Below are 57671 nucleotides of genomic sequence, written 5' to 3' on the forward strand. Positions count from 1 at the left end.
CAAACTGTTACCTCCTAGACACAATTGTTTTATAGCAATAGCGGTCAAAGAAAGGATGGTTATGGGGGCCGGGACCACGTAAATTAATTTTGCCGAAAGCTATAATGGCAGCATGAAATTTTTGATAATCAATTAAGGATAGGTCTTTCCCTGCTGCTTCAATCGCCTCTTTCAATAAACGATATTTAGCTGCCGGCTGAAATTTCAGACCCAAAAACAATTTGCGGGCGTAGTTATCCGCAATAAACACAGGACGGTCAAAAATATAGAGTAACAGAACGTCGGCCGTTTCTTCACCAATCCCTTTGAAGGACAAGAGCTTATTTCGTAATGCTTGAGTATCTGGATAGGCTACTTGAATTTTCTTCAAGTCGAAATCATAGCTATGTAACCAAGTGAAAAATTTCAATATTAAATTCGACTTACTCTGATGAAAACCGGCAGAAAAAATCAAAGCAATTAATTCCTCTTGATTTAAACTTAAAATTTGCTTAGGCTGAAGACTCGTTTCTGCTTGTAGACGGGTCAAGGCTTTTTCAGTATTAGTCCAGGTTGTGTTTTGAACTAGGAAGGCACCTAGAATAATTTCCCACTTAGAATTTCCTGGCCAATGGTAATCAAAATCATCACTGGGCCAAATCAAATCTAGAACTTGTCTTGGATGACTTAATATTTCTGGCATGAATTCCCTTTCTAAGTAATCTGACTAAATAAAATTCGACAGTAATTTTAAAAAAACGGCCATAGGCAAGCTAGCTCTAGCTTGCCTATCAGCTGGTTTCTTTCATCAAATAGAGAGGGGTCTTTTACTAGAGCAAGGCATCCCAATTATCCATTCTTTGACCGAGTCCTACTGCTAACTTATTAGTAAATCGTCCTAGAATTTTTTCTACTAAGTAAGCTAAAAGTAGACAGACTAGGAAAACCCCAAAGCCACTAATAAAACCGCCAAATAGAGAGGTAGCAAAATCATGAACCTGATCATTAGCAACTCTCTGCCAGATGGCTTGTCTTAAGAGCGGTTGTTCATGGATTAAATAAACCCCAAAGGTAGCTCCTGACAAGGCATTAATCCATTTAATTGATGCCAGGTGCCAGTTTTTAAACCAAATGAATAGACCACAGGAAATTAAGATAATAAAAATTTTATTTTGGCCAATTAAGATATCGGTCGCGGGCGACGATTCTAACTCAGCATCGGTGGCTAACATAATAATTACAATTAATACCAAGAGTCCAGTAGCCCATAAGGTCAACTTACGCCCTTTAGCCAAGCTATCAATATAGTCGGGTAGGTAGAGTTTAATATAAGCGGTTAATAAGTAGAGAAAAATAAAGGTTAAGAGTCGTTTCCATTCGATACTAAAATCATAGAGGGTTAAGGATGGGCCAATCACTAAGAGGACTGCAAATAAATACAGGGTATTTTTCAGGTTTTTCCGGGAAAAATGCTCAATGATATAGTTTAGACCCGGAGTAAAAAGAATTAACAAAACATAGAAAGCAGCAAACCAATACGAGCCGGGAAATGGCAGGATAAAGTTAATGATATTTTTGTCATGTAAATACTGGGGCTTAAAAATGGCATAGACCGCAAAGATTAAATAGGAATAGAGGAAGACATCAATAATAATTTTCAAAGTCCGCCGCCATTTAAATTCTTTCCCAATTAGAAAATATGAACCAATCATAACAAAGACATTAACACCTACAGTCCCTCCTAAGCTTAGGATTTGTAAGGCAAAACTCTGCTGGGTTACTTGGGCATTAATATCAACGGCTCCATGGTAAGCATAGTGGTGGATTACAATTAAAGCCATACTAATTAACCGAAGTAATTCAAAATTAGACTGGCGGTTTTCTTGTTGTACCATTCCGGCACCTCTTTTCTTAAGAACTTTCGATAGATATATTATATAGTTTCTCCCGTAAGCTGACTAGTTTTATGATTTTCGAAACTGACCATTTAGCATAAAAAAACTAGCCCTTCTCAGAGCTAGTTTAATTTATGATTCAGTCAGGTATGGTTGGAATTACATCATACCCATGCCGCCCATACCAGGGGCACCCATACCGCCCATGTCTGGTTCATCCTTAGGTAATTCAGCCACGACGGCTTCAGTCGTCAATAATAAAGCAGCTACAGAGGCAGCGTTTTGTAGAGCAGACCGGGTTACTTTGGTAGGATCCACAATACCAGCAGCAATCATATCTTCAAAGACATCAGTCGCAGCATTGTAACCTGTACCTTCAGCAGATTCACGTACTTTATTAACAATGACAGAACCTTCACGGCCAGCATTCACTGCGATTTGACGTAATGGTTCTTCTAAGGCACGACCTATAATTTGGATACCAGTTAATTCGTCCCCTTCAGTGTCAGCTTCAAGTTCAGCCACTGCTTTTTGAACATTGATTAAGGCTGTACCACCACCGGCAACAATCCCTTCTTCAACGGCTGCACGCGTAGCGTTCAAGGCATCTTCAATCCGTAGTTTACGCTCTTTTTGTTCTGTTTCAGTCGCAGCGCCAACTTTAACTACAGCCACACCACCCGCTAATTTAGCGAGACGTTCTTGTAATTTTTCACGGTCAAAGTCAGACGTTGTATCTTCAGCTTGAGAACGGATTAATTGCACGCGGTCAGCAATAGCATCTTTAGAACCTGCCCCTTCAACAATCGTGGTATCATCTTTAGTTACGCTAACCTTACCGGCTGTACCTAAATGGTCGATAGTTGCGTCTTTCAATTCAAAACCTAATTCTTCAGAAACAACAGTCGCACCAGTTAGAACAGCAATATCTTCTAACATGGCTTTACGACGGTCACCAAAGCCTGGAGCTTTAACTGCCACGACATTTAAAGTACCTCTTAATTTATTTAAAACTAAGGTTGGTAGAGCTTCACCTTCGATATCTTCTGCAATAATTAAAAGTGAACGACCAGATTGCATCACTGATTCTAGTAAAGGCAAGACATCTTGGATATTAGAAATCTTACGATCAGTTACAAAAATATAAGGATTTTCTAAATCAGCTACCATTTTTTCATTATCAGTTACCATATATTGTGATAGATAACCACGGTCAAATTGCATACCTTCAACCACTGATAATTCAGTTTCGATGGATTGAGAATCTTCAATGGTAATAACGCCATCTTGACCCACTTTTTCCATAGCTTCAGCGATTAAGTTACCCACTTCTTGGCTGCCTGAAGAAACAGCCGCAACTTGAGCGATTGATTCCTTAGAAGTTACTTGTTTGGCTTGCGTTTTTAAGCTTTCAACAGCTTTCTTAGTTGCCATTTCAATTCCGCGACGAATTCCTACTGGGTTCGCTCCAGCAGTTAAGTTCTTCATTCCTTCACGGACAATGGCTTGAGTTAGGAGAGTTGCGGTCGTCGTACCGTCACCTGCTACATCGTTGGTTTTGGTTGCTGCTTCAAGGACGAGTTGAGCACCCATATTTTCAAAACGGTCTTCTAATTCAATTTCACGAGCAATGGTTACCCCATCGTTAGTAATGGTAGGTGAACCAAAGCTTTGGTCTAAAACTACATTCCGACCTTTAGGTCCAATCGTTGTTTTTACTGTATCAGCTAATTTATCCACCCCGCGTAATAAAGCTGCACGGGCGTCATCTGAAAATTTTAATTCTTTTGCCATTCTTATCAAAACTCCTTTACTTTATCTTTTTAAAGAAATTATTTTTCGATTTTTGCAAGTAAATCTTTATGTTCAATGATTAAATATTCTACGCCATCAAATTCAACTTCAGTACCGGAATAGTTTTTGAAAAAGACTTGGTCACCGACTGCGACATTATCTTCAGCCACAATTTCTGGGCCTACTTCTATAATTTCACCAAATTGTTCTTTTTCTTTAGCTGAGCTTGGAAGGACAAAGCCAGACTTGGTTGTTTGTTCAGTTTCTGCCACTTTGATGACAACGCGTTTTCCTAAAGGTTTAATCATATTTAAGACCTCCATCATATTTTATCAATTAGCACTTGATAGTATATAGTGCTAACACAAGTATTATATTAGACCATCTTTGACCAATTTGCAAGAAGAATGATTACTTTTAAGAAGATTTTTTTTGCCTAACAATCCTTCAACAATAATTGACTGACCATAAGCTCTAATATATATTTAAATTAAAGTACAAAAGATTTGTTCACACACCATGCTCGCCTAAAATAGCTATAGATAAGGAAGCGCAACTCCTATGAGCTGAATTGACAAGCAGACTTGCTAGCATGTCACCCCCTTTTCCACCTATACTTAAGCCATAAAAAAGGAGGAATTCATATGATACTCGCTGATAAAATAATTGAACTTCGCAAAAAAAATGGTTGGTCTCAAGAAGAATTTGCTGAAATGTTAGGCGTCTCACGGCAGTCTGTTTCTAAATGGGAAGGTGCTCAATCTACCCCCGAATTAAACCGGCTTATTCAAATGTCTAAAATTTTCTCAGTTTCCACCGATTATCTTTTAAAAGACGATGTTGAAAATCTTGACCCAGAGCAAGCAGATCTAGAATGGTTGGAAGACCGACGGAAATTCTCTTTAGAAGAAGCCAATAGCTACTTAAAATTAAAAGCAGAAAGTCGACCTATCCTAGCTGGCGGCATTTCACTCTTAATCTTATCACCAAGTATCCTGCTCTATACAGCCCTCGGCGCGGAAACAGAAAACTTCCCTCTCAGTGAAGATATGGCTACCCTCATTGGAGTGGCTACTCTCTTACTAGCAGTTGCGATAGGGGTTGGGTTAATTATTTTTGCCAATCAGAAAGTAGCTAAGTTTGATTTCTTAGAAAAAGAAATGATTGATACCGAATATGGGGTGACTAACCTAGCTCGTGACCTGAAAGAAAAAAGCCACGACCAATATGTTTTTCGACTCATCCTAGGTATCGGTTTGTGTATTGTTTCGGCTATCCCAATTCTGATGATTGAACTCTTTGATCAGGCTAAAACAAATGTGGGTATTTTTATTATTATGACCTTAGCTCTAGTAGCAATCGGGGTCAATTTAATCGTCCAGACACTCGACCAACGGGAAGCCTATGATCAACTCTTGCAAGAAGAAGATTATTCACTAGAAAGTAAACGCCGTAGAAGTTGGTCCGGCCCTATCTTTGGTGCTTACTGGACACTCATTGCTATGGTCTACATCGCCTATTCCCTTTATACAGATAATTGGGCTTGGTCCTGGGTCATTTGGCCATTTGCGGGTGCCTTTTCAGGGGTCATTGAATTAATTGGTGATAGCTTCAGTAAAAAACGTTAAAGATTCTGTCTGAACGAAAAAATAGTGGGACTAGGCCTTTTTGCCTAGTCCCACTATTTTTATTCTTATAAATTATCTAAATCTCAGGTAATTCACCGTTGCCATGAATATTATTATCAATAAAGTAAATCAAAGTTTGTAATTCATTGGTTAAATCGACATTTTGCACGACCACATTTTCTGGGACTTGGAAACGTAAAGGAGTAAAGTTCAAAATACCTTTAATACCCGAAGTCACTAGGCGGCCAACCACATCTTGGGCATATTCTTGCGGAACTGTTACAATCATGATTTCAATCTGTTGGTCTTGAATTTGTTGTTCCAATTCATCCATGGCATAGATAGGCACGCCTGAATGGATCGTCCCTACAATCTCAGGATTAATATCGAAACCAGCTGAAATACGAATATTGTGGTTTTTACGGAAATTATAATTTAAGAGAGCATTCCCTAAATTACCCACCCCAACTAAACCGACAGAGGTTAGACGATCTTGGTTAAGGATTCGGGTAAAGAAATCAATTAAATAGTCAACATCATAGCCGTAGCCCCGTTTACCTAAGGCACCAAAATAAGAAAAATCGCGCCGAATGGTGGCTGAATCTACTTTGACAGCTTCACTCAATTCAGTTGATGAAACTCTTTTTTTACCAGAATTTTGTAAAAAACGTAAGTAACGATGATAAATAGGTAAGCGCAAAGCAGTTGCGCGCGGAATAGGTTTTACCATATTATGAACCTTCTTTCACAATTTAATATTTTAAAAATAATTTGATTATTCAGATTAATAGTTGAACTACCATAAATTTATAATAACTAATTTTTTGTGAATTTACAACCTTATTCTCTGATTATTCACAATTTTTATGTGAAAACGGCCCCTATAGTTTTCATAATCATTAAGCTATAATTAACAAGAATGAAACCGCTAGCAATATTTTTATGATAGAAGTCTCAATAAAATTTGCTTTTTGTGATTTATTCACATTATATTTTAATTTTTTGTTTTTTTATCTTATTATCCCATACTTTAAGTAAGTTGATATAAAAAAGGAGTGAGACATCTGTCCCACTCCTTAAATTTATACCTACTTAGTTAATAATCTTTACTTATTTAGCAGCCGGATCCTTCAAATCATCTGTCCACTCAATTAAAGGTTTTCGACTCCGTTTTTGAAAGTCAGCATAGCCTTTACCATCAGGATTGTATTGAATCCAAGTATAGTAAGGATCATGATAGTGAAAAAATTTATAATTATGTTTAATCCCTTCTTCAAACCATTTTTCTTTGGAGGAAATGACATCCATTGGATAATCATCCACTCCTGTGACCCAGCCAGGGTTATTTTGGGCGACAGTTTGGAAGAGATCTGACATTTGAATCATATAGTCGCCATCTTGGTGTAAACGAACAACAGATTGGCCGCGTGAATGACCACCCACATGGAACATTTCAATAGCTCCATCCGCTAAAGACAGGTGGTCTTCAAAGGTTTCAACTTGGTCTTGGACAGGTTTCCAATTAAAGTCTAAATAAGTATTTTTAGTCCGTGAATTAGGATGGCGGACGTCATACCATTCTCGGGCTTCAGCATAAATTTTTGCATTTGGGAACTTAGAAACTATTTCCCCATCTTTTAGGGCAGTTAAACCAGACATATGATCATTATGTAAGTGAGTCATCAAAATAATATCAATATCTTCTGGAGTTAAATCTAACTTAGCCAAGCTTTCATCAACGTAGGATTTTTGGCCTTCGGCTCCTTCGTTGCGGAATAGCTTTTCCGGTTGGGTTTCAGGGGTCATAGAAGCATCGATTAGATAATTTTTGCCTTGGTATTGGACTAAGATAGGGTCAGTATTGGCAGTAATCATGTTCTTATCATCATTAGGATAACGCTTAGCCCAGACCGCTTTAGGAACAGGCCCAAAAATCCGGCCTCCATCCGAATACTTTTGTACCCCGTCTAAAAAATAAAGATTCATTTCGTGAAATTTATAATGATCCAAAATTTCTTCCTCCATTTATATTTTGAGTGTATTTAATGTTATAATGAGCCTAACATATGACTAGTATAGCAAAACGCTTACATATATAGAAATAATATGCTTATTAAGGAGATAGATATGATTCTACTGCAAGTCAATCAAGTGGCTCGGCGCTTTGCCGATAACACCCTCTTTGAAGGCGTGTCTTTTAATATCCAAAACCGGGACCGGATTGCCTTGGTCGGCCGTAACGGAACCGGTAAGTCGACCCTCATCAAACAAATCATGGGTCAGGAACCCCTATCTGAAGGCGAGATTACCCAGGCTAAGGGCCTTAAGATCGGCTACCTAGAACAACATGTTGCGGTCGATTCCCCCCGAACCGTTTGGGAAGAAATGGTCTTTGCCCTCCAAGATAAATTAGCCCTCCGTGACCAAGCCCAAAAAGCTGCCGAAAACTTAGCCGAATTAGCAGACCAGCCGGATAGTCCAGCCTATAAAGAAGCACTTCGTCAATATGACCAAATCCAAGAAAAACTCAATGAAGAAAATGTCTACGCCATCGAGTCCGATATCCGGACTGTCCTCCACGGCTTCCACTTCTATGAAGCGGACTATGACCTACCGGTCGCTTCCTTATCCGGTGGTCAGAAAACCCGCTTGGCCATGTCCAAGCTCCTCTTAATGGACTATGACCTATTAGTCTTAGACGAACCAACCAACCACTTAGATATGGGTACCTTGAATTGGTTGGAAGGCTTTTTGCAAACCTATAAAGGTGCCCTTTTAATTGTCTCGCATGACCGCTATTTTCTTAATAAGGTGGCCAACCAAGTTGTAGAATTACGCAACAAAACCGCCCACCTTTATAAAGGTAACTATGACTATTACCTTAAAGAAAAAGCCGCGCGGATGACCCAAGAGATTAAGACCTATGAGAAACAACAAGAAGAGATTGCCAAGCTAGAAGATTTTATCCAAAAAAATATCGTCCGGGCCTCAACCACCAAGCGAGCCCAAAGCAGGCGCAAACAATTAGAAAAAATGGACCGGATTGCTAAACCCCTAGCCGATGAAAAATCCCCTCGGATTATGTTTTCGGCAGCCAAACAGTCTGGCGACCGGGTCATTGAAGCCCAAGACCTAGCTATCGGTTATGATCCGAAGGCAGAGCCGCTAGCCGACCATATTAATTTTGACCTCCGCCGCCAAGAAGCCTTGGCTATCGTAGGACCCAATGGAATTGGTAAAACCACCCTATTAAAAACCTTAATCCACCAATTGCCACAACTAGCTGGTCAAATCATTGACGGTACCAATGTGGACCTAGGTTACTACGATCAAAATGTCAACCACCTAGATCCTAAACTCACCGTCTTAGAAACCCTATGGCGGGCTCATGACACCACCGAAGAATGGAAAATCCGAGCCATTCTCGGGTCCTTCCTCTTTAGTGGTGAAACCGTTGAAAAGAATGTCGCCATGTTATCTGGGGGCGAAAAAGCCCGGCTTAGCCTGGCCTTACTAGCCACCCAGCATGACAACACCCTTTTGCTTGATGAACCAACCAACCACTTGGATATTGACAGTAAAGAAGTATTAGAAGAAGCCTTAATTGATTTTGATGGCACCCTCCTTTTTGTATCCCATGACCGGTATTTCATCAACCGAATTGCCACCCAGGTCCTAGAAATCTCAGAAGAAGGCACCAAAGTCTATCTAGGTGATTATGATTATTACCTCCGCAAAAAAGCTGAAGCCAAAGAATTTGAGGCCTTAAAAGCAGATGATGGTGTAAGCAAAGAAACGAGTCAAACCACCGACACGTCTGCAGCTACAAGTAGTTCCCAACAACGGTCTTATGAAGAAGACAAACGTCTTAAGAAAGAATTACGGCAATTACGGCAAGCCGTCCAAACGGCTGCTGACCAAGTAGACCAACTCGACCAAAATATCAACCATCTCCACAGTCAAATGCTTGAAGCCAATAATAGCAATGACCAAGATGGGCTGGTCAAACTCAGTCAAAGTCTAGACCAAGCTAAGGCTGACCAAGATCAGGCCATGGAAGCTTGGGAGACCGCTTCAATCAGTCTAGAAGAATTCTACGAAACTTACCCCGATATGAATCGTTAAATAAAAGAAAGAAGGATTTATTATGAATTTTGAAAGTATTTTACCCCATTTAAAAAACGGCCAAAAAGTCATCCGTCAAGGTTGGTCCGGCGCTGAAGAATATGTCAAGCTAATCCCTGCCAGTCAACTCGATGCAACACCACTCAATCCCTACTTTGTAATCCAAGTGACTGGAGAAGGCTACACCATGTTTACGCCGACCGTTTGTGATATCTTAGCCGAAGACTGGGTCTTAGTGGACTAATGGTTCCGGTGAAAAACACCCAGCGCTTGCCTGAGACCTTGACTGTGATTGTCACTGGGGCAGCCTCTGGAATTGGGGCAGCCCAAGTGGATACTTTCCTCAAGGCAGGTCACAAGGTCTTTGCCTTAGACCGTGCCCTTCTGAGTCAAACCTTACAAGACCAATGGCAGGCTGAGCTGGACAAACAAGACCTCGTCTTTTGCCAAGCCGATTTAAGCCAAGCTCAAGCGGTAGACCAGGCTCTGAAGACCTTCCAAAAGCATTTCAATCAGGCCCAGGTTCTTTGTAATACGGCTGGCCAACTTGATGACTTTAAAAGCTTTGAAGAAACTGACCTCACCTTATTCCAAGATATTCTGAGTAATAATCTAACCTCCATGTATTTAGTCACCCAAGCCTTCTTACCCTATTTAAAGGCCCAAGCTAAAGCTGTGATTATTAATATGGCTTCAATTGCTGGCCTTGGCCCAGGCGGTGGTGGCATTGCTTATACCGCCTCCAAACATGCGATTGTCGGCTTCACCAAACAACTAGCCTACGAATACGCCGCCCAAGGGATCCGAATCAATGCTATTGCCCCCGGTTCCATCCAAACACCTATGACCGCCGGGGATTTCCAAGGGGACCAGGCCATGGCCCAATGGGTGGCAGAAACTACCCCCATCAAACGTTGGGCCCAGCCCCAAGAGGTGGCCGATTTGACCTTATTTCTGGCTTCGAACCAAGCGGACTATCTTCATGGGACCGTCATTCCCATTGATGGCGGTTGGCTGAATCGATGATTTCAAAGTATATATTCTAACTCTGATAATCACACAAAACTAATCAAACCATCCCTTGTCACCCAATTATTTTTTTAGGTTGACAAGGGCCTTTTTTCGTCTAAAATAATTTTTAGTTAGATGAATTAGAAAGGATGAGACTCCTCATGTCTTTAACCTATAAAGTCTTATCTTCCTTCTTAGACCAAGCAGATACCCCTATCTCTGGACAAACTTTAGCCAATCAATTGGGCGTCAGTCGCAATAGTATCTGGAAGGTGATCGAACAACTGAAGGCAGAGGGCTATCAGATTACCAGCATTCCAAGCCAAGGCTACCAACTCAAACACATTAGCTCCATGCTGGATCCCAATCAAATCATGTATTTAGTGCAAGACCATTTACCGGACTTAAGTATTATTTATGCTGATTGGGTCACCTCCACCAATGATTTAGCCAAAAGTCATTTAATTGAACACCCCAAGCAGACAGCCCTATTTATTTCCAACCATCAAAGCAAAGGACGTGGCCGTCAAGGGCGTAGCTTCCATTCTGATATTCAAGAAGGGATTTATTTTTCCCTCGCCCTACCCAGCGAGACCTACTCCATTGAAAGTATTGGCCTCTTTACCATTATGGCTGCCGTAGCCATGGCCAAAGCTCTAGAAAAAAACACAGAGGTTGCCATTAAAATTAAGTGGGTCAATGATCTTTTTGCAGGTGGTCGCAAAGTTGTGGGGATTCTGACCGAAGCCAATGCTAACTTAGAAAACCAGCAAATTGATGCCGTCATCCTAGGCATTGGTATTAATGTGGTGGGCGATTTTTCCAAGTTGGACCCTGACATCCAAAAAGTAGCCGGCCCCCTATTCCCTCATCCTGAAAGTGCTCACTTCAACCGTAACCATTTACTGAGTGACTTTTTACTTAATTTCTATTCCTACTTACATGTCTTACCAGCTCGACCTTTTATCGAGGAATACCGAACTTACCTCTTGGGTCTCAATCAAAGAGTTTGCTTTACAAAAAACCAGGAAAAACGTCAGGGAATTATCCTGGGTATCAATCAGGACGGTCATCTGCTGATTCAAAATGAAGTCCAAGAAATAGAAAGTTTAAATAGCTCTGAAATCCATTTTTCTTCTCAAGCCTTTATCAACCAAACGAATTAGGAGAATACTTATGAAAATTCGCGAATTAGCTTATTGTGCCCTCTTCATTGCCTTATTAATTATCTGCTCCCAAATCCAAATTAATCTCGGTCTCGTGGTTTATACCCTCCAAACCTTAGCAGTGCTATTAATCTGTTTTCTCTTACCGACCAAATTAGCCGTTATTAGTACTGGGACTTATCTATTACTGGGACTAATTGGACTGCCGGTATTTGCCGGTTGGAAAGGTGGCCTTTCAGCCTTGGTTAGTCCAACCTTCGGCTTTATTATTAGTTTTGTAGTGGTGGCTCTTGTCATCCCTCCTTATTTAGAAAAACTTGGCTACACCCGCCGCAGTTATATTATAGCCAGTGTCCTTGCCACCCTAATTATTTATGGGATTGGCTTGGCATATTTTGCATTCATCATGAATGTCCAACAAGGACAAGAAATGTCCCTCATGACCATCTTCTCCTTGGTCACGCTCCCCTATATCCCAGGCGATATTGTCAAAGCCATACTCGCCATCATTATAGGCACACGTTTACATAAACATACCTTTTTCTTGAAGAAAGCCTAGATCTAAACTTTAAACAAGACACTCATCTATCCTATTAAACAGCCAAAAAATAGCCCCTAATCTTGATGTACTGCCCCCCTAAAGTTGGACCAAAAAATCCAACTTTAGGGGGGTCTTTGTATGGCTAAATATAGCTTAGATTTCAAAATGAAAGTCGTCGCAGAATATCTTTCGGATACGATTGGATACAAACCGTTAGCTAAAAAATACAAGATGAAGGATACTCAACAGATAAGGCGGTGGGTCAATGCCTATCAAACGTCAGGGATTACGGGGTTAAAACGCTCTCGCCAAAACAAAAAAACAGTGATGAATCGTTTAAAATCGAAAAACAAACCTGATGCGAATAAGATTAAGTGATACTGGAAACTATTATTAAATGTAATAGCGTTTAGCAGCATCGAGATTAATAATCAATCAACCACCTCCATAAGTTTTAACTTAATCATACAGGAGGTGGTTGGGCTGTAAATTGTACCTGGTTATTCGGTGTTTACAAGCGTTTAAGTGCAACTACTACTATTTACCAACATTACTTGACATAGAATCTTAATATTTCGAGTTTCCTCAAATTGAAAAATCAAAAAAGCTAAGCAACATCGTTGCTTAGCTTTTATATGTATCCTGAATAACTCGTTAGTACTTGCTCAATTACTCTTCTTCTTTGCGACCTTTAGTAGCAACTAGTCCTAATCCTGATAGGATTGAAAGTGCTGCTGCACCAAAGATATGAGCTGACATTTCTTCACCTGTTTCAGGTAGCATACCAGCTTTATCCGCTTGAGTTGCTGAATCAGCGCTTGAAGTGTTTGATTTTTCTTTTGAGTTATTTGAACCTGGTTGATTAGCACCTGGTTTAGTTGGATCTTTCGGATCTTTTTCACCTGGTTTACCTGGTTCATTTGGATTGTTTTCACCTGGTGTTTCTGGGTCCGTTGGGTCCGTTGGGTCCGTTGGATCTGTTGGGTCCGTTGGATCTGTTGGGTCCGTTGGATCTGTTGGATCCGTTGGGTCCGTTGGATCTGTTGGATCTGTTGGGTCCGTTGGATCTGTTGGATCTGTTGGATCCGTTGGATCTGTTGGGTCCGTTGGATCTGTTGGATCTGTTGGGTCCGTTGGATCCGTTGGGTCTGTCGGATCTGTTGGATCTGTTGGGTCCGTTGGATCTGTTGGGTTGTCTGGATCTACTGGTGGGATTTCACAAACATTTTTCGTCCCGATTTCTATAATCTTATCTTGTTTTTCTGTAATTGTCTTAGTAGTCCTGTCAACTTCCTTGCTGTTTTCTATTTTAACAGTAGTTTCAGTTTTACCAACAATACCTTCTTGAATAACATTAGTCTTTCCAGCTTCAAGATTTGGATTTTCCCTAATTATGATGTCGTAAGCTTTTTCACTTTCATAAGTGAATTCGCCTTCAGTCTTAGAACCGTATTCTACAACCTTATTCTTTGGTTCAACTCTTTCTTCAGTCACTTCAAGCTTACCAGTTTCCTTGTTGAAAGTAGTAGTGTATTTCACAGAACCTTTAGAACCTTCTTCGATGACTTTTGTTTCGCCTTCTTTAAGTTCTGGGTTGTGTCTGTATTCGGTATCGTGGCCTAGTTCTACAATCTTTTCAACAGGTTTCACACCAATTCTTACTACCCTATCTTCTTTTTCAATGATAGTTTTTGTAGTTTCTGTTGGATCACCAACTGGTTTAGAATCCTTGATTTTTTGGGTAATTGTAACTTCTTCCTTGCCTGGTTTTCCTTCGTTTTCGATTTTTTGGAAGCCAGCTTCAAGGGTTTCGTCATAGATTACCTTTGTTTCATAAGGGATTTCTCTTTCGATTGTCTTTGTAACTTCACCATCAGTAGATTTTCTACCGATTTTTACAATTCTTTCTTCAGGCTCTGTTATAGTTTTAAATTCGCCTTCTTTAGTTTCAACAACTTTGCCATCTTTAATAACAAGAGTGTTTGTTCTTTCTTGTAGACCTGGCTTACCTTCTTGAACAACTTTTTCTTCACCTGGTTCTAGGGAATCATCGTATTCATATCTAGTTTCGAAAGGTAATTCTTTCTTTTCTACGATTTCATGAGTACCGTCATTAGTTCCCTTACCTACTTGGATAAGAGCATCTTCTGCTTCTACAATTTCTTCTTTAGGTTCTCCCACAACTTGTGAATCTTTAATAGTCCATGTAGTAGTCTTTCTACCAACCTTACCAGGTTTTACTATTCTGTATTCGCCCTTCTTAAGGTCTTCTACTTCCTCTACCTTGTATCCAAATGGTAGTTCTTCAGTGTGTTTTACTTCACCTTCGAATTCTTGACTTCCTACTTCGATAATTTCTTTTACAGGTGCTTTTGTTTCCTTTGGTTCTGAAACATTTGTTACTTTTGAGTTTTCAATAGTAATTGTATATTCTTCTTCACCTTCAACACCTTTTTGAACTACCTTGTATTCGCCTTTCTTAAGGTCTGGATTTACTCTTACTTCTACTTCAAATGGTTTCTTACTTGTATAAGTGTGAGTACCATCAGTTGTTCCAGGTCCAACTTCAACAATTCTCTTAACTGGAGCCTTTGTTTGGGTTGGTGTACCTTCTTCTGACTTAGTAACTTCGCCATTTACTATAGTATGAGTAACTGTGGTTTCTTCTTCACCAAGTTCGCCTTTTTGTATTTCTTTTACTTCTCCAGGCTTTAATTCGTTGTTAACTCTGTATTCTGTCTCAAATTCAATAGCCTTAGTCTTCTTAGTTTCAAGAGTACCTGTGTAGTCTTTTTTACCAACCCTAATTACAGCGTTCACTGGATCAGTAGTTTCAACTTCTGGTTCGCCAACTATTTCAGAGTTTTTAATAGTCCAAGTTGTCTTCCTTGTTCCTTCTGTTCCTGGTACATCGATAACATATTCGCCTGATTTTAGGTTTTCATCATAAGAAATTTCATACTTAAATGGAATTTTTTCTTCGTGAACAACTTTACCTTCGGTGTTTGCCCCTACTTTTATAATTTTCTTTTGTGGAGCTTTTGTTTCAGTAAATTCGCCTTCTTCAGTCTTTGTTACATTGCCATCTTCAATTGTAAGAGTAATATCTCTCTTCTTTTCTCCAGGAATACCTTCTTGTTCAACCTTTTGTTCACCTGGTTTTAAAGTGTTGTCAAATTGGATTTCAGTTTCGAATGGTACTTCTACTTTTTCTTCAATCTTGTGAGTTCCGTTATTAACGCCTTCGCCGACGTGGATTACACGGTTTGTTGCTTCTTTTGTAACCTCTTCATCTGTCTTTGTAACTTTAGAATCTTCGATTGTGTAAGTTACCTTCTTAGATCCTTTTTCACCTTCAGTGATGACTTTGATTTCACCTTTTTTAAGGTTTGGATCTTTTTCTACTATAGTTTCGAAAGGAATGTCTTCTGTTTTTTCTACCTTTCCATTTGTACCATAGGCTACGAATTGAACTTCAGTCTTCTTTGTGCCGGCTTCTACCTGGTTGCCTTCTGCATCTTCTTCATAGTAGTGGGCTGTTACTGGTACATTTAGTAGAGCTCCGTCAATGGACTGTCCTTCTTTTGGATTTGGTACTGTAGCAGTTACCTGACCTGTTGTTTCATCGATAGATACATTCCAAACATTACCCTTATCATCTGTGTATGTTGGTGAATCAAGGGTATACTTGCCTGGTCTTCTGTTGTAGTGATCTTCTGTGTTTAGAATGACATCTGAAGAGAGCTTATCTCCTGACTTACCTGATTTTGCATTGTAGCGAGGAGTCATGTTGGCTTTTTCCTCGATTACGAAGTAAGCATTTACTTCTTCGGTAATGTCTTCTCCCGGTTTTTGTTCGTCTACATAGTGGGCAATTACTGGTACTGTTAGCTTTTCACCACCGTCAAAAGCTTGAGGGTCTACTGGCTTAGCTGATACCTTACCTGTTTTCTCATCAACTTTTACAGTCCACTTATTTCCCTTATCATCTGTTGCGAGTTTATTACCTGCTTCATCACTTTCAAGTGTATCTGGAAGAGTAAATTTATTTGGTGGAATTCTCTTTCCATCTTCAGTCCATGTAGCAGGTGATGTTTGCTCATTTACTGGGTAGTTTACTTGGGCGTCGTATTCTGGTCTGATGTAGGTTGACTCTTGGACTACAAAGTGGAACCAGTGGACGTCTTTTGACCCGTTGGTATAGGTATATTCAAGCGGGATAGCTATGAAGTCTCCTGCCTTAGCTGATTTTGGTGGAGTGATTGTAAAATTAGAAATGTCGTTAGGATCAACATCTACCTTCCATTGATCTTCCGGTGCTTTTCCCTTATTTTCACGGTCGATAAAGTCCATGATAAGCTTACCAGAAGCTTCTCCCCTATCTTGGGCACCATTCATTTCCTCTGCTGACTTGTCAGTATCACTTGGGTTTTCTGGTTGTACAATACCTACCTTAAATTCCTCGCCTGGTTTTACAGCAGAGGATGTTACCTTTGAAGTCTCATCGCCATTGCCGTCTACGAATCTTTGATCATAATATCTTGTATCGTCAAGATTTAGCTTAAAATCACCGATTAAGTTGTAGTGATCGTAGCGGTCGATGCCTTGCTTGTCGATTGTGACATTATCTCCCTTGTGATTGATGACAGCAGTACCTGCCCCTGTTTCTACATAAGTTCCTGTGCTACCAAGATCATCTTCTGTTTCTGCTATTTTTTTAAATTCTTTAGCTGTTCTTGGACGGGCAAAGAATTTAACATCTAGGTTTTGTAGCGCCTTGTAGTCTTTTGTATTAAAGATGGAGTCTTCATTGATTACTGTTTTGCCATTTTCATCCTTTTTTAGGGCACCTTCTGGCATCTTAATGTGGATATTTCCATTTTCGCCAATATAGGCACTTGCTCCCGGAACGATTTTACCTGTAATAGGATTATAAACTTGGCCGACTAGTCTTTCCTTTGCATTTTCATCGATATTGTCTACCTTGATACCAGTGTCGATATCTTGACCTTGGACAAAGTATTTTTTGTTTGGATCGTAGTTGTTTTTATTAAGCTTTAATTCTTCTAGCTTATCATTTTCATTTGGCCATGGGTTTACCTTGTAACCTAAAGCGAAGTTATCACCAAAAAACTTAATATCTGGATTTTCTTGAGTATAGTTATCCTTCATACCAAAGGAAGTAGAATTATTATCCTTGTTGTTGATATGCTTCAGGGTCTCTTCACTGGCTTCATAGTTTAAGTTTCTTTGTCGTCTAGAAGCGGATATATTCGAATCTTCTCCCGGCTTATAAGTTACCTCTGGAGATTCAGGCGTTAACTTATCTCCCTGACCCATCATTGGTTTATCACCTGGATTCACAAGTGTAAGACCGGAATCCGTAACATAAATCCTAGTATAGGTTCTTTGACCAGTCTCTTTGTCTATGGTGACCTGATAACCCCATTCAGTCTTGCTTGGCGAATCTGCTGATGGGTTCTTAAGTTCAAATTTAAAACCGTCTTTTACTTTCTTCTCGTCATCCTTACCGAACGATTGATTTGGATCTCCCGGTTGTAGGTCTGTTTCTTTATAACGTTCAGATTTACTATAGTCTTTTATTTTCTTTTCATCTTCACCATAGTTTGGGTCATTTACTTGTGGAGCAGCTGCTGGTTCCGCTTGAGAAGCCGCTTCTGCCCCATAAGCTACCGCTTGTACTTCAGGACTTGCTGGTAATTCCTCTTCTACTGGCGCTTCTGGCTCTACTATTTTATCAGTTACTTGTGTATTATCACTCTCAGCAGCAGCCGCAGTCGGCGCTTGCCCAGCTATAAACGCAGCAATTGCCACGCTCGCTAATCCTAAGCTTGTCTTACGTAAAGTGTATCTGTATCGTTTGTCCATATATCCTACCTTCTTATATATTTATTTGGATGCATTGTAATTTATAATATACAATCCAACCATCGCAAACTATTCCGCATATTTTATCCCTATTTTTTATGTGATTCACACTTTTCCCAATGATTTCCTTTCCATTGTGTCTACTGTGAATGACTTATTATATTATAATATTTTTAAGGCTCTATTTCAATAGACATTGGTAAATAGTGATTATTGAATTTATAGGGTTGTCAAACATATGTTACACATACTGAAACTTCGGATGCCCTAGACCTAACGACTAACTATTCTTTCATTAGAAAACAAAAAATAAGAGAGACAAGGACATAATATATGTACTCATCTCTCTGGTCCAACTTTTTGGGGTCACTATCTGACTGAAAAGTCCAAGCCTAGGGGCTATTTTTATGGAGTTATCTAAGAATTATTGGAAGAAATTTAAGAGTAACCCAGCGGCTACGGCCGACCCAATGACACCAGCCACATTTGGGCCCATCGCATGCATTAATAAGAAGTTAGCCGGATTGACACTTTGGCCCACCTTTTGCGATACTCGGGCGGCCATGGGAACCGCAGATACTCCAGCAGACCCGATCAGTGGATTAATTTTACCCCCACTCAGACGATACATAAGCTTGCCAAAAAGGACGCCTGAGGCTGTCCCCACACTAAAGGCCACTAAGCCAAGAACCACGATACTCAGGGTTTGAGCGGTTAAGAAGACTTCCCCCTTAGCCGTTGCACCAACCGTCAACCCTAATAAGATGGTAATAATATACATAAAGGTGTCAGTTAAGACCGAAGTCAATTTAGGCACCACTCCTGACTCCTTAATTAAATTACCAAGCATCAGCATCCCAATCAAAGCGGCTGCTGAGGGCAATAACAAGACGGTAAAAATTATTACCACAATCGGAAAAATTATTTTTTCCCGTTTAGAAACCGGTCTTAACTGGTCCATTTTTACCTGACGTTCTGCTTCAGTCGTTAAGGCTTTCATAATTGGCGGTTGAATAATTGGAACCAAGGCCATATAAGAATAAGCCGCAATCGCTATCGCACCCAAAATATGGGGTGCCAATTGCGAAGTCAAATACAAGGCAGTGGGACCATCCGCACCGCCAATAATTGCGACTGAGGCAGCTTCTTGCGGGGTAAAGTGAATGCCCGGAATAAAGTCATTTAGCAAAAAAGCTCCAATAAAGGTAAAAAAGATACCAAATTGAGCCGCCGCCCCTAAAAAGATACTTTTAGGATTGGCAATTAAAGGGCCAAAGTCCGTCGAAGCCCCCACACATAAGAAAATGAGAGGTGGATAAATACCTAATTTAGTTCCTTGGTAAAGATAGTAAAATAAGCCACCCTCCTCCATCAAGCCCGTCACAGGTAGGTTAACCAAAAGCATCCCTGAAGCGATTGGAATCAAGAGATAGGGTTCATAACCTTTAGCAATTGCTAGATAGAGAAAGGTACATGCAAGGACAATCATTATCACAGCTTGCATCGTCAGACTAGCAAGACCCGTTGACTGCCAGAAATTAATTAAAACTTCCATAAAAGTCCCTCCTTGCACCTAGTTAAGCTAAGCTAATGAGCAGGTCACCCGTATTCACAGCCAAGCCCTGACTCGTATGAATTTCTACCACCTTGCCCGCTTGGGGTGCGACTATCTCATTTTCCATTTTCATGGCTTCTAAAACCAACAAAACTTTCCCTGCCTCTACCTGGTCACCCATCTTAACCTGAAGACTGAGGACTGTCCCTGGCATAGGTGCACTAATCACTTCGCTACCACTTGCTTCCGGATCTTTAGGTCGTTTTGCAGGTGAGGCTGGTTTAAGTGGTTGAGATGGCCGAAGACTACGCGAAGGTTGGGGTTTAGCTTCCTGGCTTGCCTCAATTTCCGCAACTTCTTCAATTTCCACCTCGTACTCTTGATGATCAATTCTTACCTTATACTTTTTTATCATGTTTAATCCTCCCTACTTGAAATTGGTCGTGTGTTTTCCTGCAACCCTGCCATGGCCCAGATATTATAGTCATGCTGACTTCTACGAATTTTGTGGACGCGAAACGGATGGCTATCCTGGCCGCGATAGGCCTGAATGGCAGCCACAATGGCAGCGACTTGCTTCGTTTCTAAGTGATTGGCTGATACTAGATCTGATTGGGTCTGATTCTTTGCCGGTATACTTGGGTCAGCTTGAGTGTTTACTTGTTTAGTACCTAAATACTTAAAAGCAGAAAGGATCAGAGCAATCACCATCAAAGTTAAAAATACCATGGCCATGCTAAAAATCGTAATATAAATGGATTCGAATAGGCTTACCCCATCATTGACATTCATATGAATCCTCCTTTTATAATGGCAAGTTACCATGTTTCTTAGCTGGACGACCTTCCCGTTTACCCGCTAACATATCGAAGGCTGAAATTAACCTTTGACGACTAGTACTTGGTTGAACGACATCATCCACATAACCACGAGCCGCTGCGGTATAAGGATTAGCCACCGCCTGCCGGTAGTCTCTAATCTTATCTGCCCGCATTTGGTCAGGATCCAAGGCTGCTTCAATGTCATGTTTAAAGATAATATTAGCTGCCCCGTCGGGCCCCATGACCGCTATTTCAGCCGTCGGCCAAGCATAAACTAAATCTGCTTTGAGGTGTTTAGAGCACATAGCAATGTAGGCCCCGCCATAGGCTTTTCTTAAAATCACGGTTATTTTAGGTACAGTAGCTTCTGAATAAGCATATAAGAGCTTGGCTCCGTGACGAATAATACCGTTATATTCTTGGCTGGTTCCTGGTAGGAAGCCAGGCACATCCACCAAGGTTAATAATGGAATATTAAAAGCATCACAGGTCCGGATAAAACGCGCCGCCTTATCGGAGGCGTTAATATCTAAACAGCCAGCTAAATTATTTGGTTGGTTGGCAACAATCCCCACAGTTTGCCCGCCCATGCGACCAAAGCCAATCACAATATTTTTGGCAAAAAGGGCTTGTACTTCAAAGAAATCCCCCTCATCCAAAAGACTTTCAATCACTTGGTGGATATCATAAGGCTTATTAGGTGACGCCGGAATTATTTCATCTAAACGTAGATCTAAGCGATTCAAATCATCTGAAACGGCCACCCTTGGTGCTAGCTCAAGGTTATTGGCAGGCAGAAAACTAAGTAATTTACGAATTCGGGCCAGAGCGGCTTCCTCATCGACATCAACAAAGTGAGCCACACCAGAGCTTTGATTATGGGTGGTCGCCCCCCCTAAGGCTTCTGCGGTCACCACTTCACCCGTCACTGTTTTAACCACTTGCGGTCCCGTAATAAACATATTAGAGCTTTGGTCCACCATCAAGATAAAATCAGTCAAAGCAGGTGAATAGACTGCTCCGCCAGCACAAGGCCCCATGATGACAGAAATTTGAGGAATTTGACCCGAAGCCATTACATTATTAAAGAAGATATCACCAAAGCCCGCCAAAGAGTCGACGCCTTCTTGAATCCGTGCCCCACCAGAATCATTAATGCCAATTAAGGGGACGCCAACTTTTTGGGCGAGTTCTTGGACTTTAACAATTTTGGCGGCATGCATTTGACCTAAAGACCCACCCATTACGGTAAAGTCTTGGGCAAAGCAATAGACTAACCGTCCATCGATTGTACCGTAACCAGTAACCACCCCATCCCCCAGCGGACGATCTTGATCCAAACCAAACTGTTCACACCGGTGTTGAACAAAGGTGTCTAACTCAACAAAGCTATTCGCATCAAATAATTTATCGAGTCGTTCGCGCGCAGTATACTTGCCCTTAGCATGTTGTTTTCCAATACCTTTGCTCCCACCCGCTTGCTGGGCTGCCACTTTTTTTGAGTCTAATTCTTTTAACTTGTCATTGGCCACAATGGCTCCTCCTAACTACTCTCGTATCAACTTTAATTTTCACATACGACCTTTTTCTAATATAAAAAGGTCCAATAAACAGTGTAAAATTTATAACACCCGTTTATTGCACCTCTGCAAATAAACCAAAAAGTAAGTTTTCTTGTCTATGACACGACCAGCCAGGTAAGAATCTGAGCTTGATAAGAGAAAACGTTTTCTTTGAGCTTATTATATTAAATTTTGAAGGAGCTATGCAACTTATTTGACTAGATAAATAAGCTAAAACTCATTTCTTTAAATGCCTTAATTGATGGTTCCGACGGCGTTGGTCCCGGATTAGTTTCTTAACCGGTTCTTCGCCTTCGATTTTGATTACGCGGGTATTAGCCATGTAATCATGAAGGGCCCGACCTGAGCGTGTAAAAATCACTAAAATTAAGGAAACCATAGCTAAAATTAGACCCGCAGTTCCTAAATAATTTTCTGTATAAAAACCCGTCATAAGGCTTAAAGTCTCTTGTAAATATTGGCCCATGGTAAAAGCGGCCCCTTCCACTACAACAAAGCCCACAAGGTGGCGCATCAATAAAGCTTGCCAAGAAGTTGTTTCATAATCCTCAGCTTCCACAATCTTTAACTTGGTCATTTTCTTACCCAAGGTCTGGCCTGGCCATACTTTATATGGAATAAACACAAAATATAAAGAATAAAATATTAAAGCTAAAATAAAACTTAGATAAGACCAAGTCTCTGCTAATCCATAGGCCGGAAATGAATATAAATTTTTATAACTCGCTTCCTTAGCTGTCATTAAAGAAAACATGACAAAGGGACCAGCCATCACAAAGAGATTCCCGAAAAACCAATCCGCAATATAAGCAGAAAGTCGCGGAATTAGATCAACCTGGGAGGGTCTTTGATCCAATCCTTTGATTGAAGCTAAAGTTTTACTAATGATATTATCTTGTTTCATACGCTACTCCTAACTTAAACAATCATTATAAATCCAAAGAAGGGATGGCATTAATGGAAAGATCGGCAAAGTCCTTGGCTAAATACATTGGATAAGCCACGGCCCCAATCATAGCGGCATTATCCCCACATAAGGATAAAGGTGGAATCTGTAAATCGATTTGAGAAAAATTGGTCTGAATGAGGTCAGTAAGAGCTGCCCGTAAACCTGAGTTGGCCGCCACCCCCCCGGCTAAAATAAACTGCTGACAATTAGGATGGTCTTCTAAAGCAGTCTTAACTTTACTGGTAAGGATCTCCACTACAGCCGCTTGGAAAGACGCCGCAAGGTCAGCTTGATTAATGGTTTGTCCTCTTTGATGGGCATTATGGACTAGGTTCATCACGGCCGATTTCATGCCCGAAAAAGAGAAATCTAAATTATCTTCATGGAGCATAGCCCGTGGTACATCATACGATTCTTGACCTTGGTGAGCTAATTGGTCTAAATATTTTCCGGCAGGATAAGGTAAATCTAAAATCCGCCCCACTTTATCATAGGCTTCGCCGACGGCGTCATCCTGGGTTTCCCCAATCACTTGAAAATCAAGGTGGTTTTCCAAATAAACTAGTTCGGTATGGCCGCCTGATACAATTAAAGCTAGGGCCGGAAATTGTAAAGGTGCTTGTAATTGGCTGGCATAGATATGCCCAGCTAAGTGGTTGACCGCGATCAGCGGTTTATTATGGATTAAGGCCAAAGTTTTAGCTGCGGTCACGCCTACTAAAAGAGCCCCCACTAAGCCTGGGCCTTGGGTCACTGCGACCGCATCAATCTGCTTCCAATTTACTTTGCCTTCCTTTAAAGCCAAATTAACAAGTTGTGAAATCTGCTCCACATGATGACGACTAGCTACTTCAGGTACGACGCCACCAAACCGCATATGACTTTTAATCTGTGAGGCAACCAAATTTGTTAGGATTTTGTGGCCATCTTCAATCAAAGCCACACTGGTTTCATCACAGGATGATTCAATTGCTAAAATCACAGTCATTCTATTATTCCTTTCATTTCCATCTTGCATCGATTCATTAAAATATTCCCTCGCTTATACACCATTGCATAATGATGGCATCCTCCCTAGGGTCATGATAATAAGCTGGACGTTGATCAATTACTTTAAAATTGTATTTGGTATAAAGAGCACGTGCTGCTTGGTTTCCTTGCCGGACTTCTAACGTCACCCTGCTTGTTGAAGGGAGGCTGGCTAACCAATCTTGCAACAAACGACTTCCTATTCCTTGGCCCCGGCACTCTGGCGCCACCCAGACTTGATTAATGGTGATATCTTCAAAAAGATGATGATAAGCAATATAAGCGATGAATTCACTGACTCCTGCCTGACTAACTAAACAGGCATAATAACTGTAGGATAATGTAAAATCAGCCTGACTGGCCTTAAGGGTCCAACCCAAACTTTGATTCTGCTCAGCCACAAAGGTTTGTTGGTCCGCAGTTAAGTCTTGACTTGCTAATATCTCAAACCACATTGAGCTTGCCCCCTTTATTCTGGCAAAAGTCTGACCATAGCATAGCCATCTTCAAAATTATCAAAGTAATAGTGTTTTTTGAGATGGTCAATTTTAAAACCTAGTTTCTGATACAAATTAAGGGCAATCTGATTTGAAACTCGGACTTCTAACTCTGTTTTACTAATTTGTAAGTAATCAGCATAAGCCAAAAACTCTTGCACCATAAACAAGCCCAGCCCGTAGCCACGGAAGTTAGGTACCACCATCACATGACTAATATGGGCTGACCTCGCTTGTAAACGTCCCGAAATGCCTGCTACCATTTGGTCGTCTTGATCCACTAAAACCAGGTAAAGGCAGTAAGGATTGCGGGCAAAATCAGTCTGGAAATCTGCTTCTTTCCAAGCCAAATAACCATTATAAGCAGAAGCTTCTAGTTCGGTATAGGCTGCAATATCATGTGCTGCAATGGGTTGCCATTGTAAATCAAAAGCCTGCCAGGCTGGATTCTGCGAAATTGTCACTTGACCCTGCTTAATTAAGGGAGCTAAGGTGTGCAAAAGTTGATGGTTACGCGGTTGCCCTTTAGGCTGACTGGGTTTAATTAGTTGTTTTATAGTGGTCAATAAATGCTTCATTTTCAGCTCGGCTTGCTACCCTCCTTTGATGGTCTTGGGCCCAATTTTGTTCTGCCAGAGTGGCATGGGCATAATTTGGGGCCAAAGTATGCGGATCAGTACACCGGTTTAATTGACCTACCATACTTAGGTTAAAGACGCGTTCGACATGTGGAAGTGCCTCCTCCGTTGTCACAGTATCAAGCTCTATTTTAGAATAGATTTCTTGAAATACTTGGATAAAAGACTCAGTATCATGACCTACTATTAATACTTGGCTAGTATCATTTAAAATTTGGCTGACTGTCTCACTTTGCAACCATTCTTTAAAGTCACCATGGCAGTCTGCTTGTAAGTTTTCCAACCGATTATTAATAGGATTATGGCTATATAGGCCGATATAAGCCGATAAACGGCGGGCATCCATTAGGGAGATAATTACTGGGGCTATTGGGGCTGAGGAAATTTGGAGTGCCAGAGAGGACACTTCATATAATGGCACTGCCAAGCTTGTTGCCCAAACTTTAGCAAAGGTAACCCCAATCCTAAGTCCAGTATAAGAGCCTGGGCCGATACCAACGACAACAGCTTCAATATCAGCAACTGTCCAGGAAACTTCTGCCAAAAGTGCCTGAACACTGGCCACTAAACTTTGACCATGTTGTTTATTCTCCTTGTTAAATTGGCTAGCAATCACTTTACTATCAGAAAAGTTGTTTGTTAACTCTCCTTGACCCAATACCAAAGATAAGGCATCCGTTGAAGAATCTACCCCTAACCACCGTGTCATAAAACCCCTTCCTTTCGTGCACTCATCTTATCATATTTTGGCATAAAGAAAAATACAGGTTACTTAAAATGAAAGTAACCTGTATTTTTAGTGTTTCACTGTGTTTGACTCACATTGTTATTGATTTTTAAATTCAGCTTCTCGCTTCTCTACGAAGGCACCCATTCCTTCACTCTGATCTTCAGTGGCAAAGAGCAAGCCAAACAATTCAGATTCGTAATCAAGCCCTTTGTCTAAGGACATATCAATTCCTTTTGAAGCAGCTAATTTAGCGTATCTTACTGCAATTGGTGCTTTTTTAATGACTTTTTCAGCATAAGCATAGGCTTCTGGCAGTAATTGTTCCACTGGATATAAGCGGTTAAATAAGCCAGCTTCTAAGGCGACATCTGCTTTAAGATTTCCACCCGTAAATAAGAATTCATTGGCTTTAGCTAGCCCAATAATCCGAGGGAGACGTTGGGTACCACCAAAGCCTGGAATAACCCCTAGTCCGACTTCAGGTAAGCCTACGACCGCATTCTCACAAGCAAACCGTAAATCACAAGCCATGGATAGTTCTAAACCTCCCCCTAAGGCATAGCCATTGATGGCTGCTAAGGTTGGCAGGGATAAGTTTTGGATGGCTTTAAAGACTTGGCTTCCTAAGCGAGAGAAGTCTCGTGCCTCTAATGGGTTTAGGTTAGCCATTTCTTTGATATCAGCCCCGGCTACAAAGGCTTTATCACCTGCACCTGTAATGATCAAAAAATGAATCTCAAATTGACCGCCTTCGATAGCTTTGACAAGATCATAAATTTCATTTAAGGTTTCTGAATTTAAAGCATTTAAGGCTTTAGGGCGATTTATCGTTAAGGTTCCAATCTGATTTTTAACATCAAATAAAATATTTTTGTATTCAGTCATATCAAGCTCCCCCTTAATCGTATTTGTAGAATCCTTGACCTGATTTCTTACCTAAACGACCAGCTGCCACATATTTTTTCAATAATGGACATGGACGATATTTAGGATCGTTAAAGCCTTCGTATAAAACGTTCATAATTGATAAGCAAGTGTCTAAACCAATTAAATCAGCTAATTTTAGCGGTCCCATTGGATGGTTCATACCTAATTCCATGACTTGATCAATCGCTTCTGGCGTAGCAACTGATTCATAAAGGGTGAAAGCTGCTTCATTAATCATTGGCATTAAGACCCGGTTTGAAACAAAACCATATGAGTCGTTCACTTCAACTGGATCTTTAGTCATTTCACGTGAAAGATCTTCAATGACTTGGTAAACTTCATCACTGGTTTCAACCCCACGAATAATTTCAACTAATTTCATCACAGGCACTGGATTCATAAAGTGCATCCCAATGAAACGTTGTGGCTTAGAAACAACCGCAGCTAAGTCTGTAATTGGTAATGAAGACGTATTGGTCGCTAAGATAACATCTTCGCCTACAATTCCATTTAATTCTTTGAAGATAGATTTTTTGATTTCAAAATTTTCAACCGCAGCTTCAATAATTAATTGGCAATCTTTAGCATCTTGTTTATCAGTTGAAAGTGTAATCCGATCTAAGATAGTTTGTTTTTCTTCTTCAGACTTACGCCCCTTGTCCACATCACGGCTTAAATTTTTAATGATATTTGCTAAACCTTTTTCAGCAAATTCTTCTTTCATATCATTTAAAATAACCTCATAACCAGCTTGAGCTGACACTTGCGCAATTCCATTACCCATTTGACCTGAACCGATGACCATAATTTTTTTGATTTCCATTATATTTACCACCTTTTCTTATTATTTTTACTAATTTATAAACTAAATTAATCGTAATCACATTGGATTAAGATAGCATCTCCTTGGGCTGCCCCAGAACAAATGGCTGCCACCCCATATTTTGCTTTACGACGCCGCATTTCGTGAACAAGTGTCGCAATAATCCGCCCCCCAGAAGCTCCAATAGGATGACCGAAGGCAATCGCCCCCCCATTCACATTAATCTTTTCAGATGGAATGTTATTCATTTTTTGTGATACTAAAGTGACTGCCGCAAAGGCTTCATTAATTTCGAAAAGATCTATATCATCGACCCTTAAGTTATTTCTATCGAGTAGATTTTTAATGGCATGACCTGGTGCTGAAGCAATTAATCGCGTTTCTACCCCAACTTCTTCGTGGTCTAGAATTGTTGCCAGTGGTTTAAGGCCCATTTCTTTAGCCTTGTCTTCAGAGGCAATAACTAAAGCTGAGGCCCCATCATTCGTTGCTGGGGCATTACCTGCCGTCACTGTATTTCCATCGACAAATAAACCAGGCATACGACTTAATTTTTCTAAATTAGTGTCTGGTCTTGGGGTCTCATCTTTTGAAACGGTGATTGGGTCTTTTTTCCCTTGAGGAATGGTCAGTGGAATGATTTCCTCATCTAATCGTCCGGCTTCTTGAGCTTGAACGGCCCGCATTTGACTTTGATAAGCCCACTCATCTTGGGCTTGACGACTAATGTCATATTCATCTGCACCATAGCCACCATTGACCGCCATATGTTGATTATAAAAGGCATCCCAAAGGCCATCGTAAACCATCAAATCAATAAACTCAGAATTAAACATCCGATGACCCCAGCGCATATCTTTAGAGGCAAATGGGGTGTTAGACATCGATTCCATACCACCCGCAACGATTAGGTCTTTGTCCCCACAACGAATCATTTGATCAGCTAGGGTAACTGCCCTAAAACTGGAAGCACACACCTTATTAATCGTTTCTGATCCGACTGACCAGTCTAAGCCTGCTTTAATTGAAGCTTGACGCGATGGAATTTGACCCACTCCCGCTTGGAGCACTTGACCAAATACAACATATTCAATATTTTCCTTATCGACGCCGGCTTTTTCTACCGCTGCTTTAATGACCTCTGCTCCTAAATCCACGGCCTTAATATCTTTTAACATACCTCCAAAGCGACCAAAGGGAGTACGAACCCCTGACAGTATCACGCTGTGTGTCATAAAAAATCATCTCCTTTATTCTAATCATGGCTTGTTTATAGTAAAAAAAAATTGTATTCTGAAAGTAAATATACTTCTATTTTATGATGGAAAGGATAAGCAAAATGGATTGGAAAAGTATAAATTTTCAACATTTAAATTATTTTCTCATAGCGGCAAAATATCAAAACTATAGCCAAGCTGCTGATGAACTCTTCATCAATTATTCAACCCTAAGTAAGGCCATTGCAGGAATTGAAAACCAACTGGGGGTGAAACTTTTTGAGAAAGACGGCCGTAACATTAAACTGACTAAATACGGCAAAATTCTTAATGCCTCTGTCTATGCTGCTATGACCAATATTGAGGATGGGCTTGATGAAATTGCTCGTTTTTCCCATCCTGATCATGGCCAAGTAAATATCTCCTCAATTTATACCGTCTCCGCCAAATACCTCCCCCGCCTATTATCCCGCTTCCGCAACCTATTTCCTGAACTAAGCCTCGATATTACCCAAGCTTCGACCCAACAAATTATTGATCATGTTTTGGACGGCACAAGAGATATTGGTTTTTGTGGCGAATTTGATTATTCCTCTTATTCTTCAGAACTAAATCGCGAATTTATCTATAATGATGAAATAGTCCTAATTGTCCCAGCTAACCATCGTTTTGCTGCGCGAAAATCAGTTTCTTTTGCCGAAATTAAAAACGAACAATTTATCGGCTGGAATGCATCAGCTGGAATGTATTATGCAATCCAACAAGCTATTAATCGGGTAGCTGGTCCTAATTTCAAACTCAACACCATTTATTCTATGAATGAAGACACAGGTGTCGTAGGTATGGTCCGGGCTGGCTTAGGGATTGCCTTTAGTTCTAAAAATACCGAATTGAATTATGATGACATTCGGATTTTAGAGTTAACAGATTTATATATTATCTATAATGTCTACATGATTTGGGCAAATTCTGAATTTACCCCAAGCAGTCTGAAGTCCTTTAAAGACTTCATTATTGCCCAAATTAACTAGCTTATTTCTGGTCATAACTTAACGGATAAGCGCTTACAAAGTGACTATAGCACTTTTCTTCCCCTACGAATATAGAATTATTTTCAAGGATTTATTCATTTAATTCATAGGTTTTGTGAAATGATTTTTATTTTTCATTTAACTCTATACTATAAGTTTCGCTTATACTATATTAAAACTAGCTAAACTTTAACTTTTCTTGATTGAGTATAAGTATAACTTATGGAAGAAAACAGGGTGAAAATTTGCTTTTAAATTCACATTTCTTGCTTAAAACATTGACTATAATTAAAAATCTCTCTGAATTTTTTCTTACGAAGATGACTCGATCATCTACTTTTAACCAGACTATTTAAGGCTAACGCGAAATATTTAGAATTTACCTATTTGTTTTAATTAAAGAATAATGATAAGATTAATCAATAATGAAAACGTTTTATCATTAAAATATAAGAAGGAGGCTGAGTATGGAGATAAAACAAATTAATTATTTTCTAGAAATTGTTGCTTCAGATTTCAACATTTCTAGTGCATCTAAGAAACTCTTCATCTCTCAATCTACCCTTAGCCAATCGATGATTCAATTTGAAAATGATTATCAAGCCCAGCTATTTAAACGGGAAAAAGGAAGATTAATTGGCTTGACTGACCTTGGCCAAGCAATGTATAAATACGCCCAGGAAATCCAGAAACTTCACCAAGAAATGATGCAAGTCATTGATCAGGATAAAAAAGAAACCACCCAAATTGTTCGCATTGGTATTCCGCCTATTCTGGTGAGAACACGGTTTCCTCGGTTTCTCCTAAATATGAAACAATTGTATCCAGATTTACGCATTGAATATATTGAAGAAGGTTGCCAAAGACTGTGTCAATTACTAGAAAATAAGGAAATCGATATTGCATTTTTAACTGATCCCCTGCCTACTACTAAGCTACTCAATTCAAAAACTGCAATTAAGGATGAATTTGTCTTATTTATGGATAAAAATCATCCCCTCACTAAACAAAATCAAGTGAAATGGTCTAGCCTCAATCAATACAGCTCGGCAATCTTTACTGACGCTTATTCAACCCACCATTTTTTTATGATACAATGTCAAAAAGAACGGATTGCACCTAAAATATTCTTAGAATCAAATTCTTGGGAATACCTGATTGATACTATTAAAAATAGTCAACTCATCACTTTTTTGCCAAAATCAGTCTATCCCATGGTCAATCGGCGCCAAATTACTTATCGCCCCTTTGAAAGGTCAGCAAACTTTAAAATATTTATTTCAACAACTGATGAGATTTATCAATCAGCCATCAAAAAATGTGTTTACGATGCACTGATTGATTACTGTAGCCAGGTGGAGGCTGTAGCCAACCTATCTTTAGCATAATATGATCAATCTATCTAGGGAGTGGGCTTTTTAGCCCGCACCCTTTTTTTATTTAAATAGATAAATAATTAATTGGTATAGCTGATAAGTTTGGTTACTTTTCAAAATTTAGACCATTCCTTCTGCTAAAAATCTCCTAAATCAATAAGTAAAACTTAATGGTAAATAAATACAGCTAATTATCATTGCCCGATTTGTGATTTGTTAGCAAGATTAGTCATATTATTCACAAATGAATAACTCTTGTAAAAGTTGGTATTACAACGTTCTATAATTTAAACGCTTTTTATTTGTGATAAATTTTAATTATAGATGTATTAGTATTGATAATATCGATACCCTCTATCAATACAACCAATTTGTAATACAAGGGGGAGCTTGCTATGCTATGAAATGTAAGCGCTTATCATTTTATAAAGGAGGAATTACCTTGAAAGAATTAGCAACTTTAACCCTAAATATTGAGGATACACTAGCTTTTTTAAATCTAAATGCTGTTAAATCTTTAAATGCAATTAATTCAGCGATGTTAGATGATTTAAACGAAGCAATGGACCTACTTGAGGCTGATCCTAATGTTAAAGTTCTCGTAATTACAGGAAATGGCAAAGCCTTTATGGCAGGTGGTGATATTAAGGAAATGATGGACTTAAGCCCTGAAGAAGCAGATCATTTCATTGCATATGGTAATCAAACTATGAACCGGATCATGAATTTGAGCCTTGTAACGATCGCAGCTGTTAATGGTTTTGCTCTGGGTGGTGGTTTGGAGTTAGCCCTAACCTGTGATATTCGAATCGGAACGACTGCCAATAAAATTGGTTTCCCAGAGGTCGGCTTAGGTATCATTCCTGGTTACGGCGGAACTCAACGTGCTTCCCGTTTAATTGGTATCGGTCAGACCAAACGTTTAGCCCTTAGCGGAGAAATTATTGATGGGGCTGAAGCTCACCGGATTGGCCTACTTGAAAAGATTGTTGAGCCAGATCAATTAATTGAAGAAGCAACCAAATTCGCTAAACAAATTGCTAAGAACGCTCCTATTGCAATTAAACAAGCTAAGTTATCAATTAATTTTGGTTCTCAATCTACATTAGAAAATGGCTTAAAACTTGAAGGCGAAATCGTTAAAGGCTTATTCAGAACTGAAGATAAATATGAAGGTATGAATGCCTTCGTTGAAAAACGTAAAGCAGAATTCAAAGGTAAATAAAAACTAAGAGAAAGAGAAGTGAAGTCCATGTCAAAAAGCAAAATTGAGAAATTACAGTATTTATACCCTGAAGATATTTATGGTTACTCCCATGATTTAAGTGAAAATGAAGTTGATTTTCTTCTAAAACTAAGAGAAACCTTAGAAAAAGAACTCTATCCAGTTATTGATGACCATTGGAAAAAAGAATTATTCCCAATGGAAGCTTTCAAAAAAATTACTGATTTAGGTATTATGACGGATCCTTCCCTTTTTGAAGGTCGCGAAAATAAATTAAAGACCTCAGAAATCTTTAACCTTTTCCGTCTATATGAATTAAACCGGATGGATTCTTCGATTGGTGCCTTCACAATTGTTCATGGTGGTTTAGCTTATTCAACCGTTTTAATCGGTGGTAGCCAAGAACAAATCGATTATTATGCTCCTAAGTTAGCTTCTTATGAGTGGCATTCTTGCTTCGGCTTAACCGAACCACTTCATGGGTCAGATATTGCGGGTGGCCTTGCTACCACAGCTGAACTTCAAGGTGATAAATGGGTCATCAATGGAGAGAAAAAATGGATTGGCGGTGCTGCAACTGCTGATGTATTACCAATTTTTGCCCGTGATGTGGCTGATGGACAAATTAAATGTTTCATGGTTCCCGGTGGAACTCCAGGCTTAACCGTAGATAAAATCGATGGTAAGATTTCCTTACGGTTAATTCAAAATGGCCACATCAAAATGAACAATGTTCAAGTTGATAAGACCGCTCGCTTAGAAAACATCAATAGCTTCCGTGATGTTGCTAAAATTTTATACACGACCCGTGCGGATGTAGCACATTTAGCAACTGGTCTTCATGCCGGAGCCTTAGCCAATACCTTGAAATATGTCAAAGAACGGGAACAATTTGGCAAGAAAATTTCTCAATTCCAACTGGTTCAAGAAAAACTTGCCCGCATGCAAGCTAACTGTGTGACTTCGCTTGCCCTTTCTCACCGTCTAGCCCAACTTCAAGAACAAGGACGTTATGAAGAAGTCCAATCTTCACTGGCTAAAATGAATAATGCCTACCGTCTACGTGAAACTGTGGCCCTAGGTCGTGAATTACTTGGCGGAAACGGAATTATCGTTGAACATGATGTGGCTCGTTTCTTTGTTGATGCAGAAGCAGCTTACTCTTATGAAGGTACCCATGAAGTGAACTCACTAATTTTAGGTCGTTTCTTAACTGGTAAAGGTGCCTTTGTCTAATAAACTTCAGTATCCTGTATTTTAACAACGAAAGGAAAAAGTATGAAAAAAAATTTAGATCAAATCGTAATTGTTGGGGCTGCACGGACACCTGTGGGCGCCTTCTTAGGAAACCTTAAAACCGTTAAGGTTCAAGATTTGGGCGTCACTGCGCTTAAAGGTGCGGTTGAACGCGCTGGTATCAAAATGGAAGATATTGATGAAGTCATTGCGGGGCACGTAGTAGGATCACCAACTTCAAGTAATATCGGTCGTGTGGTTGGTTTGGATGCGGGTGTTCCTATTGAAAAAACTGGCTACACCGTGAACCGTTTATGTGGTTCAGGTATTCAATCCGCTGTAAATGCAGTTCAAGTCTTACAAACAACTGACAAAAAAGTCATTGCAGCAGGTGGTGCTGAATCTTTATCTAGAGCTCCTTATTTCCTACCAGAAGAAGTTCGTTATCAAGGTTTCAGAACTGGTGATCAACAATTAATCGACTCAAACACCATGATTCATACTGGTTGTGTGGGGAAAGAATTCCCAGAAATTATTCATATGGGCCAAACTGCTGAAAAATTAGCTCAAATGTACGATATTTCGCGTGAAGAACAAGATAAATTTGCTTTAAACAGTCAAGCTAAAGCTAAAAAAGCAATTGAATCCGGTCGCTTAGCCCAAGAAATCGTACCAGTTGAAGTTAAAGACCGTAAAGGCAATGTCACTGTGGTTGATACTGACTCACATCCAAAACCAGATACAACTATGGAAAAATTAGCCAAGCTTAGACCTGCCTTTGTTAAAGATGGTAGTGTGACCGCTGGGAATGCCTCTGGTTTAAATGATGGCGCAGCCTTTGAAATCTTTACTACCGCTGACTATGCTAAAGACAATGGTTTAGAAGTGATGGCGAAAGTGGTTGATTATGCGATTACGGGTTGTAGCCCAGACGTTATGGGCTTGGGTCCAGTTGAATCTGTTCGCGAAATCCTTAAGCGTAATGATATGACTTTAGAAGATATTGCTGTCTTGGAAATCAACGAAGCCTTCGCTGCTCAAACGATTGCTTGTACCAAAGAATTAGGTAATGAACCAGGTACTGCTTTATATGAACGTTTGAATCCAAATGGTGGTGCGGTAGCCTTAGGTCACCCGCTTGGCTGTACCGGAGCTCGAATCATCACTTCAATCTGTTACGAATTCAAAAACCGTCCAGACATCAAGTATGCGATTGCATCCGCTTGTATCGGTGGCGGAATGGGTATCGCTATGTTATTTGAAAATGGCTATTATCAAGGTTAATTAGAAATCAAAAATAGGAGGAAATAATATGGAAATCAAAAATACTTTAGTTATCGGTTCTGGTTTAATGGGATCAGGTATCGCCCAAGTTTTAGCAGAAGCAGGTTATCAAGTTTATCTAAAAGATATTAAACAAGAATTCTTAGATAAGGCTGTTGAAAAAATCCGTAAAAATCTTGATCGTAAAGTAAGTAAAGGTAAAATGGAAGCGCCAGAAGTAGATAAAGTAATGTCCCGGTTGCAAACTACTTTAACTTATGATGAAGCAAAAGACTGCCAACTAGTCATTGAAGCAGCAACTGAAAATCATGATATTAAACTTAAAATCTTCAAAGAATTAGATGAAGCAACTCCAGATGAAACAATTTTAGCAACTAATACCTCTTCTTTATCCTTAACAGATATCGCATCAGTTACTAAACACCCTGACCAAGTAGTTGGGATGCACTTCTTTAACCCAGTACCAGTGATGAAATTAGTAGAAGTAGTTAGAGGTTTACAAACCAGCGATGAAACCGTCGCTGTTGCTCAACAAGTCATCGATCAAATGAACAAGACCATGATCGTTGCTAAAGATGCGCCAGGCTTCGCAGTTAACCGGATTTTAGTTCCAATGTTAAATGAAGCAATCTTCACTTACGGTGAAGGCTTAGCCAGTCGTGAAGACATTGATACAGGTATGCAATTAGGTGCTAACCATCCAATGGGACCACTTAAACTATGTGATTTAATCGGATTGGATACTCTACTTGCCGTTATGAATGTACTCTATGATGGCTTCAAAGATCCTAAATATCGTCCTGCCCCACTATTAGTTAAGATGGTTGAAGCTGGTTACTATGGTATGAAGTCAGGTAAAGGCTTCTACGATTACGACTAGAAACTAACCATTAATTACTTCTTGTCGTACTAACTGACCCAGAACTAGAGTAAATTAGGTCTTCAATTATTTATTCGAAGGACTCCCTATAAAAATTACAGCCAAAATATTTCAAAAAATTCTTTCGATTACCTAGTTGATAAACCTAATTTGCTCTAGTTTTGGGTCTAATTACTTTATTCACAATATAGACTGAAATAAAAATCAAATAAATATAAGTCTCTTATTACCGCGACTAAAAAGTGCATAAAATTTGAAATAATTACAAAGAACTATAGCTTTTTTCTTTTGGAAACGGTATCATATAATAGTGATAATATACACAAAATTATTTTTTGAGGAGGATTATTATGACAAATGAAAGAAAAGCTTTAATTAAGGAATATGGTCCTTTAGCAGGTATGCGTGTTTTAGGATCTGGGTCCATTGTTGCAATGCCAACTGCTTTAGGTCTTTTGGGTGACCTTGGGGCAGAAGTCATTAATATTGAGCGTCCAGGTTATGGTGACTCTATGCGGATGCTCTCGCCTACATCCAGCAAAACCGGAGTATCTAACGGATGGATGCAAGAAGCACGTAACCGGATGAGTATGGCCTTAGAACTAAACTGTAATATTCCTGAAGTAAAAGAACTTTTCTTTGAGCTCATTAAAGAAGTCGATGTATACATGGAAAACATGGTTTGGTTAGACAAATTAGGCATCCATGATGAAGAATTATTAGGAGTAAATCCTAAATTAGTGATTGTCCATATTTCTGGTTTTGGTCGAGCAGAATTTGGTGGTGAAGAAGGTGTAATTGGCCGTGCTTCCTTCGATATGATTGGCCAAGCTTTCTCAGGCTTTATGCACTTAAATGGTCAACCGGCACCACATGAACCTCAAATTACTGGTCCTTATACCAATGACTATGTTTCTGCCTATATGGCTGCTTTCGGTGCCTTAGCTGGTTATATTTCCGCTCAAAAAACTGGCAAAGGTCAAGTGGTTGATGTATCTCAATTTGAAGCAATGGCTCGGATGCTATGTGATAACTTCGTAAGTTATACTGAAAATGGTAAGGTTACGGCTCGTTCTGGTAATGTTAACGAACGCTTCCAACCTTATGGTTTATTTGAAGATAAAAATGGTGAATTCGTTACAATCGGAGCTTTTGGTAAGAATGTTTACCTACGTTTCATGGATGCTGCTGGATTGGATGCTGAAAAATATACCTTCGAAAATGCGGGTAACGGGGTTGAAGCAGTTATGTCTGCCCATGGTCGTGCTTTAGACCGTGAAATCCGTGAATGGGCCGCTTCTAAAACCGCTAAGGAAATCGAAGAAATCCTGAATGCTAAGAAAGTACCCGCTTCAAAAGTAAATACCGCCGAAGATGCATACAAGAGTGAACACTTCCAAAGTCGGGGTGACTTCATTAAATACGTGGATCAAACATCTGGCCAAGAAGTTGAAGCCTTTGGTATTGTTCCTAAATTCTCAGCAACTCCTGGTGATGTTTGGCGTGGAGCTCCAACCATGGGTCAAGATACTGAAACTATCTTAAAAGAGTTGCTTAACTATGACGATGCTAAAATCTCTAGCCTCCGTGAACAAGGTTATATTGGTTAATTTAATTTTTAAGTTCTGACTTACTCTATGGTTCAGTTTATAAAATTTCAAACGAAAGAGTGATTATATGAGTAAAGTAATCTATGAAGTAAAAGAAAATATTGGACAAATTATCCTTAATGACCCTAAGAACTTAAATGCTATTGATGATAGTATGGCAGAAGACTTATTAGCAGCCTTACAACAAGCTGAAGCAGATCCAGAAGCTAAAGTTATTACGATTACTGCAGCGGGTAAAGTCTTTTGCGGTGGGGGTAACCTCAAACATATCTTAAGTCAATTTGAAGCTAACCCTGACTATGACCTACATGACCTTGCTAAAAAAGTTGCTGATACCTCCTTATTTATGAAAAAATGTAAAAAACTCATTGTAATTGGATCTCAAGCGGCAGCTGCCGGAGCAGGCTTTAACCTAGCCTTAGCCGGAGACTTCCTTATTGCTAGTGAAGAATGTCAATTCATCCAAGCCTTTGTTAAAATTGGTTTAGTGCCCGATATGGGTGGTTCTTACCTACTTTCTAGAGCTGTTGGCGCTAATAAAGCCGCTCAATTAGCCCTCACCGGTAATCCTGTTAAAGCACAAGAAGGACTAGAACTTGGCTTTATCCATCAAGTTGTTGCTAACAATGAACTTGAAGGAGCCGTCTTCGACTTAGCTAAGAAATTAGCTCGTGGTCCACTAAAAGCTTATGAATTAATCAAAGCTGAACTGTTTGAAGCTTCATTTAAAGACTTTGAAGCTTATCTTGAAACTGAATCTCACCTTCAATCTGAAGCTTCACATACAGAAGACTTTAAAGAAGGGGTTCGGGCTTTCGTTGAAAAAAGACGGGCTAACTTTGTTGGTAAATAAGACATGATTTTTTAGATTTTAGTTTAAAATACTAAAAATCCTATTTGTAACCTAATGGAAATTTCTCACCCATTAGATTAGCAAATAGGATTTTTTATTGATTCATTAAATAAGTCATCTATTCTATAAAAATTTTATCTAAACTCGTTATAATTTAGAACTACTTCGGTTCAATCAATATTTTTTCCTTGGTATGAATCAATTGAGTAATCACGTCGCAGCGTGGCGTTTCAATGTCATGTTTATCCCCGATACGGGCAACTGCCCCATTGATAAAATCAATTTCAGTATAACGATGGTTTTGCACTAAATCTTGATGCATAGATGGGTAGTGGTGGGCGGCTGTCACAGAAGTTTTCATCACATAGTCTGTCACCGCTTCTTCATCTAATTTAACCCCTTCTGCTTGGCCCACTTGGACAAATTCGTGGATAATTTCATGCACCAATTGTAAGCCAGGTTCTGTGGCAAATAATTGACCAATCGTACAATCTAAGAGGGCACACAATGAATTCATAGTCCCATTCACGCAGGCCTTACGCCAGATAGACGGAATCACATCTTGGTCATAGATTGCATTAAGCTTGGCTTCATTTAAAATTTCCGCTACCTTATGACCCATTTCAGCTTCATTGGCATCAATACTCTGGATATTAATCGACCCTGTTGAGGCTAATTTCACGTGACCGGGTCCTACTAGTTGAGCAGTCCACACGGTTACCCCCATGATAATACTTCTTTCTGGAACATATTGTTTGATAACTTCTTCATGGCCTAGGCCATTTAATAAGCAAAGGACTTTAGTATGACTATCCATAATCCCTTGAATTGATTCTAGCATAGCTGGTAACTGCATTGCTTTGGTAAATAGAATAATTAAGTCACCTACGCGGTTGGCTTCCTGAGGCTTCATAATCGTCATTGGGACGATTCTTTCATCGTCCCCTGAGATTTTTAGTCCATTCTCTTTAATGGTATTAATGTGATCATCCCAATTGTCTAATAAAATAACTTCTTGACCTGCTTCATGGAGTTGGGCTCCAAACCGACATCCCATGGCACCTGAACCTGCAATATAAATTAACATTTGAATACTTCCTCTCTATAAATTATGGTACACTAAATTTAAATAAAGGATGGTGACCTGATGAATATTACCCAAGTAAAATACTTTATCGAAATCGCTAAATGTCATTCTATCTCAGAAGCATCCAGAAATCTTTTTGTCACTCAACCTACACTCTCTCTTGCCTTAAAGAAACTCGAAACAGAATTGAATTGCCTACTTATTAGCAGAAATGAAAGCGGTTTAGAACTGACTGCCGCTGGCAAAATTCTTTATGATGAAGGTCAAGTCTTGATTAGCCATGTTGATAAAATTACTCAACAAATTCATAATTTACAAAATCAAAAAGATAAAAATCCCATTAGACTAGGCATGACCACCCTCTTTGCCATTCAATTTGCTAAAGAGTTAGCTTTGTTTACTGCCACCCATCAAAATGTTGCGCTCACCATCATCCAGGATGGGTCACGCCTTTTACAACAAATGTTAGCTAATCAAGAACTTGATATTGGCTTGCTTTCTTATCCTAATTATGAAGCGGATAAAATCACCATTGAGGCACTACACACTAGCACCAAAGGCTATCAGGTATATGTAGTTGTCCCAAAATCCAACCCGCTCGCTCAACATTCACGCTTAAGCTTTGATGATCTGAAAGATCAAGTTTTCTCCTCCTTAACGGAAGATTATATGTTAGGAATTATGTTAGCTGAACGAGCTGAGGCCCATGGTTTTAAACCGAATATCCTCTCATATTATACTGACTTACAGGCCATGCTCCATAGTCTTAACTCCTCAAACACAATTTGTTTAATGGCTATCGAATATAAACATTTGGTGCCACTAGACAATTTAGTCTGGATTCCTTTAGATGACAAATCAAATTACTTCTCCATTGGAATTGCCCTTAATAAGAGCATTAAACCTTCACAAAATATCCTAGACTTTATCGATATCTTAAAGCAGAATTAACCGTAATAATGGAAAACAGTTTCTCTTTGGTATAATTTAAATACTTTTTCAAAGACAAATTGACAAATAAGCGCGGTCGCAATCGGCACCACAAACCAACATAGAATTAATAAGGGGAAAGTTAAACCAGCATCTAGGGAAGCCAAAGGACCCACGAGACCAACCAAACCAAAACCAGATGATTGCGGCGTACCCGATACAGCAAAGAGGGCCACTGGGATGGCGGAAACAATAGCTGTGGTTAGGCAAGGCAATAAAATAATTGGATGGCGGAAGAGATTTGGCATCATCATCTTCATGCCTCCAAGTGCAATTGCCAGCGTCACACCACTCTTATTCACCTTCCAAGAATTTACAACTAAACAAACCGTGGTCGCAGCCACTCCCATGGCTGCAGCCCCTGCTGAGACACCATTCAAACCAATTGCTAGTCCAATCCCTACTGTAGTAATCGGTGAAATAATTAAGGCAGCAAAAGACATGGCAATCAAAATACTCATGAATAGTGGTTGTAAGGAAGTAAAGTTATTAATCAAGGACCCAATCGCAGTCGTAATCATAGTTACGTAAGGATAAGTCAACATCCCAATAAAACCAACTCCTACCCCTACTACTATTGGAAGGAAAATAATAGATGAAGAACCAAATTTATTTTTTATCCAAAGGGTAGCCAAAACAGCAATCGCAGATGTTAACATAATATTGATAACATCTCCGGTCCCTTTACCAACGTAAGCGGCTATAGCCGGATCATATTTAATCACACCAGATCCTACAAACGCTGCACCGGCGATTACCATAATCCGCATGGGATCAAAGTTAAATTGTTTAGCTATTAAACCCCCAATAATTAGAGGGGTGGCTAGTTGTAAGATAACTGCCGCTTGAATCACCATCAAGATATAATGATTACTTGAGAAATAAGATAAAATAGCTGAGAGAACCGCATTAGCAATCAAGGCAATAATTGTTCCTTGAGCTGTTCCCGTTAACACTTTATTCAGAAAATCTTTAGGACTTACTTTTGTTACTTCTTGCATGGTTTTCACCACTTCCTATATAGTTAAATCACTTAAAATAAAGGATAGCAAACTTAGATATGACGAGTCTGCTATCCTCTTTGCATACTATCAGTCATTAATTAGTAAAGGTCATTTTCATTGTTAAAACGTTGTAGATTTTCTTTTACATCTTTCATAAAGTTACCCGCAGCTAAGCCATCTAAAATACGATGGTCAAAGGATAGACATAGATTGATCATGTCAGCTGCTTTAAAACCGCCATCTGCCGTCGGAACAAACCGTTTATTGATGGATTCAACCTGAATAATCGCTGCTTGCGGATAATTGATGATTCCCATTGAGGCTACTGAGCCAAAAGTTCCGGTATTATTTACCGTCATGGTTCCACCTACCATATCTTCGCTGGTTAATTTACCAGAACGAGCCTTCAGAGCCAATCGATCAACTTCCTTAGCGATACCACTAATAGATAAGTTGTCCACATGTTTAATCACAGGTACAAATAAATTATCCCCAGCCGCAATGGCAATAGATAGATTGATATCTTTATTTAAAACGATGTTATTGTCTTGCCAACTTGAATTTAACATTGGATGTTTTTTAAGTGCTTGGGCCACTGCTTTAACAAAGAATGGGAAGTAGGATAATTTTAAGCCTTCAGTTTGCATAAATTGGGATTTTGTTTTTTCACGTAACGCTACGATATTACTTACATCTACCTCAATTTGCATCCAAGCATGTGGAATCTCAGTCACTGATTGAACCATTTTCTTAGCAATGGCCTTTCTTACCCCATCTGCTTTGATAATTTCTTGTTGTGAGTCAAGACTAGAAGTTACTGGCTTATTATTTTGCTCAGATTTAAGCTCAGGTTGAGGCTGAGGATCAAGCGAGGTTTGGACTAGTTCTGGTTTTAGTTCCTTCACTTGGGTCGGCTTGTTTTCAGCACTCGTTGGCTCATAGTTTATGACGTCTTTACGAGTAATTCTGCCACCTTTACCAGTACCTACTATTTGACTTAAATCAATCCCGCGTTCTTGAGCAATATGTAAAACCGCAGGCGAGAATCTACCGCCTTTAGAATGATTGCTTGGCTTAGCACTCGCTCTTGATTCTGCTTGGCTTGGCGTCGTTTCAAGGGTTGGTTTACTCTCAACTTCAGGTTCACTGCTTTCATCAGAGCCAGACTCACCTTCACCTGCTACCTCTATCACTAAAATTTCGGTACCGATTGGGACGGTTTCGTCTTCTTGAATTAGAATTTCTTTCACCGTTCCTTGGTAGTCACTCGGAATCTCTGTCGTTACCTTGTCAGATTGTGCTTCTAATAAGGTATCATATTTTTCAACTTGGTCGCCTACTTTAACTTGCCAAGCAACGACCGTTGCTTCAGTTACACTTTCGCCTAAATTAGGCATTTTCACTTTAACTAATCCCATGATTTTCCTCCTCTTAGAATTCAGCTAGCTCGCGCATGGCCGCCATGACTTTTTCTTCATTAATTAAGAATTCACGTTCAAGATTTAAAGCATAACCCATGGATGGCACATCTGGTCCGGCTAACCGTTTAATCGGAGCATCAAGATCAAACAAGGCTTCTTCTGCAATAATTGCGGCAATTTCCCCGATAATCGCTCCTTCTTTATTGTCTTCTGAAACAAGTAAGACTTTACCGGTCTTTTTAGCCGCTTCTATCAAGGTTTCTTTATCAAGCGGATAGATAGAGCGAACGTCAACCACATGTGCTTGAATGCCTTCTTCCGCTAATTTTTCTGCCGCATTCAAGGCATGGACTAAGGCCATACCATATGCAATCACCGTAATATCATCCCCTTGACGAACCACATTTGCCTTGTCTAATGGTACTACATAATCACTTTCAGGCACCTCAGCTTTTAATAAACGATAAAGACGTTTATGTTCATAGAATAGGACTGGATCATCTGAACGAATTGCCGCTTTAATCAGTCCTTTAGCATCATAAGGATTTGATGGGGTTACAATTCTTAAACCGGGTTGGCCGAAGAAGACTTTCTCAGTTGATTGGGAGTGGTATAAGCCTCCGCGAACACCTCCACCATAAGGGGTACGGTAAACAATTGGCGCAGTCCAATCACCTTTAGTCCGATAACGCATCCGTGATGCTTCAGAGATAATTTGGTTTGTCGCTGGTAGAATATAATCAGCAAATTGAAATTCTCCGATAGCTCGGTAACCCATTACGCCTAAACCTACCGCCAAGCCCCCAATTTCACCTTCAGTAAGTGGTGTATTGAAGCAACGTTGGTCACCGAATTTAGCGGCCAAGCCCTTGGTTACCCCAAAAACGCCCCCTTTTTCTCCACCGACATCCTCACCAAAAATGACTACTTTTTCATCTCGTGCCATTTCTTCTTCAATACCCTTATTAATCGCTTCTAAATATGTAAGAATTGCCATTGTTCTTTCCTCCTTCTTAACTAAGCCCACACTTGTTCATACACAGACTCTGGACTAGGATCTGGCTCAGCCTCTGCTTCATCCGTAGCTTGATTGATTTCCGCTTTGAGGTCCGCGTCAATTTGATCCATTTCTTCCCGGCTTAAATACTTTTCGGCAATTAATTGTTTTTCAAACACATTCAATGGATCCTTGTCTTTTAGGCCATCAATTTCTTCTTTAGACCGATAAATTGATTGGTCATCGTCAGCAGAGTGTGAAGTTAACCGACTCACCACTAACTCAATTAAGGTAGGTCCTTCACCCTTACGAGCCCGTTCAACTGCTTCTTTAAAAGCTAAGTAAGTGGCCGTGAAATCATTACCATCTATCGTAACACCTGGGAAACCATAAGCTGGACCACGGTAAGAGAAATCATCATTGGCATATTGTTCCCGGTTGGCTACTGAAATAGCATAACCATTATTTTCCACAACAAAGATAACTGGTAATTTCTTCACACCGGCGAAGTTCATCGCTTCTTGAACTTCTCCTTGGTTGGCTGATCCTTCTCCCGTAGTTACTAGCGCAACATAATCCTTACCTTCCAATTGAGCGGCATAGCCAACACCGGTCGCTAAAGGAATTTGGGTTGATACAGTAGATGAGTGAGATACAATATTATGTTCCTTAGACCCATAGTGGTTTGGCATTTGGCGGCCATGAGAGCTTGGATCTGCTTCCTTACCAAAGGTCCCCATCACAATATCTTTAGATGTCATGCCCCAAACCAAACAAGCCGTCATATCTCGGTAGTAAGGCAAGAAATAATCTTTTTTTGGGTCAAAAGCCATTGCCATCGCTACTTGGGCGAGTTCAGCTCCTTGACCGGAAATATTAAAGGATGATTTTCCAATCCGAGTGAGTTGCCATAAACGTTCATCTAAACGACGTCCTCTTAAGACATGTTTGTAAACTTCAATAATTTCTTCTTTACTCAATCCGCTTTTTGCTAACTTTTCCATAGATAGTCCTCCTTTATTTATGAACCGCTTTTTGATATGCATCCAAACTAGCTTCTTGGATTACTTCAGATAAGGTTGGGTGAGCATGAACTGCTTGCCCTACTTCGAGTGGGCTAGCGTTCAGATACATTGCTGTAGAAACTTCAGAAAGTAAATTCGTAACTTGTGGGCCAATCATTGATACCCCGATGAGGTCATCACTTTCTGCATCACGTAACACTTCCGCAAAGCCAATGGCATCTCCGTGTATTAGGGCCTTACCATTTCCCGCAAAGGGAAAATTACCCACTTTTAGTGAAATTGAGGCTGGAACATTGTCCTTATGATAACCTACACTCGCAATTTCCGGTGAGGCGTAAGTACAACGAGGGATTTGATTATAATCCAAGCTGTCATTCTTTCCGGTCAAGATATGGTCAATTGCCAATTCGCCCTCTTTCATCGCAACGTGGGCTAATTGCATACTTGGAATACAATCACCAATAGCATATATGTGGTCTTCCGCGGTTTGATAATGCTCATTTACTTGAATTCCTTTTTGGTCAAACTTAATCGATGTATTTTGTAACCCAATTGAATCCACATTCGCTTGCCGACCGACAGCCACCAATAACCGATCAAAATGTAAGGTTGTATCATCCCCCTTGACTTGAACTGCAACTTGTTGGTCTACCACTTTAGCACTTTCTACCTGAGCTTGAGTTCTTACGGTAATACCTTTTTTGCTTATTTCTTGAGTAAATAATTTGGACACTGCTTTTGACTCAGTAATTAATAAGCGCTCAGCAAATTCAAAGATTGTGACTTCAACGCCTAAAGAATTTAAGAAAGATGCAAATTCACAACCAATAACGCCCCCACCAATAATAGCCATTGACTTTGGTAAAGTTTCCATTTCAAGTAAGCCATCTGAAGATAAAATATACTCTTCATCAAAGGGAATATTCGGCAAACTTTTAGGTCTTGAACCGGTCGCGATAATTAATTTTTTTGGAATAATCACTTCTTCTTGGCCAGCTTCATCTGTTACAATAACCGCCCCCGAAACCGGTGAGAAGATGGAGGGTCCCATCACGATTCCTTGCCCCTTAATGACCCGAATTTTATTCTTTTTCATTAAGGATTCAACTCCTTTGTGAAGTTGACTGGTTATTTTATTTTTTCGGGCCTGAATTTTAGCAAAATCTACCTTAACTTCCCCTGCTAATTCAAGGCCAAATTCATTTGCGGCTTTGAACTCATTGAATAATTCAGCAGACCGAAGAAGGGCCTTAGTTGGAATACACCCACGATGGAGACAAGTCCCCCCTAATTTATCCTTCTCGACCAAGACAACCTCAAGGCCAGCTTGCGCTGCCTTGATAGCTGCAACATATCCGCCGGTCCCTCCACCCAATATTAGTAAGTCTGTATTACTTGTTGTCATTTCCTGACTTCCTCCTTGCCTTAACTTACTGAAATAAAATCGATTTATACCTCGTTATTATTGTAAGCGCTTAATAAACCGCTTACAAATTGTTATTTTTTATTCGCTCATTAATATTTTTAATATGCTTAAAAAAGCAAAAAGACAGGGCAAAAGTAGAAAATCAAAGATTTTTTACTTTTGCCCTGTCTTTTTGGCTAATAAAGAAGCATACCAGGATAAAGTTGCACCAACTGAGTCTAAGTATCCATTTACCTTACAACTTGTTCCTACTCCATATATAATTTACGTCAAATATTGATTCAAGAAGGCTTCAAACTCTTTTTGTGCATGTCGCGCTTGTAAACGGGCTTGCCTCCGTTCTGGATAACCTGCCATTAATCGTTCTGCTAAATCAGAATCAGCCTTAATTTGTGGGACTTCCTGGCCTTGAGGGGAAGTCGATACATAGGTGTAAAAGGCCGTAGCTGCCAAGTACTTCTCTTGTTTGACCAGGTCTTCTCCTGTAATCATAACAAAGACTTCAGCTGACCGCTTCCCTGTCCCCGTAATACAGGCCTGGGCTGTAAAGAGATTGCCCATAGGAATAGACCGGATATAATTAAAATTATCTACGGCTGCTGTGACACCGCCTTGTTCATTATGGCGGGCAAAGCAAATTCCGGCTACGGTATCCGCGATATAGGTAAGATTTCCACCATGTGCATCAGAATTCACATTAATAATATCAGGTTGAACCACATTTTCTTGGATTGTCCAAGATTGACTGCTTGTTTTAATTTTTTCCAAAGGCAAATCTCCTCACTATCTGATTAATAAGCCCGGGCTAACCAAACCGTTTCTTTAGCTGGTTTGCCAGTCACAATACAGGTGTCTTTTTGACCATAAGCATGGTCAAAAGGAATATTACGGGTCGTAAAACCAGTCCGTTCTTTAATTAAATCTTCACTAGCTTCGGTCCCATCCCATCCCGCTAAGACAAATCCAGCTGGTTTTCCTTGCGCTTCACAGTCCGCAATATGGGCTTCCAATTCTTCCAGAGTATTAATATTAGTATACATATTTTCTTGATACATGGCCTTAGCCCGGTCGAAGAGACGGCTTTGCATAATATCCAACTCTGCTAAGACCCGATCCACCACTTGGTCAGCAGCGACCGTTTCTTTTTCACTTAGATCGCGAGCTTTGAGAATAGCTTGCTTGTTCTCTAAGTCCCGTGGCCCAACTTCAATCCGTAATGGCGCACCCCGTAATTCCCATTCATTGAATTTGAAACCAGGACGGTTATCAGAATCATCAATGATTGTCCGCACACCCTTAGCTTGAAGGGCTTGATTCCACTCATTAATTTGTTCCATAATAGCTGGATTCTTTTGCCATGGCCCAACAGGAATAAAGACTACTTGTTGAGGGGCAATTTTTGGTGGTAAGACCAAACCTTGATCATCTGAATGAACCATAATTAAGGACCCGATTAAGCGGGTTGAAACGCCCCAAGAGGTTGTAAAGGCATGAACATGTTCATTATTTGAGTTCAAATATTTGATGTCAAAGGCTTCGGCGAACTTGGTTCCTAAGTAGTGAGAGGTCCCCGCTTGAACAGCTTTACCATCTTGCATCATGGCTTCCACAGAGAAAGTATTCATAGCTCCGGCAAAGCGTTCTGATGGAGTTTTTTCTCCTTCAAAGACCGGCACCGCTAAGACATCTTCAATGACTTCCTTATAAACTTGTAACATTCGCATGGTCCGGTCTAAGGCTTCTTCACCAGTCGCATGGGCTGTATGACCTTCTTGCCATAAAAATTCAGAAGTTCTTAAGAAAGGTAGGGTCCGCTTTTCCCAACGGAAGACATTGGCCCATTGGTTGAGCATTAAAGGCAAATCACGGTATGAATTAATCCATTTTGAATAAGCATGACCAATCATGGTTTCTGATGTTGGCCGTAAGGCAAGTCGTTCTTCTAATTTCTCACCAGCCGCTTCAGTTACCCAAGGTAATTCAGGAGCGAAGCCTTCAATATGATCTTTTTCCTTAGTAAAGAAACTTTCTGGAATGAGCATTGGGAAGTAAGCATTACGGACGCCTTCTTCTTTGAATCGTTTATCAAAGTTAGCTTGGATATGTTCCCATAGTTCATAACCGTTCGGTTTGAAAATCATACAACCACGAACGGGTGAATAATCCATTAAATCCGCCTGTTGAATCGTTTGTAAATACCATTTTGAAAAATCTTCTTGACGTGTTACCATGTCTTCCTCCTTATAATTTGTGCATTTTACCACATAAAAAATAGGCTTGTGCTTGTCCAATTAAGGACGAAGCACAAACCTACTCCGCGGTACCACCTTATTTGTTTCACCCGTATGCAAAACCAACTCTAGCCGATAAGGTAGCTACCCCAAACTTATCATCTTTAGTAGGTTCAATGATTTATTGGCTTAGATTGTTTCAGCCTAGCAATCTTTTTCTGTAAAGCATAAACCATTTACTAGTCTAATCCTTTTTATTATAACAGTTTTTGAACCGGTGGCAAGATTAACCCACCAGAATGTTTGTTTTTGGATAATGAATATTCTTCTCGATAGACTTCGGTGCAAAGGACCAGAAGAAGGTTAGAAGACCCATCCGGCCAATTAACATCATAACGATTAAGGTAAACTTACCAAATCCGGTTAAGAAAGGAGTCATTCCCATAGTCAAACCAACGGTCCCGAAACAAGAGAAAGTTTCCATCAATAAATATTCAATCCCAAAACCAGGTGGAATGGTTTCCGTCATTAAGAGAATAAAGGATCCCGTTGCAATGACTAGAACCCCTGAAATTAACATAAAAACAGCTTTGTTAACAATTTCAGCTGAAATTGAACGTTTGAATATAGAAATATCTTGTCTTTGTAAGCTCCGCACTGCATAAAGACCAATCACGAATACTGTCGTAATCTTCATCCCCCCAGCGGTTGACCCTGAAGCGCCTCCGATAAACATGAGAATCATGGTTAAGAAAATAGAAGCAGGCTTTAGCAAGCTATAATCAATATTAGCATAGCCCGCTGTTCTCGGTGTAACGGATAAGAATAGATAATTTAATAAGCTAGTATACCAAGCTTGTTTACCAAAAGGATGGGTACCCCATTGTGCTAGAATAAATAAAATGGTACCCCCAATTAATAATGTCGCAGTTAAAATCAGAACTATTTTAGTATGAATAAGTAAGCGACGATTTCTCCGATAAGTCAAAAGATCTCGCCAAACAATAAAACCTAAACCACCAGAAATGATTAAAAGCATAATCACGGTCAATACTAAAGGGTTATCTTGAAAGCCAATCATGGAATCACCAAACAGGTCAAAACCAGCATTACAATAGGCGGAGATCGCATGGAATAAGCTATAGTAAATCCCCTTAGCTAAGCCCAAGCGGGGAATAAAATCGATACTCAATAAAGTAGCTCCGATGAATTGAACCGCCAATGAAAAGTAAACAATATAACGCGTCACGGGCACAATATCTGATATCGACTCTACATTGAGGGACTCTTGCATGATTTTGAATTGGTTCATGTCCACCCGTCGACCTAAGACAATAAAGAGAGAGGTCCACAGGGTCATAAAACCAAGTCCCCCAATTTCAATCAGGATAATAATAACCGTCCGTCCCAAATAATTCCAATGCTCCATGGTATTTAAGGTTACTTGCCCGGTCACACAGAGGGCGGAGGTAGCAGTGAATAAGGCATCTAAGAGAGGAGTCCACTGTCCTGAATTGGTCATAATCGGTAGAGTTAACAGTAAAGACCCTCCAACGATTAAGCTAGTCAAAATATATAAGATAAAACGCGGAGGTGAGACCGTCTGCCTCACCCCATCAAACCATTTTTTTAAAATTATCATCGTAAACTTAACCTCGCGAGCGCACGTTTTAAAGCTAATTCAGCGCGTCTCAAATCATCTGTCGACATCTGCTCTTTATGATTAAGTCTTTGTTGTGCTCTTTCTTTCGCTTCTTCAGCGCGTTTAAAATCAATTTCTTCTGGATGCTCAAAAGTTCTTACTAATAATTTAGCTTGATTATCTTTAAAATAGAAAAGTCCTTCTGACACTGCATAATGCTTACGTTCTGAATCATTGATTAAGGTAATCGTTCCAATCGCAACTGGTACGATAATGTCCATATGATTGGCCAAAACAGTCCGAATGCCATCCTCTGTAGGCAAAGAAATCCGCTCAATTTGATTGGATTCCTGCTTACCCGATGGGGTAATCATGGTTAAATCAAATTTCATCTAGACTCCTCCCACTATTCAGCTGCACGAACTTCGTCAATCGATCCTTTGAATAAGAATTTAGATTCAGGAATATCATCCACTTGACCATCTAGAATCGCCTTAAATGACCGGACAGTCTCTTTAATTGGAACAAATTTACCGGGCATACCCGTGAAAGATTCCCCTACGGCAAATGGTTGGGATAAGAAGTTCCGAACCTTACGAGCCCGGGCTACGACTAATTTATCCTCATCTGATAACTCATCCATCCCTAAAATGGCAATAATATCTTGCAATTCATTATAACGTTGCAGAATTTGCTGAACTCGGTGAGCTACATCCGCATGCTCAACCCCTACGATATCTTCTGATAATAATGATGAAGTTGATTCAAGCGGATCTACCGCTGGATAGATACCTAAAGAAGCAATTTGACGGCTCAATACGGTCCGTGCATCCAAATGCGAGAAGGCAATGGCAGCAGCCGGGTCAGTTAAGTCATCGGCCGGCACAAAAATTGCTTGGATGGAAGTAATTGCGCCATCTTGAGTTGAGGTAATCCGTTCTTGTAGTTGTCCCATTTCATTAGCCAAGGTAGGTTGGTAACCTACAGCTGATGGCATCCGTCCTAATAAAGCAGATACTTCAGACCCAGCTTGGATAAAGCGGAAAATATTATCAATAAAAAGCAACACATTTTGTTTTTTCTTATCACGGAAGTATTCAGCCATAGTTAAGGCTGAAAGAGCTACCCGCATCCGAGCTCCAGGTGGTTCATCCATTTGACCGTAAACTAGAACGGTTTGGTCTAAAACGCCCGCTTCCTTCATTTCATAATAAAGGTCATTTCCTTCCCGAGTCCGTTCACCAACCCCGGCAACGACAGATAAACCGCCTTGTTCGATGGCTGTATTATGGATCAATTCCTGCATTAAAACAGTTTTACCAACTCCGGCACCCCCAAAGAGACCAATTTTACCACCTTGTGGATAAGGACAAAGTAAATCGATGACCTTGATTCCTGTTTCAAAAATTTGGGTAGACGTTTGTTGGTCTGCAAAGGCCGGTGCTTCATTATGGATGGGTTCCCGTTGGCCCTCTTCTTCAAATGGCATCTCATCAATAACATTCCCTAGGACATTAAACATGCGGCCTAGGGTTTGCTCACCGGTTGGTACAGAAATCGGATGTCCCGTATCATAGACGGTTAGGTCCCGTTTTAGGCCATCCGTTGGATTCATTGAAATACAACGAACGCAATCGTTTCCAATATGTTGAACGACTTCAAGGACAATATCATCATGTCCTTCAATATTTAATTCACTATATAAATTGGGTAGTTGTTCTTTGTCGAATACCACGTCAACAACTGGCCCAACGATTTGGTTAATCATTCCTTTATTCAAATTTTATAACACCCCTGACGTTAATTCGGCAATTTCTTGTGTAATCTTTTCTTGTCTAATGCGGTTATATTGATTTTGCAAGGCTTGTTTCATTTCCTTAGCATTATCCGTCGCCTTTTCCATGGCAATCCGACGGGTAGTATATTCAGCCACCTTGGATTGATAGAATAAGTCATACAAATGAATCAATAAATGTGAGGTTTGGTATTGGGCAGCCGCTAGCTCATAAGATGGCTCATACAAAGTAAATTCTGACTGCGCTAATTCTTGATTTAAATCACGGAGTTGAAACTCAACTGATTCATTATTCATAACTGGCATGGCCATTTGTACATGATAGTCATCTATATATTTGGCGACTTGGGTATATAACCAGTTTAAGTCAATATTTTCACTTGATTGATAACTATTTAAGACCTCAAAGTCAGGATTAGCTTGAATTTTTTCAAAGCGTTGTCCACCAATCCAGAAAATCTTTTGACAATCATTGGCTCTGAGAAATTTAATAATTCCTTGAGTATAAGCTGTTGCCAAACCAAGGTCTGGTACGATACAGACTGTCACACGCGGCCGGTCATCTTGACTGGCGGCTTGAGATGGAATCGTTTCGTAAGCATCACGGAAAGGAATAACTTGTTGGCTTAACCGTTTATATTTCTGTAATTTAGATAAAGAAACTAATTTCATGGCCGTGGTAATTTTAGAGGCCGTTTCCACGGTCCCCATGCGTTGTTGTACTTGCGCTAAACTACCTACCATAGGTATTCACCTTGTAATCTTTGACTAACTGTTCAAATACGGTCTTCAATTTCTCAATTAATTGTTCATCTAACTTATATTCAGCATTAATTTCAGCCAATAAGTCCTGATGATTTTGTTTAAATTGGTCATGAACAAAGCTTTCAAATGGACGAATATCTTTAACTTCTAATTCATCGATATATTTATAGCGGTTCATGAAGAGTGAAAGAATCACTAAGTCATGACTTAAGTAAGTCGTTGCCCCTTGTTTTAAGAGTTCTGTTAAACGAGCCCCGTGATCAATAATCCGTTGCGTTTCTTCATCAACATCCGAAGAATATTGAGCAAAGGATAAAAGTTCATAGTAGGTTGCTAACTCCAATTTTAAGGAAGCTGACACATGTTTCATGGCTTGGGTTTGAGCTGAAGAACCAACTCGGGATACGGATAAACCAGAATCTACGGCCGGACGCCTTCCTGAGTTAAAGGCATTTGAATCTAAGAATAATTGTCCATCCGTAATTGAAATGACGTTCGTTGTAATATATGAAGAAATATCCCCTAGCTGCGTTTCGATAATTGGCAAGGCGGTAATTGAACCGTCACCATAACGTTCATTCAATTGAGCTGCCCGTTCAAGTAAGCGTGAATGGAGATAAAAGACATCTCCTGGATAAGCTTCCCGACCAGACGGCCGCTTTAATAGTAATGAAATGGTACGATAAGCAACCGCATGTTTAGATAAATCATCATAAATGACCAAGACATCTTCTCCTTGGTCCATCCAATATTCAGCAATGGCACATCCCGTATAAGGCGCCATGTATTGCATGGCGGCAGAATCATCCGCTGGTGAGTTAACCACGACGGTATAATCCATAGCCCCATTTTGACGAAGGGTTTCAACGACTTGTGCCACTGTTGAAGCCTTTTGTCCAATCGCAACGTAGACACATTTTACGTTTTGGCCTTTTTGGTTAATGATGGTATTAATCCCAATGGCGGTTTTACCCGTTTGACGGTCACCAATAATTAATTCCCGTTGACCTTTACCAATTGGAATCATGGAATCAATAATTTTAATCCCGGTGAATAATGGTTGATCTACTGACCGGCGCATCATTACTGTTGGCGCCCGTCGTTCAGCTGGATATTGATCAGCAACCACAAGTTCGCCCGCTTCATCAATCGGCATCCCTAAAGCATCCACCACCCGTCCAGCCAAGTTATCCCCCACATTAGTTTGGACAATATGGTTGGTCCGATAGACTGAATCGTCTTCTTTAATGTTAGTATCATCCCCTAAAACGATAATACCCACTTGATTTTCTTCTAAGTTTAAGGCCATACCAAGGGTATCATCTTCAAAGCGAACGAGTTCGCCTGATAGGACATCTCTTAAGCCACGTACAAAGACAATTCCATCACCGACTGAGAAAACAGTCCCGGTTTCCAGGTCATTAAATTCCCAGTCAACTTGTTGGATACGGTCTTTTAGACGTTGAATAATTTGTTCAGTTTTTTCCACCCTCACACCTCTTTAATAATTTGATTTAAACGACTCCGGTAAGTTGTATCAATAACTGCATCATTGATTTTCAGATGAATCCCTTCAATATAGTAAGGATTGACCTGATAGTTATAATCCTTGGGTCCTTTCCAATAAGATTCAATCTCAGCCTCAAGCACTTGTCTGGCTTCCTCTGATAGGGGACGCGCCGTGGTCACTTGAATATTCGCTAAGAGGCCTTTATTGACAAGAATCTGCTTATAGTCATCAATAATGGCGGCTAACCGGTTTACCATGCCATCTTGAATGATTACTTCTAGAAAATTTAGGGTCAAGGGCTCATAGTCTCCTTCGACCACCGAACGCACTTGGGTAAACTCAGCTGGATTATGAATCATAAAACTTACATAATCCTTGAGTTGGACCATTAAGTCTTCTAGCGCTTTTAATTGACTATAGGCAGGGACCTTTTGATCTTCGGTTAAATTTTTGAAGAAGGCTTCTGCATATAGCTTAGTTTTTCTCATGGATTCGACTCATTTCTAATTTAAGGGCATTTAAAATCGTTTGTTCACTGAGCTCATAATTTTCTAAGACACGTTCAGTTAAGGTCATGGCCAAACCAACCGCGTATTGTTCGACATCTTTTTGCATTTGTTTCTTATCACGCTCAATTTGTTGTTGGGCTTGTTCAGATAAGCGTTTATTTTCAGCTTTAGTCTGAGCCAACATTTGCGTGCGTTCTTCTTGCAGACTCCGTTCCATGGATTCTTGCATTTTTTCCATTGAAGCTTTCATTTGGAGGCGTTGGGCTTCTAGTTCACGCTCTTGCTGACGCGCTTTACTTTCTACTTCTGCCGCTAATTCCTCTGCTTCTTTTAACTTTGCTTCTTTTTTAGCTAAATAATTCAGCACCCAAGAGTGCACATATTTCTTATATAGAAAAAATAGAATTCCGGTGGCACAGAGCTGCGCTAACATAGTTAATAGGTTAGGTATTAACTTTTCCGCAATATCTATATCCACTTATCTCAACTCTTTCTTAACGGCCAAAAACGAACAGTAAAATAAATGAAATCAAGAGACCGTAAATAGCACAGGTTTCAGCAACCCCACAACCAAGAATTAACATAGAACGAATTTCATTAGCTGCTTCAGGGTTTTTACCTACAGCTTCCACTGCTTTCCCGGCAGCAATCCCTTGTCCTAGAGATGAGAAAACCCCTGTCATAACGGCTAATGCTGCTGCAATTGCGACTAAACCTTGTCCGATTGAAATATCCATAATTAAATTTCTCCTTTTTTAATAAAAATTTTATCAACACATAAATTAATCATGCTCTACCGCAATTAATACGGTTGTTAAAGTAATAAAGATAAATGATTGCAAGAATCCTGCAAACAAATCAAAGTAGGCATGAAGTACCGGTGCTAAGACTGCTCCGATAAAGTTAAAGTGACCAACGACAGGAATAAAGGAAGCTAGCCATGCTGTAAAGACATAGAAGAGTCCCATAATAATTGATCCTGATAAGATATTCCCAAAGAGCCGCATGGATAATGAAACTAGCGGAGCTACCTCTGAAAATAGGTTAGGAATTACAAAAAACGGGAAGGGTTCAAAGAAGGATTTAATAAACCCTTTAATACCCTTACTCTTAAACTTAGTCCGTTCGACTAAAATCCAAGTAATAATTGCCAAGGTTAAGGTAACACTCAAGTTCCCCGTAGGATTATTTATCGCAAACAATCCTGAAATATTGGAAATAAAAATATAAATAAAAATAGTTCCAATATAAGCAGACATCTTAGGCGTATACGCTGGTCCCATGGACCCTTTGACCAGGTTATCAATCATTTGCACATAAGAAATCACTGTCACAATTATCTTTGAAGGTTGTTTTTGACCCTGGTCTATGGCTTTAAATTGTCCTTTTAGCCAGAAAATGAACATGATAATAATTAGGCTAACAATCAAGATTGACACTTGTTCAATTTGGAACAAATTATCGAACCTCCTTTTTTAATGAACCTGTTGCAAACATTAAAATTCGATCGATGAAATATGCTAGAAAGATAGCATAAGGATTAACAATTTCCGGGAAGAAAAAAGCGACTCCTAGAGGTAAGGCTATTAATAGCATGATAGCCAATAGATATAAAACATAGTGGCGCGCTTTAAAATGATCAAAATCAATAATTTTAACTAAGACATTTTGACGGAGCCATGCCACTAAGAGCATCACCGCCCAGCCTAGTAACCAGCCTAGCGCATAGGAAAAGTTTACAAAGAATAAACCTAACCCTATTAGGATGACTAGTCCTAGAATGATTCTATTTTTCACCTATAAAAATACCTCCTCTATCTTGCACAAAAAAGTACATACTCCTTAAGAGCGCCTTTCCCGCCCCGAAAAGACAAAACCTCAAGTGTACGTACTTGACCGATTTTTTATTTTCTTTTAATACTTGGCCCGAAAAGCGTTTTTGCTTTGGAAAAATAACTCAATTCGGGTATCAAAAGAATACGCATATTAATTATAACAAAGTTTTTAAACATTCTTCAAATAAAATTATGACCTTTGAAAAATTTATATGCGTAAATAACATATTTACCTCTTACATTTGGAAAATGTTCATTCATAAAATATTTTCTAATCAACACAACCACTATCAGATTAAGGCCCAAGCAAGAAATGATAAAGAAACTATTAAACCAACTATCAATAATACCATGACACAAAAGCCCATGATATCCTTGGCATTCAACTTAGCAATTCCTAATGCTGGCAGTGCCCAGAACGGTTGCAGCATATTAGTCCAGGCATCTCCCCAAGCAATTGCCATTGTTGTAATTCCCGGATTTACCCCCAACTCAACAGAGGCCGGCATCATAATAGGACCTTGAACAGCCCATTGGCCGCCACCAGATGGCACGAAAACATTTACAAGACCCGCTGACCAAAAAGTAAACATTGGGAAAGTAGTAGGGTTAGAGATACTTAAGAAAAAGTTAGTGATTTGACTCGCTAGACTCACGCCGTCTGCATTGACACCGGTCATCATACCCATAATACCTGCATAAAATGGAAATTGAAGTAAAATACCTCCCGCACCTTTAATGGCTTCACCAATAGCTTGACTATACTGTATAGGTGTTTTGTGAAATGCAACACCTAATACTAAAAAGATTAAGTTTACAATATTTAGATTTAAGTCAAAACCATTGGTAGAAAAATGATAGAACAAATAAACCAAGCCTAAGATTACAACAATAAGTGAAAGAATAACACTGTTTTCTAATTTTTCAGCAGGTGTCATATCTTGTTTTGCTTTAGACTCTACCACCGTTACTTTTTCCTCTAATAATTTTGGATCTATCGTAATAGTTTCTTCAGGACTAGGCTGCATCGCTTTATTTATTAATGGAAGCACAATAATAACGATTAAAGATATCATTAAATTAGGTATTGAGAAAATGGTTTGAGCTACTGGGATAGTTTCCGTCAATGCCCCTTGGGTTAC

General features: G+C 39.8%; 54 protein-coding genes (1 of these 54 only partly in view). 16 read left to right on the forward strand and 38 right to left on the reverse strand.

Annotated elements, in window-relative coordinates:
- Positions 1-7: 7 nt before the first annotated feature.
- The 4 genes from HMPREF9257_RS07005 to HMPREF9257_RS07020 all read right to left on the reverse strand — a co-directional run bounded on the left by HMPREF9257_RS07005 (position 8) and on the right by HMPREF9257_RS07020 (position 3976).
- Entirely contained in the window at positions 8-682 is a 675-nt protein-coding gene (locus HMPREF9257_RS07005; RefSeq protein ID WP_006418969.1) for an endonuclease III domain-containing protein, read from the reverse strand.
- 127 nt (positions 683-809) lie between these two features.
- Positions 810-1874: an acyltransferase gene (locus HMPREF9257_RS07010; protein ID WP_006418794.1), complete on the reverse strand. Its 1065-nt coding sequence runs from the start codon at positions 1872-1874 to the stop codon at positions 810-812.
- Between the two features lie 159 nt (positions 1875-2033).
- Entirely contained in the window at positions 2034-3668 is a 1635-nt protein-coding gene (gene groL, locus HMPREF9257_RS07015) for a chaperonin GroEL (RefSeq protein WP_006418843.1), read from the reverse strand.
- A 38-nt stretch (positions 3669-3706) separates the two neighbouring features.
- Positions 3707-3976 (reverse strand): co-chaperone GroES, encoded by a 270-nt coding sequence (locus tag HMPREF9257_RS07020; RefSeq protein WP_006418780.1) that lies wholly within the window; start codon positions 3974-3976, stop codon positions 3707-3709.
- A gap of 336 nt (positions 3977-4312) precedes the next feature.
- Between HMPREF9257_RS07020 and HMPREF9257_RS07025 the strand changes: the two genes are divergently transcribed.
- The gene (locus HMPREF9257_RS07025) at positions 4313-5296 is read left to right on the forward strand and encodes a helix-turn-helix domain-containing protein (protein WP_006418829.1); all 984 of its coding nucleotides are present in this window, start codon (positions 4313-4315) and stop codon (positions 5294-5296) included.
- A 76-nt stretch (positions 5297-5372) separates the two neighbouring features.
- On the opposite strand, the gene HMPREF9257_RS07030 is transcribed toward HMPREF9257_RS07025, so the two are convergent.
- Both HMPREF9257_RS07030 and HMPREF9257_RS07035 read right to left on the reverse strand, forming a co-directional pair.
- Positions 5373-6026, reverse strand: a complete 654-nt coding sequence (locus tag HMPREF9257_RS07030; protein ID WP_006418905.1) for a redox-sensing transcriptional repressor Rex — start codon at positions 6024-6026, stop codon at positions 5373-5375.
- Between the two features lie 380 nt (positions 6027-6406).
- Entirely contained in the window at positions 6407-7306 is a 900-nt protein-coding gene (locus HMPREF9257_RS07035; RefSeq protein ID WP_006418908.1) for an MBL fold metallo-hydrolase, read from the reverse strand.
- A gap of 117 nt (positions 7307-7423) precedes the next feature.
- Here HMPREF9257_RS07035 and HMPREF9257_RS07040 point away from each other — a divergent pair, with 117 nt between their 5' ends.
- The 6 genes from HMPREF9257_RS07040 (at position 7424) to HMPREF9257_RS07065 (ending at position 12517) form a co-directional block, all read left to right on the forward strand.
- Positions 7424-9421: an ABC-F family ATP-binding cassette domain-containing protein gene (locus tag HMPREF9257_RS07040; protein ID WP_006418952.1), complete on the forward strand. Its 1998-nt coding sequence runs from the start codon at positions 7424-7426 to the stop codon at positions 9419-9421.
- A 22-nt stretch (positions 9422-9443) separates the two neighbouring features.
- Positions 9444-9665, forward strand: coding sequence for a DUF2829 domain-containing protein (locus HMPREF9257_RS07045; protein WP_006418808.1), 222 nt, complete (start codon positions 9444-9446; stop codon positions 9663-9665).
- A complete protein-coding gene (locus HMPREF9257_RS07050; protein ID WP_006418864.1) occupies positions 9665-10447 on the forward strand; it encodes a 3-oxoacyl-ACP reductase in 783 nt (260 codons plus the stop codon). The genes HMPREF9257_RS07045 and HMPREF9257_RS07050 overlap by 1 nt, the downstream gene beginning before the upstream one ends.
- A 146-nt stretch (positions 10448-10593) precedes the next feature.
- A complete protein-coding gene (locus HMPREF9257_RS07055; protein WP_006418878.1) occupies positions 10594-11598 on the forward strand; it encodes a biotin--[acetyl-CoA-carboxylase] ligase in 1005 nt (334 codons plus the stop codon).
- 10 nt (positions 11599-11608) lie between these two features.
- Positions 11609-12157 (forward strand): biotin transporter BioY, encoded by a 549-nt coding sequence (locus tag HMPREF9257_RS07060; protein WP_006418735.1) that lies wholly within the window; start codon positions 11609-11611, stop codon positions 12155-12157.
- Positions 12158-12277: 120 nt separating this feature from the next.
- Positions 12278-12517: a helix-turn-helix domain-containing protein gene (locus tag HMPREF9257_RS07065; protein ID WP_006418726.1), complete on the forward strand. Its 240-nt coding sequence runs from the start codon at positions 12278-12280 to the stop codon at positions 12515-12517.
- Positions 12518-12808: 291 nt separating this feature from the next.
- On the opposite strand, the gene HMPREF9257_RS07070 is transcribed toward HMPREF9257_RS07065, so the two are convergent.
- From HMPREF9257_RS07070 to HMPREF9257_RS07130, 13 genes are all read right to left on the reverse strand, one after another.
- Positions 12809-18028, reverse strand: a complete 5220-nt coding sequence (locus HMPREF9257_RS07070; RefSeq protein ID WP_081453751.1) for a G5 domain-containing protein — start codon at positions 18026-18028, stop codon at positions 12809-12811.
- A gap of 424 nt (positions 18029-18452) precedes the next feature.
- Positions 18453-19583 carry a sodium ion-translocating decarboxylase subunit beta gene (locus HMPREF9257_RS07075; protein WP_006418881.1) on the reverse strand — a complete coding sequence of 377 codons (1131 nt, stop codon included), beginning with the start codon at positions 19581-19583 and terminating at the stop codon, positions 18453-18455.
- A 22-nt stretch (positions 19584-19605) separates the two neighbouring features.
- Entirely contained in the window at positions 19606-19998 is a 393-nt protein-coding gene (locus tag HMPREF9257_RS07080; RefSeq protein ID WP_006418966.1) for a biotin/lipoyl-containing protein, read from the reverse strand.
- Between the two features lie 2 nt (positions 19999-20000).
- Entirely contained in the window at positions 20001-20375 is a 375-nt protein-coding gene (locus HMPREF9257_RS07085) for an OadG family protein (RefSeq protein WP_006418970.1), read from the reverse strand.
- A 13-nt stretch (positions 20376-20388) separates the two neighbouring features.
- Entirely contained in the window at positions 20389-21936 is a 1548-nt protein-coding gene (locus HMPREF9257_RS07090; RefSeq protein WP_006418756.1) for an acyl-CoA carboxylase subunit beta, read from the reverse strand.
- 268 nt (positions 21937-22204) lie between these two features.
- Entirely contained in the window at positions 22205-22891 is a 687-nt protein-coding gene (locus HMPREF9257_RS07095; RefSeq protein WP_006418867.1) for an RDD family protein, read from the reverse strand.
- Between the two features lie 25 nt (positions 22892-22916).
- Positions 22917-23924, reverse strand: coding sequence for a tRNA (adenosine(37)-N6)-threonylcarbamoyltransferase complex transferase subunit TsaD (gene tsaD, locus HMPREF9257_RS07100; protein ID WP_006418934.1), 1008 nt, complete (start codon positions 23922-23924; stop codon positions 22917-22919).
- A 37-nt stretch (positions 23925-23961) separates the two neighbouring features.
- Positions 23962-24420 (reverse strand): ribosomal protein S18-alanine N-acetyltransferase, encoded by a 459-nt coding sequence (rimI, locus tag HMPREF9257_RS07105; protein WP_006418888.1) that lies wholly within the window; start codon positions 24418-24420, stop codon positions 23962-23964.
- Between the two features lie 14 nt (positions 24421-24434).
- A complete protein-coding gene (gene rimI, locus HMPREF9257_RS08840; protein WP_162139981.1) occupies positions 24435-25028 on the reverse strand; it encodes a ribosomal protein S18-alanine N-acetyltransferase in 594 nt (197 codons plus the stop codon).
- Positions 25003-25809 (reverse strand): tRNA (adenosine(37)-N6)-threonylcarbamoyltransferase complex dimerization subunit type 1 TsaB, encoded by an 807-nt coding sequence (tsaB, locus tag HMPREF9257_RS08845; RefSeq protein WP_006418769.1) that lies wholly within the window; start codon positions 25807-25809, stop codon positions 25003-25005. The genes rimI (HMPREF9257_RS08840) and tsaB overlap by 26 nt, the downstream gene beginning before the upstream one ends.
- Positions 25810-25926: 117 nt before the next feature.
- Positions 25927-26715: an enoyl-CoA hydratase-related protein gene (locus HMPREF9257_RS07120; RefSeq protein ID WP_006418804.1), complete on the reverse strand. Its 789-nt coding sequence runs from the start codon at positions 26713-26715 to the stop codon at positions 25927-25929.
- A 13-nt stretch (positions 26716-26728) separates the two neighbouring features.
- Positions 26729-27580: a 3-hydroxybutyryl-CoA dehydrogenase gene (locus HMPREF9257_RS07125; RefSeq protein ID WP_006418912.1), complete on the reverse strand. Its 852-nt coding sequence runs from the start codon at positions 27578-27580 to the stop codon at positions 26729-26731.
- Positions 27581-27627: 47 nt separating this feature from the next.
- Positions 27628-28815, reverse strand: a complete 1188-nt coding sequence (locus HMPREF9257_RS07130) for an acetyl-CoA C-acetyltransferase (RefSeq protein WP_006418976.1) — start codon at positions 28813-28815, stop codon at positions 27628-27630.
- A gap of 104 nt (positions 28816-28919) precedes the next feature.
- Here HMPREF9257_RS07130 and HMPREF9257_RS07135 point away from each other — a divergent pair, with 104 nt between their 5' ends.
- From HMPREF9257_RS07135 to HMPREF9257_RS07170, 8 genes are all read left to right on the forward strand, one after another.
- Positions 28920-29828, forward strand: a complete 909-nt coding sequence (locus HMPREF9257_RS07135) for a LysR family transcriptional regulator (protein WP_006418736.1) — start codon at positions 28920-28922, stop codon at positions 29826-29828.
- A 467-nt stretch (positions 29829-30295) separates the two neighbouring features.
- Positions 30296-31216, forward strand: coding sequence for a LysR family transcriptional regulator (locus HMPREF9257_RS07140; protein WP_006418911.1), 921 nt, complete (start codon positions 30296-30298; stop codon positions 31214-31216).
- A 430-nt stretch (positions 31217-31646) separates the two neighbouring features.
- On the forward strand, positions 31647-32429 hold the full coding sequence (locus tag HMPREF9257_RS07145; protein ID WP_006418863.1) for an enoyl-CoA hydratase/isomerase family protein: 783 nt from the start codon (positions 31647-31649) through the stop codon (positions 32427-32429).
- A gap of 27 nt (positions 32430-32456) precedes the next feature.
- Positions 32457-33665 (forward strand): acyl-CoA dehydrogenase FadE, encoded by a 1209-nt coding sequence (gene fadE / locus HMPREF9257_RS07150; protein WP_006418930.1) that lies wholly within the window; start codon positions 32457-32459, stop codon positions 33663-33665.
- A 42-nt stretch (positions 33666-33707) separates the two neighbouring features.
- Positions 33708-34949 (forward strand): thiolase family protein, encoded by a 1242-nt coding sequence (locus HMPREF9257_RS07155; protein WP_006418854.1) that lies wholly within the window; start codon positions 33708-33710, stop codon positions 34947-34949.
- 28 nt (positions 34950-34977) lie between these two features.
- Positions 34978-35829, forward strand: a complete 852-nt coding sequence (locus tag HMPREF9257_RS07160; RefSeq protein ID WP_006418741.1) for a 3-hydroxybutyryl-CoA dehydrogenase — start codon at positions 34978-34980, stop codon at positions 35827-35829.
- A 350-nt stretch (positions 35830-36179) separates the two neighbouring features.
- Complete coding sequence (locus HMPREF9257_RS07165; protein WP_006418895.1) at positions 36180-37439, forward strand: CaiB/BaiF CoA transferase family protein; 1260 nt, start codon at positions 36180-36182, stop codon at positions 37437-37439.
- Between the two features lie 67 nt (positions 37440-37506).
- Positions 37507-38292: an enoyl-CoA hydratase-related protein gene (locus tag HMPREF9257_RS07170; RefSeq protein WP_006418763.1), complete on the forward strand. Its 786-nt coding sequence runs from the start codon at positions 37507-37509 to the stop codon at positions 38290-38292.
- A gap of 160 nt (positions 38293-38452) precedes the next feature.
- Here HMPREF9257_RS07170 and HMPREF9257_RS07175 read toward each other — a convergent pair whose 3' ends face one another.
- Positions 38453-39379 (reverse strand): 2-dehydropantoate 2-reductase, encoded by a 927-nt coding sequence (locus HMPREF9257_RS07175; protein WP_006418946.1) that lies wholly within the window; start codon positions 39377-39379, stop codon positions 38453-38455.
- Positions 39380-39439: 60 nt separating this feature from the next.
- On the opposite strand from HMPREF9257_RS07175, the gene HMPREF9257_RS07180 reads away from it, so the two are divergent.
- Entirely contained in the window at positions 39440-40330 is an 891-nt protein-coding gene (locus HMPREF9257_RS07180) for a LysR family transcriptional regulator (RefSeq protein WP_006418906.1), read from the forward strand.
- Here HMPREF9257_RS07180 and HMPREF9257_RS07185 read toward each other — a convergent pair.
- From HMPREF9257_RS07185 to HMPREF9257_RS07270, 18 genes are all read right to left on the reverse strand, one after another.
- Entirely contained in the window at positions 40327-41370 is a 1044-nt protein-coding gene (locus HMPREF9257_RS07185; RefSeq protein WP_006418816.1) for a PTS sugar transporter subunit IIC, read from the reverse strand. The genes HMPREF9257_RS07180 and HMPREF9257_RS07185 overlap by 4 nt on opposite strands.
- 101 nt (positions 41371-41471) lie before the next feature.
- Positions 41472-42791, reverse strand: a complete 1320-nt coding sequence (locus HMPREF9257_RS07190; RefSeq protein WP_006418792.1) for a dihydrolipoamide acetyltransferase family protein — start codon at positions 42789-42791, stop codon at positions 41472-41474.
- Positions 42792-42804: 13 nt separating this feature from the next.
- Positions 42805-43791 (reverse strand): alpha-ketoacid dehydrogenase subunit beta, encoded by a 987-nt coding sequence (locus HMPREF9257_RS07195; RefSeq protein ID WP_006418826.1) that lies wholly within the window; start codon positions 43789-43791, stop codon positions 42805-42807.
- Positions 43792-43811: 20 nt separating this feature from the next.
- Entirely contained in the window at positions 43812-44795 is a 984-nt protein-coding gene (locus tag HMPREF9257_RS07200; protein ID WP_006418883.1) for a thiamine pyrophosphate-dependent dehydrogenase E1 component subunit alpha, read from the reverse strand.
- Between the two features lie 13 nt (positions 44796-44808).
- Positions 44809-46221, reverse strand: coding sequence for a dihydrolipoyl dehydrogenase (gene lpdA / locus HMPREF9257_RS07205; RefSeq protein ID WP_006418954.1), 1413 nt, complete (start codon positions 46219-46221; stop codon positions 44809-44811).
- A gap of 285 nt (positions 46222-46506) precedes the next feature.
- Complete coding sequence (locus HMPREF9257_RS07210; RefSeq protein ID WP_006418871.1) at positions 46507-47010, reverse strand: acyl-CoA thioesterase; 504 nt, start codon at positions 47008-47010, stop codon at positions 46507-46509.
- Between the two features lie 23 nt (positions 47011-47033).
- A complete protein-coding gene (proS, locus tag HMPREF9257_RS07215) occupies positions 47034-48473 on the reverse strand; it encodes a proline--tRNA ligase (protein WP_006418809.1) in 1440 nt (479 codons plus the stop codon).
- A gap of 286 nt (positions 48474-48759) precedes the next feature.
- Entirely contained in the window at positions 48760-50115 is a 1356-nt protein-coding gene (locus HMPREF9257_RS07220) for a TrkH family potassium uptake protein (RefSeq protein ID WP_006418722.1), read from the reverse strand.
- Positions 50112-50507 carry an ATP synthase F1 subunit epsilon gene (atpC, locus tag HMPREF9257_RS07225; RefSeq protein ID WP_006418785.1) on the reverse strand — a complete coding sequence of 132 codons (396 nt, stop codon included), beginning with the start codon at positions 50505-50507 and terminating at the stop codon, positions 50112-50114. The genes HMPREF9257_RS07220 and atpC overlap by 4 nt, the downstream gene beginning before the upstream one ends.
- A gap of 14 nt (positions 50508-50521) precedes the next feature.
- Positions 50522-51895 carry a F0F1 ATP synthase subunit beta gene (gene atpD / locus HMPREF9257_RS07230; protein WP_006418857.1) on the reverse strand — a complete coding sequence of 458 codons (1374 nt, stop codon included), beginning with the start codon at positions 51893-51895 and terminating at the stop codon, positions 50522-50524.
- 3 nt (positions 51896-51898) lie between these two features.
- The gene (locus tag HMPREF9257_RS07235; protein WP_006418967.1) at positions 51899-52654 is read right to left on the reverse strand and encodes a F0F1 ATP synthase subunit gamma; all 756 of its coding nucleotides are present in this window, start codon (positions 52652-52654) and stop codon (positions 51899-51901) included.
- Positions 52644-54164: a F0F1 ATP synthase subunit alpha gene (atpA, locus tag HMPREF9257_RS07240; protein ID WP_006418814.1), complete on the reverse strand. Its 1521-nt coding sequence runs from the start codon at positions 54162-54164 to the stop codon at positions 52644-52646. The genes HMPREF9257_RS07235 and atpA overlap by 11 nt, the downstream gene beginning before the upstream one ends.
- A gap of 2 nt (positions 54165-54166) precedes the next feature.
- A complete protein-coding gene (locus tag HMPREF9257_RS07245) occupies positions 54167-54673 on the reverse strand; it encodes a F0F1 ATP synthase subunit delta (RefSeq protein WP_006418874.1) in 507 nt (168 codons plus the stop codon).
- Positions 54660-55172 carry a F0F1 ATP synthase subunit B gene (locus HMPREF9257_RS07250; RefSeq protein ID WP_006418746.1) on the reverse strand — a complete coding sequence of 171 codons (513 nt, stop codon included), beginning with the start codon at positions 55170-55172 and terminating at the stop codon, positions 54660-54662. Before HMPREF9257_RS07250 ends, HMPREF9257_RS07245 begins: the two co-directional genes overlap by 14 nt.
- Before the next feature lie 16 nt (positions 55173-55188).
- A complete protein-coding gene (atpE, locus tag HMPREF9257_RS07255) occupies positions 55189-55431 on the reverse strand; it encodes an ATP synthase F0 subunit C (RefSeq protein WP_006418840.1) in 243 nt (80 codons plus the stop codon).
- 45 nt (positions 55432-55476) lie between these two features.
- Positions 55477-56151, reverse strand: a complete 675-nt coding sequence (locus tag HMPREF9257_RS07260; RefSeq protein WP_006418922.1) for a F0F1 ATP synthase subunit A — start codon at positions 56149-56151, stop codon at positions 55477-55479.
- Position 56152: 1 nt separating this feature from the next.
- Entirely contained in the window at positions 56153-56491 is a 339-nt protein-coding gene (locus HMPREF9257_RS07265) for a hypothetical protein (protein WP_006418849.1), read from the reverse strand.
- 328 nt (positions 56492-56819) lie between these two features.
- Positions 56820-57671, reverse strand: partial view of a short-chain fatty acid transporter gene (locus tag HMPREF9257_RS07270; RefSeq protein WP_006418981.1) — the 3' portion only. Its footprint extends 513 nt past the window's final position; 852 of the gene's 1365 nt are visible here — the last part of the coding sequence; its start codon lies beyond the right edge, outside the window; it ends in the stop codon at positions 56820-56822.

It is taken from the genome of Eremococcus coleocola ACS-139-V-Col8 (assembly GCF_000183205.1).
GTDB lineage: Bacteria > Bacillota > Bacilli > Lactobacillales > Aerococcaceae > Eremococcus > Eremococcus coleocola.

Excerpts from the sequence above, each read along its gene's own strand:
- HMPREF9257_RS07005 (WP_006418969.1), bottom strand. The coding sequence starts at position 682 with ATGCCAGAAATATTAAGTCATCCAAGACAAGTTCTAGATTTGATTTGG.
- HMPREF9257_RS07010 (WP_006418794.1), bottom strand. The coding sequence starts at position 1,874 with ATGGTACAACAAGAAAACCGCCAGTCTAATTTTGAATTACTTCGGTTA.
- groL (WP_006418843.1), bottom strand. The coding sequence starts at position 3,668 with ATGGCAAAAGAATTAAAATTTTCAGATGACGCCCGTGCAGCTTTATTA.
- HMPREF9257_RS07020 (WP_006418780.1), bottom strand. The coding sequence starts at position 3,976 with ATGATTAAACCTTTAGGAAAACGCGTTGTCATCAAAGTGGCAGAAACT.
- HMPREF9257_RS07025 (WP_006418829.1), top strand. The coding sequence starts at position 4,313 with ATGATACTCGCTGATAAAATAATTGAACTTCGCAAAAAAAATGGTTGG.
- HMPREF9257_RS07030 (WP_006418905.1), bottom strand. The coding sequence starts at position 6,026 with ATGGTAAAACCTATTCCGCGCGCAACTGCTTTGCGCTTACCTATTTAT.
- HMPREF9257_RS07040 (WP_006418952.1), top strand. The coding sequence starts at position 7,424 with ATGATTCTACTGCAAGTCAATCAAGTGGCTCGGCGCTTTGCCGATAAC.
- HMPREF9257_RS07045 (WP_006418808.1), top strand. The coding sequence starts at position 9,444 with ATGAATTTTGAAAGTATTTTACCCCATTTAAAAAACGGCCAAAAAGTC.
- HMPREF9257_RS07050 (WP_006418864.1), top strand. The coding sequence starts at position 9,665 with ATGGTTCCGGTGAAAAACACCCAGCGCTTGCCTGAGACCTTGACTGTG.
- HMPREF9257_RS07055 (WP_006418878.1), top strand. The coding sequence starts at position 10,594 with ATGTCTTTAACCTATAAAGTCTTATCTTCCTTCTTAGACCAAGCAGAT.
- HMPREF9257_RS07060 (WP_006418735.1), top strand. The coding sequence starts at position 11,609 with ATGAAAATTCGCGAATTAGCTTATTGTGCCCTCTTCATTGCCTTATTA.
- HMPREF9257_RS07065 (WP_006418726.1), top strand. The coding sequence starts at position 12,278 with ATGGCTAAATATAGCTTAGATTTCAAAATGAAAGTCGTCGCAGAATAT.
- HMPREF9257_RS07070 (WP_081453751.1), bottom strand. The coding sequence starts at position 18,028 with ATGGACAAACGATACAGATACACTTTACGTAAGACAAGCTTAGGATTA.
- HMPREF9257_RS07075 (WP_006418881.1), bottom strand. The coding sequence starts at position 19,583 with ATGGAAGTTTTAATTAATTTCTGGCAGTCAACGGGTCTTGCTAGTCTG.
- HMPREF9257_RS07080 (WP_006418966.1), bottom strand. The coding sequence starts at position 19,998 with ATGATAAAAAAGTATAAGGTAAGAATTGATCATCAAGAGTACGAGGTG.
- HMPREF9257_RS07085 (WP_006418970.1), bottom strand. The coding sequence starts at position 20,375 with ATGAATGTCAATGATGGGGTAAGCCTATTCGAATCCATTTATATTACG.
- HMPREF9257_RS07095 (WP_006418867.1), bottom strand. The coding sequence starts at position 22,891 with ATGAAACAAGATAATATCATTAGTAAAACTTTAGCTTCAATCAAAGGA.
- tsaD (WP_006418934.1), bottom strand. The coding sequence starts at position 23,924 with ATGACTGTGATTTTAGCAATTGAATCATCCTGTGATGAAACCAGTGTG.
- rimI (WP_006418888.1), bottom strand. The coding sequence starts at position 24,420 with ATGTGGTTTGAGATATTAGCAAGTCAAGACTTAACTGCGGACCAACAA.
- tsaB (WP_006418769.1), bottom strand. The coding sequence starts at position 25,809 with ATGACACGGTGGTTAGGGGTAGATTCTTCAACGGATGCCTTATCTTTG.
- HMPREF9257_RS07120 (WP_006418804.1), bottom strand. The coding sequence starts at position 26,715 with ATGACTGAATACAAAAATATTTTATTTGATGTTAAAAATCAGATTGGA.
- HMPREF9257_RS07125 (WP_006418912.1), bottom strand. The coding sequence starts at position 27,580 with ATGGAAATCAAAAAAATTATGGTCATCGGTTCAGGTCAAATGGGTAAT.
- HMPREF9257_RS07130 (WP_006418976.1), bottom strand. The coding sequence starts at position 28,815 with ATGACACACAGCGTGATACTGTCAGGGGTTCGTACTCCCTTTGGTCGC.
- HMPREF9257_RS07135 (WP_006418736.1), top strand. The coding sequence starts at position 28,920 with ATGGATTGGAAAAGTATAAATTTTCAACATTTAAATTATTTTCTCATA.
- HMPREF9257_RS07140 (WP_006418911.1), top strand. The coding sequence starts at position 30,296 with ATGGAGATAAAACAAATTAATTATTTTCTAGAAATTGTTGCTTCAGAT.
- fadE (WP_006418930.1), top strand. The coding sequence starts at position 32,457 with ATGTCAAAAAGCAAAATTGAGAAATTACAGTATTTATACCCTGAAGAT.
- HMPREF9257_RS07155 (WP_006418854.1), top strand. The coding sequence starts at position 33,708 with ATGAAAAAAAATTTAGATCAAATCGTAATTGTTGGGGCTGCACGGACA.
- HMPREF9257_RS07160 (WP_006418741.1), top strand. The coding sequence starts at position 34,978 with ATGGAAATCAAAAATACTTTAGTTATCGGTTCTGGTTTAATGGGATCA.
- HMPREF9257_RS07165 (WP_006418895.1), top strand. The coding sequence starts at position 36,180 with ATGACAAATGAAAGAAAAGCTTTAATTAAGGAATATGGTCCTTTAGCA.
- HMPREF9257_RS07170 (WP_006418763.1), top strand. The coding sequence starts at position 37,507 with ATGAGTAAAGTAATCTATGAAGTAAAAGAAAATATTGGACAAATTATC.
- HMPREF9257_RS07175 (WP_006418946.1), bottom strand. The coding sequence starts at position 39,379 with ATGTTAATTTATATTGCAGGTTCAGGTGCCATGGGATGTCGGTTTGGA.
- HMPREF9257_RS07180 (WP_006418906.1), top strand. The coding sequence starts at position 39,440 with ATGAATATTACCCAAGTAAAATACTTTATCGAAATCGCTAAATGTCAT.
- HMPREF9257_RS07185 (WP_006418816.1), bottom strand. The coding sequence starts at position 41,370 with ATGCAAGAAGTAACAAAAGTAAGTCCTAAAGATTTTCTGAATAAAGTG.
- HMPREF9257_RS07190 (WP_006418792.1), bottom strand. The coding sequence starts at position 42,791 with ATGGGATTAGTTAAAGTGAAAATGCCTAATTTAGGCGAAAGTGTAACT.
- HMPREF9257_RS07195 (WP_006418826.1), bottom strand. The coding sequence starts at position 43,791 with ATGGCAATTCTTACATATTTAGAAGCGATTAATAAGGGTATTGAAGAA.
- HMPREF9257_RS07200 (WP_006418883.1), bottom strand. The coding sequence starts at position 44,795 with ATGGAAAAGTTAGCAAAAAGCGGATTGAGTAAAGAAGAAATTATTGAA.
- lpdA (WP_006418954.1), bottom strand. The coding sequence starts at position 46,221 with ATGACAACAAGTAATACAGACTTACTAATATTGGGTGGAGGGACCGGC.
- proS (WP_006418809.1), bottom strand. The coding sequence starts at position 48,473 with ATGGTAACACGTCAAGAAGATTTTTCAAAATGGTATTTACAAACGATT.
- HMPREF9257_RS07220 (WP_006418722.1), bottom strand. The coding sequence starts at position 50,115 with ATGATAATTTTAAAAAAATGGTTTGATGGGGTGAGGCAGACGGTCTCA.
- atpC (WP_006418785.1), bottom strand. The coding sequence starts at position 50,507 with ATGAAATTTGATTTAACCATGATTACCCCATCGGGTAAGCAGGAATCC.
- HMPREF9257_RS07235 (WP_006418967.1), bottom strand. The coding sequence starts at position 52,654 with ATGGTAGGTAGTTTAGCGCAAGTACAACAACGCATGGGGACCGTGGAA.
- HMPREF9257_RS07245 (WP_006418874.1), bottom strand. The coding sequence starts at position 54,673 with ATGAGAAAAACTAAGCTATATGCAGAAGCCTTCTTCAAAAATTTAACC.
- atpE (WP_006418840.1), bottom strand. The coding sequence starts at position 55,431 with ATGGATATTTCAATCGGACAAGGTTTAGTCGCAATTGCAGCAGCATTA.